This window comes from Candidatus Thiothrix phosphatis, from assembly GCF_035668035.1.
GTDB lineage: Bacteria > Pseudomonadota > Gammaproteobacteria > Thiotrichales > Thiotrichaceae > Thiothrix > Thiothrix phosphatis.
The window spans coordinates 1-56,172 of record NZ_JAYMYJ010000042.1 but is presented as its reverse complement, the minus strand read 5'-3'; the positions used below and the strand labels follow the sequence as shown (position 1 = coordinate 56,172).

Genomic DNA, 56,172 nt, shown 5'->3' with positions numbered 1-56,172 from the left:
CCAGTTTCCCGCTCACCAAGCCGCGTAGTGGGCCATCGGTCGCAATATCGTCCGTCGCAAACAGCCCGCTCGTAGCTTGCAGCAACACCACCGCCAACAACGCCAGCACCATCCATCCTCCCAGAGGATTATGCCCAGCATGGAATGCAGCGCCCTGCTGAACTTTCATTTCCCGCCAGTGCTGTAAAACTTTGCCAGGTGAGGCCACAAATTGCGAAAACCGGGAAGTGTCACTGCCCATGAAACCCCATACGAACCGAAACAGCATCAGCGCCAGCAGGAATACGCCTATCCGTTCGTGCCACTCGATCCAGTTGCCGCCCAGCTCGGCGGATAACCACGCAACGCCAATGCCTAAAACCAGCAGCCAGTGGAACAGGCGGGTTGGCAAATCCCAAATCCGGACAGGTGTCGTCTGCATCATTTCAGACCCAACACATCCTGCATATCGAACAGGCCGGATGGCTTGTCCTGCAACCAAGCCGCCGCACGTACTGCACCCTTGGCAAAGGTCATGCGGCTGGAAGCCTTATGAGTGATTTCCACCCGCTCGCCGACATCGGCAAACATCACGGTATGTTCGCCCACAATGTCACCTGCCCGGATGGTTTCAAAACCGATGGTCTTGCGGTCACGCTCGCCCGTCACACCTTCACGGCCATAAACCGCACAGTCTTTCAGGTCGCGCCCCAATGCGCTGGCAACCACTTCCCCCATGCGCAAGGCAGTGCCGGAAGGCGCATCCACTTTGTGGCGGTGGTGGGCTTCGATGATTTCGATGTCGACCGAATCACCCAACACCCGCGCTGCCATATCCAACAGCTTCAGGCATAAGTTGACGCCAATGCTCATGTTGGGGGCGAACACCACCGGAACCTGCTCCGCCGCCTTGGCGATCGCCGCCTTGCCTGCTTCGTCAAAACCCGTGGTGCCAATGACGGCTTTCTTACCGTTGGCCACGCACCATGCCAAGTGCTCCAGGCAGGGTTCCGGACGGGTGAAATCAATCAGCACGTCAAAATCATTCCCCGCCGCCTCCAGCGATGGCGCAATCAGGACGCCATTGCCGCCGACGCCCGCCACGGCACCCGCGTCCGCCCCGACCAGGGGATTGGAGGGATGTTCCGTCGCCACAGTAAGCTCCAGACCTTCAGTGTGGGCGCAGGCTTCAATCAGCGCCTTGCCCATGCGCCCACTGGCGCCGACAACAGCAATCCTGGTCATTATTTCTCCCCTTCAAACAGGTCTTTGACAAAATCCTTGGCCTTGTCCAACCAGCCATGTTCCTGTGGGCTATGCTTTTTGCCCCCGGCATGCATCGAGACGTCCAGCTCCTCCAGCAATTCACGCTGCCGTTTGGTCAGGTTGACCGGGGTCTCCACTTCCACCTTGCAAATCAGGTCGCCGACCGTTGCGCTGCGCACCGATTTCACGCCCTTGCTGCGCAGACGGAATTGCTTGCCGGTCTGGGTCTCCGCCGGAATCTTGAGGCTGATCTTGTTGCCATCCAGGGTCGGGACTTCCAGCTCCCCGCCCAGCGCGGCGGTGGTGAAACGGATCGGCACTTCGCAATACAGGTTGTCGCCGTCACGTTGGAACAATGCATGCGCCTTGACAAAAACCTGCACGTACAGGTCACCCGCTGGCCCACCATTGACGCCAGCTTCTCCCTCGCCCGCCAACCGCACACGGTCGCCGTTGTCGACGCCCGCCGGAATCCGCACAGACAAGGTTTTCTGTTTTTCCTTGCGGCCTTGCCCATGGCAATCCGGACATGGGTCTGAAATGATCTTGCCCGTGCCATGGCAATGCGGACAGGTTTGCTGGATGGCGAAAAAACCCTGCTGGATGCGCACCTGACCATTGCCATGGCAGGTCGGGCAGGTTTGCGGATGCGTGCCGGGTTTCGCCCCACTGCCGTTGCAAGTGTCGCAGGTCTGCATGGAAGGGACACGGATATCAGTCGTCGTGCCGAACACCGCCTCTTCCAGCGTCAGTTCAAGATTGTATTGCAGGTCGCTGCCGCGATAAGCGCGGTTGGCCCCACCACTGCCCCTGCCGCCACGGGCACCGCCAAAAATGTCACCGAAAATATCTTCAAAAATGTCGCCGAAACCGCCCTGCGCCCCACCGCCCCGACTGAAGCCGCCGGTGGAAGGGTCAACGCCAGCATGGCCGAACTGGTCATACGCAGCACGCTTTTGCGGGTCGTTGAGGATTTCGTAAGCTTCCTTGGCCTCCTTGAACTTGGCCTCGGCTTCCGCATTGTCGGGGTTGCGGTCAGGGTGGTATTTCATCGCCAACCGGCGGAAGGATTTTTTCAGGTCAGCTTCACTGGCGTTCTTCTGCACGCCCAGGATTTCGTAATAATCCCGCTTGGACATAGGTTCGGTTCCTGTTCAGACGAAATCAGGCACAGCAGGAAAATCCCACTGCGCCTGTACGGGTAAAAGGCTGTTAGCTTACTTCTTACCGTCGACTTCTTCAAATTCAGCGTCAACTATATCGTCATCACCGGACTTGCCGCCAGCCTGCTGCTGTGCCCCTGCACCAGCGGCCGCCCCTGCGCCGCCTTCGGCCTGGCCACCCGCCATTGCTTGCATCAGCTTGCCGGAAGCTTCCATCAGGGCTTCGGACTTGCGCTGGATGACATCCTTGTTGTCGCCTTTCACCGCGTCACGCAGTTCGCTGATCAGGGACTCCAGGTTGGCGCGGTCGGCTCCCGGTGCCTTGTCGCCGTATTCTTTCAGCGACTTTTCGGTTGCATGGATCATGGCGTCGGCCTGATTGCGGACATCAACCAGTTCACGCTGCCGTTTGTCTTCCTCGGCGTGCGCTTCCGCGTCCTTGACCATCTGCTCGACTTCCGCATCAGACAAGCCGGAAGAAGCCTTGATGACGATGTTCTGCTGCTTGCCAGTCGCCTTGTCTTTCGCAGTCACATTCAGGATACCGTTGGCATCGATGTCGAAGATGACTTCGATCTGCGGCATGCCGCGCGGCGCAGGTGGAATGTCTTGCAGGTCAAAACGGCCCAGTGACTTGTTGTCACGCGCCATTTCGCGTTCACCTTGCAGGACATGCACGGTAACCGCCGTCTGGTTGTCATCCGCCGTTGAGAACACCTGGGATGCTTTGGTGGGGATGGTGGTGTTCTTCTGGATCAGTTTGGTGGAAACACCGCCCAAGGTTTCGATCCCCAGTGACAGCGGGGTAACGTCCAGCAGCAGGATGTCTTTCACGCCACCGCTCAATACGCCGCCCTGGATGGCTGCGCCGACCGCCACCGCTTCATCAGGGTTGACGTCTTTGCGCGGCTCCTTGCCAAAGAAGTTTTTCACCGCTTCCTGAACTTTCGGCATGCGGGTCTGGCCACCAACTAAAATCACATCGTTGATCTGGGAAGCAGACAGCCCGGCGTCTTTCAGCGCAATCTTGCAAGGCTCGATGGTGCGGCTGATCAGGTCATCCACCAGCGCTTCCAGCTTGGCGCGGGTCACCTTGATGTTCAAGTGTTTCGGGCCAGTCGCGTCAGCCGTGATGTAGGGCAGGTTGACGTCCGTCTGTTGGCTGGAAGACAGCTCAATCTTGGCTTTTTCCGCCGCGTCCTTGAGGCGCTGCATCGCCAGTGGATCGCCTTTCAGGTCAATGCCGCTGGTCTTGCGGAACTCATCGGCCAGATAGTCGATCATGCGCATATCGAAGTCTTCACCACCCAGGAAGGTGTCGCCGTTGGTGGAAAGCACTTCAAACTGCATTTCACCGTCAACGTCAGCGATCTCAATGATGGAGATGTCGAAGGTGCCGCCGCCCAAGTCGTAGACCGCGATTTTGCTGTCGCCTTTGGACTTGTCCATCCCATAAGCCAGCGCCGCAGCAGTCGGCTCATTGATGATGCGTTTGACTTCCAGACCAGCGATTTTGCCTGCGTCCTTGGTTGCCTGACGTTGGGAGTCATTGAAATAGGCCGGAACGGTGATGACCGCTTCCGTGACCGTCTCGCCCAGATAATCTTCGGCGGTTTTCTTCATTTTCATCAGGACACGGGCGGAAATTTCCGGCGGGGCCATTTTCTTGCCGCGCACGTCCACCCATGCATCACCATTGTCGGCCTTGACGATTTTGTAAGGCACCAGTTTGATGTCTTTCTGTACGGCATCTTCCTGGAAGCGGCGACCAATCAGGCGCTTGATGGCGTACAGGGTATTTTCCGGGTTGGTGACGGCCTGGCGTTTGGCGGTCTGGCCAACCAGCACTTCTTCATCGGTGAAGGCAATGATGGAAGGCGTGGTGCGGTCGCCTTCAGAGTTTTCAATGACCCGTGGCTTGTCGCCGTCCATGATGGCGACGCAGGAGTTGGTGGTGCCAAGGTCAATGCCGATAATTTTTCCCATGATGTGTTTCTCCAGAATTCTTGGTGTAAGCGCAATTCAATTGGCTTGTTAATGTGGGGTTATTCGCCCGTTTTCAAGAGCCCGTGCAACAGATTCTTCATTTTTTGCTGATCATGACCATGGCCGGACGCACCACCCGGCCATTCAACAGATAGCCTTTCTGCATGACCATGGAAACGGTGTTGTTGTCAAACTCGGGATGCGGCTGCATCGACATGGCTTGATGGTGCTCAGGATTGAAGGCATCGCCCGGTTTGCCGACCACTTCGATGTTGAATTTTTCCATGACGGATTCGAATTGCTTCAGGGTCAGCTTTATCCCTTCGCGGATTTGGTCAATGTCGCCTTCCGCCTGCACGCCCATTTCAAGGCTGTCGACAACAGGGATCAGGGCTTCGACAAATTTCTGCACCGCATATTTGTGCGCATCTTCCACCTGCTTATCGGTGCGGCGACGCTGGTTGGCGATTTCCGCCTGTGTACGCAGAAACTGGTCGTAATTGTTGGCGGCTTCAGCCTTGGCCTTTTCCAGTTCAGATTGCAACTGTTCGATATTCAACGGCTCAACATCAACCACTTCCGCTGCTTCGGCAACCGCCTCTTCCGCACCGTTGGCAGCCACGTCCTGCAAGTTCATCTCTTTGGGATCATTCATTGTTCTACTCCACAGCGATAAAAGTCATTTCGCCATGGAAAGTAGGGTTGGATTGCAGGATTTCAAGAGAACAGCAGACAAATTTGTTGCATGGGTGGAAAGGAAAGCGGGTGGATATTACCCGCCTTCCCCTTAGCAAGAGAGATTATTCCAGTTCGATGACCAGATCGCCTTGCTCGACCAATTCACCTTCGTGCAGGTGAATTTTCTTGACCTTGCCAGCACCCGGCGCTGTGATGGTGGTCTCCATCTTCATCGCCTCAATCACGAACAACGGCGTATTCTGCTCAACCTCATCCCCTGCCCTGACCAGGATGGTGGAGAGCTTGCCCTGCAACGAGGTGCCAACTTCATTGGCCTCCACCGCCTTGCGGTTGGTGGCTTTGGTCGGCTTCACGGACAGGTCACGAACCTGAACGGCACGAATCTGCCCATTGAAGTTGAAGGTGACGGAGCACATGCCGTTTTCATCGGTCGGGGAACGGTAGAGCATGCGGATAATCAGCATCTTGCCTTTGCCCAATGCCACATCCACTTCCTCATTCAGCTTGACGCCGTAGAAGAACAGCGGGGTTGGCAGATGGCTGACATCGCCGTATTCCTGCTGATGCTTGTAGAACTCGCGGAACACTGCCGGGTACATCTTGAACGACAGGAAATCGAGGAAAGTCTGCTCAGGATCAAACTCCTGTTTGAAAGCTTCAAACTCGGCATCCAGGTCGACTGGCTTGAGGTGATCATTCGGGCGGCCAGTGTATGGCTTTTCACCCTTGAGGATAATGTCGCTCAATTTCTTCGGGAAACCGCCGGGCACTTGCCCCAAGCCACCCTTGAACAAGTCGATGACGGAATCCGGGAACGCCAAGGCAGCGCCACGCTCCATCACATCCTGCTCGGTCAGGCCGTTGGAGGTCATGTAAATCGCCATGTCGCCCACCACTTTGGAGGATGGGGTGACCTTGACGATGTCGCCGAACATGCGGTTGACGACAGCGTAGTTTTCCTTCACTTCCTCGAACTTATGCTCCAGGCCCAACGCAATGGCCTGCGGGCGCAGGTTGGAATACTGGCCGCCTGGAATTTCGTGGTTGTAGACTTCCGCCGTGCCCGCTTTCAAGCCGGACTCAAACGGGTAGTACATTTCGCGCACGTCTTCCCAATAGTTGGCGTAATCGTTGAGGGAGCGCAGGTTGAACGGCTGTTCACGCGGCTGGCCTTCCATGGCGGCAATCAGCGAGTTCAGGTTGACCTGTGAGGTCAGGCCGGACATGGAGCTCATACAGCCGTCGACCACATCCACACCAGATTCAATCGCTTTCAGCAAAGTGGCGGACTGGATGGAGGCGGTGTCATGGGTATGCAGATGGATCGGGATGCTGACCGCTTCCTTCAGGGCCGGAATCAATTCTGCCGCCGCATATGGCTTCAGCAGGCCAGCCATATCCTTGACCGCCAGCATGTGGGAACCGGCGTCTTCCAGTTGTTTGGCCAGATCCAGGTAGTATTGCAGGTTGAACTTGTTGGATGGGTCTTTGTTCAGCACATTGCCAGTGTAGCAAATGGTGCCCTCGGCAATCCCACCGGTACGCTCACGCACACACTGGATAGACTTGCGCATCCCTTCGATCCAGTTGAGGGAATCAAAGATGCGGAAGACATCGATGCCATTTTCCCAGGATTTTTCGATGAAGGCCTCCACCACGTTATCCGGATAGGCGGTATAGCCCACCGCGTTGGAGCCACGGAACAACATCTGGAACAGGATATTGGGGATAGCTTCACGCAGTTGCTTGAGGCGGTCCCACGGGCATTCATGCAGGAAGCGCATGGCCACGTCGAAAGTCGCGCCGCCCCACAACTCCAGCGAGAACATCTGCGAATGGTTTTTGGCGAAACCTTCCGCGACTTTCAGCATGTCCTCAGTACGCACCCGAGTGGCCAGCAGCGACTGGTGGGCGTCGCGCATGGTGGTGTCGGTGTACATGATATGCGGCTGATCCTTGACCCATTGGCAGAATTTTTCCGCACCCAATTCATCCAGCAGGTTCTTGGTGCCCTTGGGGTATGCGCCAACTTTGTTGAACTCGGGGACGATCGGCTTGCGGAAATGCTTGTGCGGATCGATATATTTCACATCCGGGTTGCCGTTGACGACCACGTTGCCGATGAACTTCAGCGTTTTGGTGCCGCGGTCGAAGCGTTGCGGTGTATGGAACAGCTCCGAGTGGTTGTCAATGAAGGTGACGGTGCACTTGCCGCCCGTGAACACTGGATGTTGCAGCACATTTTCCAGGAAGCCGATATTGGTTTTCACCCCACGGATACGGAATTCCTGCAACGCGCGCAGGTTGCGGTTGGCCGCACCTTCCAGCGAACGTCCCCAGGTGGTGACCTTGACCAGCATGGAGTCGAAAAATGGCGAAACCTTGGCGCCGGGGTAGGCCGCGCCCGCATCCAGGCGCACGCCAAAGCCACCACTGCTGCGGTAGGCGATGATGGTGCCGTAGTCAGGCTTGAAGCCGTTTTCCGGGTCTTCCGTGGTGATGCGGCACTGTACGGCGTAACCGTTGCACTCAACCGCCGCCTGTGAAGGGATGCCGATTTCCGGGTCATCCAACCTTGCCCCGCCCGCAATAAGGATCTGGCTGCGCACGATGTCGATGCCGGTCACTTCTTCGGTGATGGTGTGCTCCACCTGGACACGCGGGTTGACCTCGATGAAATAGATTTTTTCATCCTTGTCGACCAGGAACTCAACCGTGCCTGCGCAGGAATAATTGACGTGGCGGGTGATGGCCAGCGCGTATTTGTACAGGTTTTCGCGGGTTTCATCTTTCAAACCGGTGCTGGGGGCGACTTCCACCACTTTCTGGAAACGGCGTTGCACTGAACAGTCGCGCTCATACAGGTGGACGATGTTGCCATGGGTGTCGCCGAGAATCTGTACTTCGAGATGCTTGGGCGAATCGATGTATTTTTCCAGGAAAACGGTATTGTCGCCGAACGCCTTCAAGGCTTCATTGCGGGCATCGTTGTACGCCTGCTCCAGTTGCGCCGGTTCGCGCAGCACACGCATGCCGCGCCCGCCGCCGCCTGCCGCCGCTTTCAGCATCAATGGGTAACCGATGCGGTCAGCTTCCCGGCGGGCAATTTCCAGGGTGGCCAGTGGCTCCTTGCTGTCTTCAATGACGGGCAAACCGGCGGTGATGGCGTTTTCCTTGGCCGCCACCTTGTCGCCAAGCCTTTCCATCGCTTCCGGGGTCGGGCCGACGAAAATGATGCCTTCCTCACGGCAACGGCGGGCGAACGTGACGTTTTCGGACAGGAAGCCGTAGCCGGGGTGGATGGCGTCAACATGGTTGCGCTTGGCCACCTGGATAATGGCTTCGATATCGAGGTAGGGCTTGAGCGGCTCATCATCCTTACCGATCTGGTAAGCCTCATCAGCCTTGTAGCGGTGTGGCGAGAAGCGATCCTCATAGGTGTAGATGGAAACCGTACACAGCTTGAGTTCGGACGCTGCCCGCAGGATACGGACTGCAATTTCGCCACGGTTGGCGACCAGAAGTTTCTTGATTTGCCGGGTCATTGCACTACCTTCGTGATGGTTGGATCGGGTTGCTGCGACTGTGGACGGTGCACGGATGTTTACCGCGCTTTTGCTGTTTCTGATAGTTTGCGTGAGTGGCGGGCTGCTGTAAAGCTGCGCGGCGCCTTCATACCGCTACTGGCGCTTTTATGTGCGGATGATGCTGATAATCCGCAAGTTCAAAATCTTCGTAAGTAAAATCAAACAGATTGGTGATTGCTGGGTTCAACTTCATCTGTGGCAGCGGATAGGGTTCACGGCTGAGTTGCAACGCCACCTGCTCCAGATGGTTGGAATACAGGTGCGCATCCCCCAGCGTATGGATGAATTCGCCCGGCTGTAATCCAGTCACTTGCGCCATCATCAGGGTCAACAGCGCATAGGAGGCGATATTGAACGGCACACCGAGGAAAATATCAGCGCTACGCTGGTATAACTGGCAGGACAGCCTACCTTCCGCCACATAAAACTGGAACAACGCATGGCAGGGCGGCAAGGCCATGTTGTCCACATCCGCCACGTTCCAGGCGCTGACAATGATGCGGCGCGAATCCGGGTTGTGTTGCAACTGTTTGAGCACCTGGGAGATCTGGTCGATATGCCGCCCATCCGGTGTTGGCCAGTTACGCCACTGGTAACCATAAACCGGGCCAAGATCGCCATTCCCATCCGCCCACTCATCCCAAATGCTGACACCATGTTCCTTCAGGTAGCGGATATTGGTGTCGCCTTGCAGGAACCACAGCAATTCATGGATGATGGAGCGCAAGTGCAGCTTCTTGGTGGTGACGAGCGGAAAACCTTCACTCAGGTCGAAGCGCATCTGATGGCCAAAGACAGATACCGTCCCAGTGCCAGTACGGTCATTTTTTCTCACGCCATAATCGCGTACATGGCGCATCAGGTCGAGGTACTGTTTCACCGTTTGGCCGCCTTAGACTTGTATGCCCACCACATGAACAACAGGCCCAACAGCACCATCGGCAAACTTAACAATTGCCCCTGCGTAACCCAGTTCCAGGCGACGTAGCCAAGCTGCTTGTCTGGTTCGCGTACAAACTCCACCACAATGCGGGCTATCCCATACCCCACCAGAAACAGCCCGGAAATGGCACCGACAGGCGGCGAACGCTTCCGGAACCAGTTCAACACCAAAAACAACACCAAGCCTTCCAAAAATGCCTGATAGAGTTGGGAAGGGTGGCGCGGCAGGTTATCGACCGCCGGAAACACCATGCCCCATGGAACATCTGTAGGCCGCCCCCACAACTCGCCATTGATGAAATTCCCGATCCGCCCAGCACCCAAGCCAATGGGAACCAATGGCGCGACAAAATCGCTGACCTGAAAGAAACTCAGTTTCCAGCGACGCGCCAGCGGGAACATCGCCAGAATGACGCCCAACAGGCCGCCATGGAAGCTCATCCCGCCATCCCATACATAGAAAATGGAAACGGGATCAGACAGAAAACCTTTCAGGTTGTAAAACAGCATGTAGCCGACACGTCCGCCCGCCACTACGCCAATCGCGCCCCAGAACATCATGTCATCCACCCGGTCTGGGGTCATGACGCTGTTGGGTTCTTTTGAACGCATCTTGCCGATAATCAGAAAACCGAGGAAGCCGACCACATACATCAACCCATACCAGTGGATTTTCAGCGGGCCAATGGAAAGCGCAATCGGGTCAAACTGAGGATGTACCAACATGGCTTAAGTGCTCGTTTGCGGGAAAAACAGGTTTCTCAGTTCCGCGCCTGGATCCTGCGCCCGCATGAAGGCTTCCCCGACCAGAAAGGCGTGCACACCGTGGGTGCGCATCAATTGAATATCAGCTTGGGAATGGATGCCGCTTTCCGTGACCAGCAAGGCATCGGACGGAATCCGGGGCAGCAGGTCGAGAGTAGTTTGCAAACTGGTGGTGAAAGTACGAAGGTTGCGGTTGTTGACGCCGATCAATGGGGCATTGAGACGCACGGTACGTTCGAGTTCATCCTGATCATGCACCTCTATCAGAACATCCATCTCCAATTCGGCAGCAAGCTGGTACAGTTCCATCATTTGTGCGTCAGTCAATGCCGCCACGATCAGCAGGATACAGTCTGCGCCAATCGCACGCGCTTCGTAAACTTGATACGGATCAACGATGAAATCTTTACGGATAACCGGCAGGTTGCAGGCAGCCCGTGCTGCTTGCAGATAGGTTTCATGCCCCTGAAAGTATTGTGCATCAGTCAGCACCGATAGGCAGGCGGCCCCACCCTGCTCATAACTTTGCGCAATCGCCACTGGATCAAAATCCGCCCGGATTACGCCTTTGCTGGGAGAAGCTTTCTTGATTTCGGCAATGATTGCCGGATCGCCCGCCATCAGCCGTCTGCGCATGGATTGCAGGAAACCACGCACCGGCGAAGCTGCCGCCGCTTCCTCCTTCAGCTGTGACAGTGGATGGCTCATAGACCGAAAGGCGATTTCCTCCTGCTTGGTGCGCAGGATTTTTTGCAGGATGTCAGAAGTGCTCATCAGGCTTTGAAACTGTTAGTCAGGTCAATCAGTTGTTGCAGGCGTCCAGCAGCAGCGCCGGAATCAACCGCCTGCTGTGCTTTGGCGACGCCTTCCGCATGGTTAGCGGACAAACCGGCAACGTAAATGGCGGCGCCTGCGTTCAGGCACACAATGTCGCGCGCGACGCCAGCTTCACCCGCCAATACTTGCCGGATCAAGCTCAGGCTGGCGTCCGGCGCATCCACCCGGATGCTGTCGAGGCTGGCGATGCCCAAGCCAAAATCTTCTGGGCGGATGTCATATTCACTCACCACCCCATCTTTCAGTTCAGCCACATGGGTTGGGCTGGCGATGCTGATTTCATCCAAGCCGTCTTCAGCATGCACCACCATGACATGGCGGCTGCCCAACGTTTGCAGCACTTCCACCATCGGGCGCACCCATTGCTTGCCAAACACCCCCAGCACCTGGTTGGGCGCATTGGCGGGGTTGGACATGGGGCCCAGCAGGTTGAAAATGGTGCGCACCCCCAGCTCCTTACGCGGCGCGCTGGCATGACCCATAGCGGCGTGGTGACGTTGGGCGAACAGGAAACCGACACCCAATTCATCGATGCATTCGGCGACCTGTTCAGGCAGCAGGTTGAGGTTTACGCCAGCGGCTTCCAGCACATCGGCGCTGCCGGACTTGCTGGAAATGGAGCGGTTGCCATGCTTGGCGACCCGCGCCCCCGCAGCAGCCGCCACAAACGCGCTGGCAGTGGAGATATTGAAGGTGCCGGAAGCATCGCCGCCTGTCCCGCAGGTATCAACCAAATGCTCAGGGGCAACTTTTACTTTGGTGGAAAGCTCACGCATGACGCTGGCGGCGGCGCTGATTTCGGTGACGGTTTCACCCCGCATCCGCAAGCCAATCAGGAAACCGCCAATCTGGGCAGGAGTCGCCTGCCCGGTCATAATGGCGCGCATGGCATCGGTCATTTCTTCAGCAGAAAGTGAACCGTTTTCAGTAATCTTACGTATAACAGTTTGCAATTCCATGAATTCTGCTTGGGTCTTGCTAATATTTCAGGGTATGGATGCTACCATGAATTTGTGTTTTTGTGTTCACTACTAAAACGAGGTGTCTTATGGAAAAGAATGTTGGCAGTATGGACAGGAACATTCGCCTGGGCGCGGGCGCTGTTTTGCTGCTGCTGAGCCTGCTCGGCGTCATTCATCCACGTTGGCTGTTCCTGATCATCGGCGTGGTGCTGTTGGCGACGGGCTTCCTGAATTTTTGCCCAGCTTACAAACTGATTGGCACAAACACCAATAAGTGACTGTTTGATCGCTCCAGTTGGCTGCTGTCAAGAGATCAGTGGCCAACCGGGTCTCCAACACCTTCCTTCCCCGGCTTGATGCACACTCCTCACGGAAAATGGATCAGGGTTGGATGGGTTCCATACGCATCCGCCCCGCATCGCTTTCCACCGCCACAATGACGCCGCGCAACGAGTTGGGCAGCGCTTCGGTAATGCGCAAATCCACGAACTTGCCGATCAGGCGCGGATGGCCGTCGAAATTCACCACCCGGTTGTTTTCGGTGCGTCCCGCCAGTTGCGCCGGGTCTTTTTTGGAAGGGCACTCCACCAACACACGCTGCACGCTTCCCACCATCGCCTGGCTGATGGCGTTGGCCTGTTCGAGGATACGGGCTTGCAGGCGTTGCAGGCGGGCTTTCTTGGTCTCCACCGGCGTATCGTCCGGCAGGCTGGCGGCAGGCGTGCCGGGGCGGGCGCTGTAGATGAAGCTGAAACTATGGTCAAAACCGATGTCGCCAATCAGTTTCATGGTGTCAGCGAAATCCTGCTCAGTTTCACCGGGGAAGCCCACGATGAAATCAGACGACAAGCTGATATTGGGGCGAATTTTGCGCAGCTTGCGGATTTTGGCCTTGTACTCCAACGCCATGTGATTGCGTTTCATCGCTGCCAGAATCCGGTCGGAACCGCTTTGCACCGGCAGATGCAGGTGGTTGACCAGTTCCGGCACATCGGCGTAGACCTGAATCAGGCTATCGCTGAACTCATTCGGATGCGAAGTGGTGTAACGGATGCGGCCGATACCGTCCACCGCCGCCACGTAAGTGATCAGCGTGGCGAGGTCGGCGATGGAGCCGTCATGCATCCTGCCCCGGTAAGCGTTGACATTCTGCCCCAGCAGATTGACTTCACGCACGCCCTGCGCCGCCAGTTGCGCGACTTCGGCGACCACATCGTCGAACGGGCGGGAAATCTCCTCGCCACGGGTGTAGGGCACCACGCAGAACGTACAGTATTTGCTGCACCCTTCCATGACGGAAACGAAAGCGGTCGGGCCTTCGGCGCGCGGTTCCGGCAGGTTGTCAAACTTTTCAATTTCCGGGAAGGAAATATCCACCACTGGCGTATGCGCAGTCCGCACCTGGCGGATCATGTCGGGCAGGCGATGCAAGGTCTGCGGGCCGAACACCACATCCACCACCGGGGCGCGTTCACGCAAGGCCGCGCCTTCCTGGCTGGCCACGCAGCCGCCAACGCCAATGACGATATTGGGTTTGCGCTGTTTGATTTCTTTCCAGCGCCCCAGTTGGGAAAACACCTTTTCCTGTGCTTTTTCACGGATCGAGCAGGTGTTCAGCAGCAACACGTCGGCCTGTTCCGGATCATCGGTCAGCTCCAACCCTTGGGCGTGATGCAGTACATCCAGCATCTTGGCTGAGTCGTATTCGTTCATCTGGCAGCCGTGGGTTTCGATAAAAATTTTGCCTGTCATCGTATCCGTCATTCCGTCGTATGCACGTCATCAAACCGGCTATTATCCCCGCTCTCCCACGCGCAGACAACCTAGCGGATGGCGAGGAGATGGAACGGCAATTTGGCCGCCGTCAACCCGTTTACAGAAAAACGGACTAAAATCCTGTGTGTATTGTCCATTACAGGTAATAAACGCATTGGAACTAGGAGATTTGGCATGAGAAAACCTTCCTTTGTCATGGCTGCCGTCCTCACCGGCGTGCTGCTAACGTCCACGGCAGCCCTCCCCCCTTCACACGCGGCTGAACCCGAAGTGTTCGCCGTAACCGGCGTCAGGGCAGGCGATTTTCTCAATATGCGTTCCGGCCCCGGCGTCAGCAACGCGATCACCGGCAGGATTCCCGCTAATGGGCAAGGCGTGGTGGCGACCGGCGAAGAACAGAAAATCAGCGGCACGATCTGGGTGAAGGTTTACTGGGCAGGCGTAGGCGGCTGGGTGAACAAGCAGTATCTGTTGCCGGAAGCGCAGGCGAGCGCCATTCCCCCAACTTCCACGCCGCCATCCCAGGCACCGCCTGCCGCCAGTGACGCCAAACCGGAATTGGTTTTGAATTGTGCTGGCACAGAACCTTTCTGGCGCATAGACATCAGCGCCAACCAGTTGAAAGTCAATATGAATGATGGCCCGCAATACAACGTGCCGGTCACGTTCCGCCAGACATCGGCGAACAACACCAGCATCGCCGTGATTGCCGGGGAAAAAGGAACCGATGAAACCCAGGCGTTCATGCAAAAGGTTGAAAGTTGCAGCGACGGCATGTCGGATGTGAGCTACCCCTACGCAATTACAGCGGTGTTGAACAACCGGCAGGTGATTTCGGGATGTTGCAAAGTACAGTAACAATCTGAAGGGGGAAAAGTGTCCATGGAACAATGCATAGCTACGTAAAAGTGTGGCGATCCATCCCGGTAACACTGAACTCGCAAACTCGGGAGGGGGCAGGTATATTACATGAAGGCTTCCCTATCAATTGGGCAGGCGAGCGGGCGTCAATCACGAAGCCAGGGAAATCAGCGTCAATTGAGCATAATATTTTGAAATTCAATGAAAAAAGAGGTAACTCCATATGCGTGGTGTGAATAAGGTCATTCTGGTTGGCACACTGGGCCGTGATCCGGAAGTGAAATACATGCCCAGCGGCGGCGCCATCACCAACGTCAGCGTGGCCACCAGCGAGCAGTGGAAAGACAAGCAAACCGGCGAAAAGAAGGAAACCACCGAATGGCATCGGGTGGTCTTCTTTAACCGGCTAGCGGAAATTGCCGGGGAATACCTGCGCAAAGGCCAACAAGTTTATATCGAAGGCAGCCTGCGCACCCGCAAATGGCAGGGACAGGACGGGCAAGACCGTTACACCACGGAAATTGTCGCCAGTGATATGCAGATGTTGGGCGGGCGCCCAGGCGGTGGCATGGGGGCAGGCAGTTACGATGATGGCGCTCCAGCGCGTAGCGGAGGCTCAAACAATTCTTACGCTGGCAATGGCAATACAGGCGGTGGCGCTGATCGCGGCTTTGAAGATTTCGACGATGATATTCCGTTCTGAGGGAACTTAGGGAATACCCTTGCATAGACTGCCTTATTCCCGGCAGAGAAAGGGTATTCTGTTCAGCGCCAATTCCCCTATAATCCCCGCGTGCTTGTACTGGAGAACGCGCATAGACGCACAGCTAGGAGGAAATACAAGCACTTTTTCAACGTTGTGACAACGTAACCATTAAAACTTATCTTAAAATAGAGAAGTAAAAAAGCTGTTCAGGGGCTGCCATTGCGGCGGCCCTTTTTCTTTTCTGTTGCATGCCTTTAGCTATCAAAACCTTGCCCGATCCAGGCGGTCAGCGTTTCATGGAATAACAGATCCTCCAACTCTTCTCCAATGGCCGCCTCAATATCGTCCGCATCATACTCCTGCCCTTCCCCGCTTTTGGCGGCTTCCTGCATCTCGCCACGCACCTGCTTGAGATAGGCCAGAATGTCTTCAGCTTCACTGTGTTCAACCGGCAGCATGCCAAAACTGAACACATGGTTATCACCCGGCAAGGTCAGCACGCGTGAAGCAATGCAGATATTGGCTGGAATTTTGCCCGCATCCAGAGCCACCCTCACCACAACAGGTTCCTCTGCCCCCATTTGACGCACGTCCACAAATTTTCCGGCCTTGCCCACCACTTCCCACAGCCCCAGTTTTGACTGGTTAAGCGCCTCCAAATATTGGCAGGCAAAAGACTGCTCCTCCTGCTGCACCCGTGCGCGCATGAACTCCTGCAATGCACTTTCACCATCCTCATTGGTTTCGGTGGTTACGAAGTGCTCAAATACGTGGGAATGCGCCATCTGTCCTTGGGGTTCTTCTTCAAGATAGTCCAGCACTTCATCGCCTGACAGCTCCAGCATTTCGGCGGCATAGGCAATGGCGTCGGAAAAGACCTCCACCATCCATTCTTCCCAGGGTGGTTTGGCGATATAAGCGCTCAGCAGCTCCATGGTTCCGCTGACCTGTTTTTCCTGTTCCGCTGTAATCACGGCTAAGTCCTTTTGGTGGTGAGAAAAATTATTGGCGATATTCACGCATGGTAGCACGTCCGTCATTTTTGCTCATCCATTACAGCAAGCCCCTTTCAGCAAAGGACACCACATGATCCCCTACCACAAAATGATCCAGCACCCTGACATCAATCAGGCGCAGGGCATCCTGCAATTTCCGGGTAATGCGCTCATCCGCCTGGCTAGGCTCCGCCACCCCGGAAGGGTGGTTATGTGCAAAAATGACCGCCGCCGCATTGTGATGCAAAGCCCGCCGCACCACTTCGCGCGGGTGGACACTGGCTCCGTCAATGGTGCCACGGAACAGCTCCTCATACTGGATCACCCGGTGGCGGTTATCCAGAAACAGGCAGGAAAACACCTCGAAACGGTAGTCGCGCAACCGGGAGGTCAGGTAGAAACGCACGGTATCCGGATCAGACAAAGGGTCACCCCGCTGCATTTTTTCCGCCAGATAACGGCGCGACATTTCCAGCACCGCCTGAAGCTGGACGTACTTGGCTTCACCCATACCTTGCACTGCACAAAAATTTTGTGCGTCTGCATCAAACAATTGTCGTAAACTACCAAAGCCTTGCAGCAACTCGCGTGCGAGATCGACGGCGGTTTTCCCGCGCACGCCTACACGCAGGAAAATAGCCAGCAGTTCGGCGTCAGACAGGGCTTGAGCGCCGCGTGACAACAATTTTTCGCGTGGACGTTCATCAACCGGCCAGTCAGTGATTGCCATAGTTCATGCTTTTTTATTCATTGGGTCAGAGGGCAAATCTTATGTCATTCCTCCCTGGCAAAAACATTCTTTTAGGGATAAGTGGCGGCATCGCAGCCTATAAATCCGCCGAGCTGGTGCGCTTGCTCATCAAGCAAGGCGCAAACGTGCGCGTCTGTATGACAAAATCCGCGCAGCAATTCATCACACCGCTGACCATGCAAGCGCTGTCGGGGAATCCGGTGCATACCGAATTGCTTGATCCTGAAGCCGAGATGGGCATGGGGCACATTGAGCTGGCGCGCTGGGCGGATTACATCCTGATTGCGCCAGCGACGGCCAATACGTTGGCGAAACTGGCTTGGGGACTGGCGGATGAGCTGCTGACCACCATTTGCCTGGCGTCAAAAGCCCCGCTTGCCGTAGCGCCAGCGGCAAACCAACAAATGTGGAAAAATCCCGCTACCCAGCACAATATCCGCACCCTGAAGGAGCGTGGCGTGTATGTTTTCGGCCCAGCCGAAGGCGAGCAGGCATGCGGCGACACTGGCCCAGGCCGGATGCTGGAACCTGCCGAGCTGGTGCGCGCGCTGGAAGGATGCTGCGCTGTCAGCACCTTGTTTCAGGGAGTGCGTGTGCTGGTGACTGCCGGGCCTACCCGTGAAGCCATCGACCCGGTACGGTTTCTCACTAACCGCAGTTCTGGCAAAATGGGCTACGCGGTCGCGCAGGCGGCAGCAAAGATGGGCGCAAAGGTGATGCTGGTGTCGGGTCACGTGTCGTTGGACTGTCCCCCAGGCGTGCAACGTATTATCACCGAATCCGCCGCCGACATGCTCAAGGCGACCTGTGAACAGGCTCGGCAGACTGACTTGTTTATTGCGACCGCTGCCGTTGCCGACTACACCCCGGTCGCTGTCGCCAACCACAAGATCAAGAAAAACGCCGACACACTGCATCTTGAAATGAAACGCACAACGGATATTCTGGCCACCATTACGCAAGAATACCCACACCTGTTTACCGTTGGTTTTGCGGCGGAAACCCACAACCTGATGGAATACGCCCGCAGCAAATTGGAGCGCAAAGGAATCGATATGATTGCCGCCAATTCCGTTGCTGACGGCAAAGCCTTCGACCAACCCACCAATGCGTTGGAGGTCGTGTGGAAGGACGGCCACCGCTCCTTGCCGGAAATGGACAAACAGCAACTGGCGGAAGCCTTGATGGAGCTGGTGGCGGAGCAATACCACAAACGGAAAAAACACCCTGATGGCCACGATTGAATACAGGATTCTCGACCCGCGCATCGGCGACGAATTTCCCTTGCCTGCATACGCCACCAACGGCTCCGCTGGCATGGATTTGCGCGCCTGCCTGGATGAAGCCGTCACCCTGTTGCCCGGCGATACCCACTTGGTTCCCACTGGCCTCGCCATCCATATCGGCGACCCTGGCCTGGCGGCCGTTATCCTGCCCCGCTCCGGGCTTGGCCATAAACATGGTATTGTGTTAGGCAATTTGGTGGGGCTGATTGACTCCGATTACCAGGGGCAGTTGTTCATTTCCTGCTGGAACCGAGGTCAAGACCCATTCACCATCCAGCCCGGCGAGCGTATCGCCCAACTGGTGTTTGTGCCGGTGGTGCAGGTTGCGCTGCAACAGGTGGAGGATTTCGGGTCTTCCCAGCGCGGTGAGGGCGGCTTCGGCCATTCCGGACGCCATTGAGTTGCGCCATGACGATGCCTATACCTATCCTGTGACTATGGAAATGTTGCTGTTTTAACCTTGTACCCCTCACCCCAAGGATTTGCCGAATGAGTAAGAAAAAAGACGTCAGCCCGCAAGACAATGACCAAGAATTCTGGGATTTGGCTGAACAATTCATAGAACAGGCCAACAACGGGCTGGAAAACAGCGAACCCGGCAAAATCGGTGCCGCCATGCTTTACGCCGCCGCCCGCTTCAATGCTTTTGTGGTCGCTTCGTCATCCGTTGACCGCAAGGAATATATTGCTGACATGGACGAAGCCATGGAATATCTCAGCAAGCAGTTCCGCCATATGCTTGGCGACAACCTGCGCGATTTCAAGGAGAACTATAAGAACTACATCAAGCCTGATGAATCTGGCCAATAGAGTACGGGACGCAGATAACCCACCTTACCAGACAAGCTGGTAAGGTGGGTTATGGGGCAGTAAATTACAGACGTTCGAAGATGGTCGCAATGCCTTGGCCGCCGCCAATACACATGGTCACCAGCGCATAACGTCCATTGATGCGTTCCAACTCATACAATGCCTTGGTGGCGATGAATGCGCCAGAACAGCCAACCGGATGACCCAACGCAATTGCCCCACCATTCGGGTTGGTGCGGGACATATCCAGATCCAGCCCTTTGGCGACAGCCAGCGCCTGTGCCGCAAACGCTTCATTGGACTCAATGACATCCATCTGATCCAGTGTCATGCCAGCCTTTTTCAAAGCCAGTTTTGACGACGGGATAGGCCCTTCGCCCATCAGGTCATTCGGCACGCCTGCCACTGCATACGACACCAGACGCGCCATTGGTTTATAGCCTGCTTTCTCAGCAACATCCCCTGCGGCCAGCACAAAGAAAGCCGCGCCATCATTAATGCCGGAGGCATTCCCCGCAGTGACTGTCCCATCCTTCTTGAAAGCCGGACGCATTTTAGCCAAGGTTTCCATGGTTGTGTTCGCACGCGGGTGTTCATCAGTATCGAACACCACATCACCCTTGCGGGTTTTTTTCACGATTGGGACAATCTGTGACTTGAAACGGCCTTCCGCAATCGCAACCGCTGCCCGCCGCTGGGATTCCAGGGCAAAAGCATCCTGCTCTTCCCGGCTGATATTCCATTTGGTAGCCAGATTCTCAGCCGTTATGCCCATGTGCCCAGCACCAAACGGGTCAGTCAGGACAGCCACCATGCTATCAATGGCGCTGGTGTCACCCATACGGGCACCGCTACGCAGGGCAGGCATCATGTAAGTGCCTTTGGACATGACCTCCACCCCACCGCCGATGCCGTAATCAGCGTCGCCCAGCATGATGTTCTGGGCCGTGGTGACAATGGCTTGCAAACCGGATGAACACAAGCGGTTGAGCTGCATGGCTATGGATTCCATCGGCAACCCCGCCTGGATGGAGGCCACCCGTGAAACATAGGCATAGCGGGAATCTGTCGGAATGCAATTGCCGACTGTGACATAGCTGATCGCCTGCGGATCAACGCCTGAACGGCTGACAGCTTCCTTCATTACAAGACCACCCAGTTCACTGGACTCCATCTCCGCCAGCGAACCGCCAAACGCGCCAATGGCGGAACGGACAGCACTCAGGACAACAACGTCTCTACTCATTATGATTTCTCCTCCAATTCGTGGTTCCTCTACGCGCACTTCTGAGCATACAACAAAAGAAGGATATTTGGCTGTTAAACTGAAAGCAAAATGCCCACATATTTAGGCTATAATTTCTGCCCTTGCAAACCAACAAAACTTGAGCCCATGAGCAACAAACCCAGTGATACCGCCGCCATACTGATGGAGGCGCTCCCTTATATTCAGAAATACTCTGGCAAAACCCTTGTGGTCAAATACGGCGGCAACGCCATGACTGACCCTGCCCTGCAAAAAAGCTTCGCCAGTGACATCGTGTTGCTGAAACAGGTGGGCATCAATCCGGTCGTTGTCCACGGCGGCGGCCCGCAAATCGGCAATCTCCTGAAGCAGATTGGCAAGGAAAGTTATTTCATTGACGGCATGCGCGTGACCGATGCTGAAACCATGGATGTGGTGCAAATGGTGCTGGGCGGACTTGTCAACAAGCAGATTGTAAACATGATCAACCAAGCGGGTGGGCGCGCCATCGGCCTGACCGGTAAGGATGGCAATATGATCATCGCCAAGAAGATGGTGCTGGAGCGCAAGGCCACCGGAAACCAACCTTCCGAAATCATCGACCTCGGCCATGTCGGCGAAGTCACTGAAATTGATGCCAGCGTGGTGCGGATGCTGGAAGAAGACCGTTTCATTCCGGTTATTGCCCCGATCGGGGTAGGACGGGATGGCACCAGTTACAATATCAACGCCGATATCGTGGCGGGCAAGATGGCGGAAGTGCTGAACGCCGAACGCCTGCTATTACTGACCAATACGCCCGGTGTCTTGGATAAGCAGGGTTGCCTGATCGAAAAACTCAGCCAGCAAGATATTCAGAAATTAGTCGAGGATGGCACCATCCAAGGCGGTATGTTGCCCAAACTGGCTTGCGCGATGGACGCCATTGCTGGCGGAGCAAACAACGCCAGCATCATTGACGGTCGAGTGCCACACGCAGTGTTGCTGGAGCTTTTGACGGATCAGGGTGTTGGGACGATGGTGACCCGCTAAGTAAGACGCTCAAGCGGGCGCGGTCTTTTTCGTAGTGCTGGCGCAGACGATCCTGTTCGGTCTGATTTTCCTGAATGGCATAATCATAACTGGCCAGTGTTTGCTCTGCTTCGTGGACATACGCCTGTAGCGTGTCACGTTCATCCACGCTATCCAGCTTGGCCGCTTGCGCCTTGACTGCATCCACACGGCTGGCCAGCGTGTCACGGCGCTCTGTTATCGAACGGGTGTTCTTACCTAGAACATCCAGCTTACTGTTGAAAACAGCATCCAGTTCCGTCACATCAGCATAATTCGCCAGCAAGTAGTTATCCTGCTCCTGCTGTTTGTTATCCATGGCATTACGTAATTTGGCCATCGTTTCCTGACGCTCGCGCGCAGCGATTTCCTCCGCTGTCGGTGCCGCCGGAAAGGTCTTGATGGTCATTCCTTGCTCATTGAGTTCACTACGTTCCTGCTTGGTTGCGCTTTGCGGGACTACATCCGAATAGTGAACTTCACCCTGTTCATCCACCCAGCGATACAAACCGGCTTGCGCAGGAACCGCAAACAACACCCAAAACAGCAGTGGAAGATAAGGCAACACTTTGGTGACAAACATATGTAATAAATTCCATACATTTTATATATGGATATTTTTACCAGCTATTGACTGGAAAGTCCTGAAGCAAACGGAGGAACGGAAGCAAACGTTATATGAATGTTCAATGCCCCCTTTTAAAGGGGGCATTGTGGAGATGAATGGCGATTAACGGACGGTATAAAAAGCGTCTGGGATACTGGAACGGATACGTCCCAAATTGGCTTTGGCCTCACTTTCACTGCTGAACGGCACGCGCACCTTATAATAGCCGCCAACCTGATCAACCACCGCATTGAAACCCATAGACTGCATCTGGCTTGCCATGGCGTCAGCCGTGCCCCGATTAGGGCTGGCAACTACCTGCACTGCATATGACCCACCCGCCGAATTGGAAGCCGACCCGCCCGCAGACGCAGTGTAGTCATAATAAGTGGAACCAGAAGAGGTGGAACCACCCGTGCCGTAACTGCTGCTGTTCCCGGAAGAATAATCATAAGAAGGCGTCCCACCCCCCGCTGTACTGCCGCCAGAACCATAATCGTAATAAGAGGCGTTGGTATTGGTTCCCGTCGAACCGTAACCATAGTTGTTTGAGGCCGTAGTCCCATATGAATTGTAATCGCCTGTCGCCCCGGCTTGCGGAGTGGTTCCCGGAACAGGAGCACAACCAGAAACCATCGCTGCCAGAGTTAAAGCGGCAGCCCCTATTTTCATTCTGTTTTCCATATATTTAAGCCCTAATGTGATTGTTGTTTCGGTAGACAATCGTATATTTGCAAAGGTTCCCAAACAAGATGCCATGCTCAAGAAAAATGCTCATAACCGCTCCGTTTATCATGAAAAGCGTAATCTACTGAAAGCCCTGCTTGATCGGCGTCAATTTCCCCGAGAACTGTCACACGATTGCCCAGCCTCTGCGCAAAATCCTGCACCTCGCTTAAATGAAGTTCTGGCAGAGTAAATAATAGCTCGTAATCATCCCCTCCCCGCAACGCGAAGTCTAGTCTTTGCACAAGGGTCAGCTGCCCCAATGCAGGGGAAAGCGGAACCAAGGCATGATAAAGGTGTGCGCCGACGCCTGACGCTTGTAAAATATGACCAAGATCAGCCAGCAAACCATCGGAAATATCCATGCAAGCTGTCGCCCTGCCCCTTAGATATTCCGCCAATTGCAAGCGTGGCGACGGATAATTTAGCCGCCGGATGCAAAATTCCGCCGCTTCCGCCGACAATTGCAAACGTTGCTGCACAACCGCCAACCCTGCCGCAGCATCACCCAGCGTGCCGGAAACGCAAACCAGGTCGCCATCCTGCGCCCCACTGCGCAACAGCGCCCTGCCCGGCTCCGCCCAACCCATTACCTGGATGGTGATGCTTAATGGCCCCCGTGTAGTGTCACCACCGATCAGGAAAATATTGTGCTGTTCCGCCAACTCCTGCATGCCCTGGGTAAATTCGCGCACCCATTCCCGGTCAGCCGACGGCATGGAAAGTGCCAAGGTAAACCAAGCCGGTTCAGCCCCCATTGCGGCAAGATCACTCAGGTTGACCGCCAAGGCTTTATAGCCAACCGCATGCGGCGGCGTATCCAGTGGGAAATGAATTCCAGCATTAAAAGTGTCAACCGAAACAGCCAACTCCCGCCCTGGAGACATACGCAAAACCGCCGCGTCATCCCCCACGCTGATACGCACGGAATCTGGTATGTTTCGCCAAAAAAAGTGTTCGCGGATTAGATCAAATTCCGACATACTAGCGCCCGTTAATCGTCAATTTTTAAACTCTGGCAGATTTTTGCAAACCCAGCCAGATAAATTATGCTAAATGCTTACTATGCGAGGACTAAGGCCCAGGATGGTCGTATATTTTTGCTGGAGCATAAATGGACACAAACTCAGAACATAAAATAGGGTGTTTACATGTCGCGGGGCTAATTCTGCTGACTGTTTTTCTTTCTGTAAGCGTCACATTATGGGTGGCGCAGTATTTCCTTTTTCCCAAGCCCTTCACGCCGGTAAAACTCAATCAACAGGAAGAAACCACGCTGGAGCATAAACTCCAGCAAATTGGCTTGCCCGATCTCATTGGCTCAAACCCGCAACAACCCGAAGATTTAACCCCGGAACCTTATAACGAGGCAAATGCAAAACGTGAAATATCCCTCAGCGAAAAAGAATTGAACGCATTATTGGCGAAAAACACCGAGCTGGGGGAAAAGGCTGTCATCGACTTGTCGGAGAATCTCGCCAGCGCCAAAATCCTGCTCCCGCTCGACCCTGACTTCCCCTTTATTGGCGGCAAAACCCTGAAAGTCAACACGGGTTTGGAGCTTGCCTACGCCAATGGCCGTCCGGTGGTGAAACTCAAAGGTGTCAGCGTATGGGGAGTCCCACTGCCTAATGCTTGGCTCGGCAACTTGAAGAATGTTGATATGGTCAACGAATTTGGCGGCAATGAAGGCTTTTGGAAATCGTTTGCAGATGGTGTGGAAGACATCCATGTGGAAGAAGGCCATTTGCTCATCAAGCTAAAAGAATAACGCCAAGCATTACTATTGGCCGCTGTGCAACTTGGCAAGTTTTTCCCGAATTTTCAACTCCAGCCCCCGCTCCACCGGCTCGTAGTAGCGCCGTCCTTTCAGTGCTTCCGGGAAATATGTCTCCCCCGCCGCATACGCGCCCTGTTCATCATGCGCATAGCGGTAGCCCTTGCCAAAATCCAGCGCCTTCATCAATTGGGTGGGCGCATTGCGCAAATGCATCGGCACGTCCAACGAACCGGATTGGCGCGCATCCGCCAGCGCCTGCCCGTAAGCGACATAAACCGCGTTGCTTTTGGGCGCACAGGCCAGATACACCACCGCCTGCGCAATCATCAGTTCGCCTTCCGGGCTGCCCAGCCGCTCGTAGGCGTCCCATGCATTCAGGGCAAGCTGCAATCCGCGCGGATCGGCGTTGCCGATGTCCTCGCTGGCCATCCGCACCACCCGGCGGGCAATGTACAGTGGATCGCAGCCGCCATCCAACATCCGGCACAGCCAGTACAACGCCGCATCCGGATCCGTGCCGCGCACCGACTTATGCAAGGCAGAAATCTGTTCGTAAAACAGGTCGCCGCCTTTGTCAAAGCGGCGCAAGGATTCCGTTGCCACTTCCTTGACCGTAGTTTCCGTAATTTGCAGACCGCTTGGCGTTTCTTCCGCCAGATCCGCAGCGATCTCCAGCCAGTTGAGCGCCCGCCGCGCATCGCCGTCAGCCGCTGCCGCCAATGTGTCCAGCGCTGCATCACCTGCCTGTAGGCGCATTTCCCCCAAGCCCTTGTCCGCATCCTGCAAAGCGCGTTGCAATACCGCCTTGATGTCCGCCTGCGCCAATGGACGCAGCACATAAGTGCGCACCCGCGACAACAAGGCATTGTTCAGTTCAAACGAAGGGTTTTCGGTGGTCGCGCCAATGAACAGCAGCGTGCCGTCCTCGATATGCGGCAAAAACGCATCCTGCTGCGCCTTGTTGAAACGGTGGACTTCATCCACGAACAGTACGGTCTTGCGTCCAAATTGCCCACGGTTCTGACGGGCGACTTCGACAGCGGCACGGATTTCCTTCACCCCTGCCAACACCGCCGACAGCGTGATGAATTCAGCGCTCCAGTAATGGGTAATCAACCGCGCCAGCGTGGTCTTGCCGGTTCCGGGCGGCCCCCAGAACAACATTGAATGCGGGCGGGACTCTTCGATGGCGCGCCGCAGCGGTTTGCCGGGCGCCAGCAGGTGGGCTTGCCCGGCATACTCATTCAGGTTTGCCGGGCGCATCCGTTCAGCCAGCGGGGTAAAATCCTGCCCCATCCGCTCAGGAAGGTTTCCCAACCACATCCACACCCTTGGGCGGGGTGAAGCTGAAGAGCTTGCCGTCGAGATTGACGTTGGTGCGCATGCCCTGGAACTTGATATAGGTCTGCTGGCCAAATTTGTCGCCCAGGATCATTTCCTCAATCCCATTGCTGCTGACGCCCAAATCCATGGTGGTGAAATCGGAATCCTGCTTTTTGGGCGTCAGGCGGAACCATTCCAGCGTGCTGTTATCCGCTTCCATGTCCTGCACGTCGAATTGCTTTTCGACCGGCTGCTTCTGCAACAGCATGGCGACCGGGGCGGAAGACAGCGCCTTGTCCATCGGTTTGACCGTCACTTGGTCAAGCTCCACATCGTACACCCACACATTTTTGCCATCAGCGACGATTTCGTGCTTGTCGGGTGCGGCGTATTCCCAACGGAACTTGCCGGGCCGCGACAGGTACACGTTGCCGCTGGAGGACTGGCGCAACGCCCCTTTATCATCCAGCACTTGCTGGCTGAAAGCCGCTTGCATGGTGTCAACCTGGGTGAAAAAATTACTCAGGTTTTCACGCCCGCCCGCCCATGCGGAACTGGCCATCAAACCAGCCGCCAACATGACCGCCAGCGTTTTCGCAAACATTGTTTTCATCAATTATCCTCTGAATCCTGTTTCAATCGCGCGCAGGCGGGGGCGACGCCAGCACCTCACGCGTGCCATTGCTCAACACCGGGCTGACCACGCCTGCGCTTTCCATGTCTTCTATCATCCGTGCCGCCCGGTTATAGCCAACCTTGAGGCGACGTTGCAGATAAGAGATCGATGCGCGCCGGGATTCGGTGACGACTGCCACTGCTTCATCAAACAGCGGGTCTGACTCGCCTTCCCGTTCAGCCAACGGCTCCAGCCCCGGTATGGCGTCGGATGGAGACGTTGTATCCGCTAAGACCTCATCAATGTAGTCAGGTTCCCCATGTTCCCTCAGGTGGTTGGCCACATCCTCGACTTCGCGGTCTGTCACCAACGCACCATGCACCCTTAACGGCAGGGAGGTGCCGGGCGGCATGTACAACATATCGCCATAACCGAGCAACTGCTCCGCCCCGCCCTGATCAAGAATGGTGCGCGAGTCTATCTTGGTGGAAACCTGGAAAGCAATCCGGGTTGGAATATTGGCCTTGATCAGGCCAGTGATGACATCCACCGACGGACGTTGGGTCGCCAAAATCAGGTGGATGCCGGAAGCACGCGCCTTCTGCGCCAGCCGGGCAATCAATTCCTCCACCTTCTTGCCGACCACCATCATCATGTCGGCGAACTCATCCACGATCACCACAATGTAAGGCAGCGGCTTAAGCGGTTGCGGATGGCCATCCACCGCCGTCAGCGGGTCGAACAGCGGGTCCATGATCACATCGCCGCGCTCCTGCGCCTCACGGATTTTTTCATTGAAACCGGCGATATTGCGCACTTTCAGCTTGGACATCAGCAGGTAGCGCCGCTCCATTTCCGCCACGCACCAGCGCAAGGCGTTGGCGGCGTGCTTCATGTCGGTCACGACCGGCGCGAGCAGGTGCGGAATATCCTCGTAACTGCTCAATTCCAGCATTTTCGGGTCAATCATGATCATGCGCACGTCTTCCGGCGTGGCTTTGTACAGCAGGCTCATCAACACGGCGTTGACGAACACTGACTTGCCGGAGCCGGTGGTGCCCGCCACCAACAGGTGCGGCATCCGCCCGAGGTCGGCGACCACCGGGTTGCCTGCAATGTCCTTGCCCAGCACCAACGTCAGCGGGGAATGGCTTTTCTTGTAAACCGGAGCCGCCAGCATTTCGCTGATGGTCACCACATCCCTGCGGTCGTTGGGGATTTCGATGCCGATAGTAGGCCGCCCTGGAATCACCTCCACCACCCGCACGCTGGCCACGCACATGTTGCGCGCCAGATCGGAGGCAAGCCCGGAAATCTTGGAAGCCTTGGTGCCATCCGGCAGTTCCAGCTCAAACCGGGTGATGACAGGGCCTGGGTCGCGCGCGACCACCTTGACATCAGGGACGCCATAATGCCCCAGCGCCTCCACCAGCTTGTCCGCCAGTTCGTTGAGGCGCTCCTTGGACTGGGTGGCACGTTCCCGTGGCGGCGGATTCAGCATGCTCAGAGGCGGCAGCAAGCGCAAGTGACTACCTTTCTTGCCCGCTTTGGGGCGCAGCTCCTTGGCAAGGTCACGAACCCCCGTCGCCTCCGCAACATCACCCGTCCGCTCGTTGCTGTCAGCTGAAGCGCTGGTTTTTGCGGATGCTTCCTGCCTGTCCTGATGCATGGCAGAAAAATCTGGCAAATCCAATCGTGGCTCCTGGCGGTTTGGTGCATGCAAATCAGTCAGGTCGATGCCCCTGCCCAATTCTGGCTCCGGCGTCTTATCCGTCAGCCGTTCCCCGACGGTTTTGTTCACCCATTCACCCGCCTTGCCCAACGCCCCGCCACCACCTTGCAAACCCCGGTTGAGGACATCCGAAAAGCGCCCGAAAACCCCACCCGACTTCCCTTCCGCCACTGGCTCTTGACCGCTATTGCCCTGCGTGGCCTGCAACTTGTCGAACAGTTTCAGCATCCAATCGCCAACCTTCTCCGTCACTTGCGCCCAGGAAATATCCCCCACCACCGTAATGCTGCCAAGAAACAGGGAAAGCAAAAACACCACCGAGCCGAAATACCCCAGGAAGGTGCGGGTAAAGAAATTGCCGACTGTTTGCCCCAACATGCCGCCGCCAATGCCATGCGGGTATGGCTCAAACAACAGGTGCGCCAACCCTGCCCCTGACAGCAGGGTGAACAATGCCCCAACGCTGGTGATCACGTCATTGATGCCGCCCACCGGGTTATTGGGGTTTTTCATGTAAGGCCCCATCCGGAACGCCGTCAGCCCCATCACCACCAACACGATCGGCAGCAGGTACGCCAGATAGCCCAGCAGGCCGATCAGAAAATCCGCCAACCAAGCGCCTTTGCAGCCCGCCATATTTGCACAACGCCCGATAGGGTCGCTGTTGGTGTGGAACGGGCCCGGATCAAGCTCGCTGTAGGAAAGCAGCGCCAGCATGATGACCGCAGCAATGCCAAGAAAGATGATGACGCTGGCCTGTTGCAAACCCAGGCGCTTTTTCTGATTGAGAATAACCTTAGCCAAACCAATATCCCTGTCTGTTTAATCCCGATATTATAAAGACTGTTTTTCCGATTACTACTTTACCCGGCCCTGCATGTCACATAGCATTACCCGATTCGGAATGAGCGGGGCGCTACGCTTCCCCGTGACGTAAGGAGAATTATACATGAACACGACGAAACATTGCCGCTTACTCATCCTTGGCTCTGGCCCAGCAGGTTACACCGCTGCGGTCTATGCCGCCCGCGCCAACCTCAACCCGGTGCTGATCACGGGCCTGCAACAGGGCGGCCAACTGATGACCACAACCGAAGTGGACAATTGGCCGGGCGATGATGCAGGCGTGATGGGGCCGCAGCTGATGGAACGCATGCAAAAACACGCGGAACGTTTCGACACCGAAATCATTTTCGACCACATAAATAGTGTGGATCTGCAAAGCCGTCCATTTACGCTGAACGGCGACAGCGGGGTTTACACCTGCGATGCGTTGATTATTTCCACTGGCGCGTCCGCCATGTATTTGGGGTTGGAGTCCGAAGAGAAGTTCAAGGGCAAAGGCGTCTCCGCCTGCGCCACTTGCGACGGTTTTTTCTACCGCAACCAAAAAGTCGCAGTGATCGGTGGCGGCAACACTGCCGTGGAAGAAGCCTTGTATCTGGCCAATATCGCCGCCGAAGTGGTGCTGGTGCACCGTCGCGATGAATTGCGTTCGGAAAAAATCCTGCAAAAACACCTGTTCGAAAAAGCCGCAGAAGGCAAGGTCAAACTGATGTGGAACCATGTGCTGGATGAAGTGCTGGGTGACAACACCGGCGTCACCGGCATGCGTGTCAAACACGTCCAGACTGGCGAAACCCAAGATATTCCGCTGATGGGCGTGTTTGTCGCCATCGGCCATAAGCCGAACACCGACCTGTTTAGCGGCCAGCTGGAAATGGAGGGCGGTTACCTCAAGGTGCAAGGCGGCTCCAACGGCAACGCCACCCAGACCAGCGTGGAGGGCATCTTCGCCGCTGGCGATGTGATGGATCATGTTTACCGGCAGGCGATCACCTCAGCGGGAACCGGCTGCATGGCGGCGCTGGACGCTGAAAAATACCTCGACCAACTGGCCAAAGCCAAATAACGGGGCGCTGTTTGTTACCACGATCCCTCAGTTTGACGCTATTGAACGCCGACTGGCCGGATGAGCCGTTTCCGCCGGTTGAACTGGCGTGGGAGGAACCCAACGGCCTGCTGGCGGTGGGTGGGGATCTGAGCATGAAGCGCCTGCAAAATGCTTACCGGGTGGGCGTGTTCCCCTGGTTCGGCCCCCGTGAGCCGATCTACTGGTGGACTCCTGACCCGCGCACGGTGCTGTTTCCGCATAAGATCCGCATCACCCGCAGCCTGCGCAAATCACTGCGCAACAAAGGTTACCGCATCACCTTCGACACCTGCTTCGCCGAAGTGGTTGACGCCTGCGCCGCGCCGCGCGCCTACACCGCTGAGACCTGGATCACCCACGAAATGCACACCGCCTACTGCCGGTTGCATGCGGCGGACGTCGCCCATTCGGTGGAGGTGTGGAATCCGGCAGGCGAATTGGTCGGCGGCCTGTACGGCGTGGCGACCGGCGGCGTCTTCAGCGGCGAATCCATGTTCAGCCGCGAGCCGGACACGTCCAAAATCGCCATGGTGGCGCTGGCCTGGCATGTGCAGCATTGGGGTTTCAAGCTGATCGACTGCCAGATCGAAAACCCGCACCTGTTGAGCATGGGCGCGGAAAACATTTCCCGCGCCGCCTACATCCGCATTTTGCAGGCCAACCTGCACCTGCCCCCGCCGCCACGCTGGGAGACAGACCCGACCGCCAACCTTTCACACTGGAACCCCGGCCAAACGACATAAACCAAGCAACGACAAGGGCTAAACCATGTATGACGAAGACGTGCAGAAACCGCCATTCAGTGCCGAAGAAATCCGTATCCTCGGCTGCCTGCTGGAAAAACATCTCACCACGCCCAACAACTACCCGCTGACCCTCAACGCCCTGATGCAGGCCTGCAACCAGAAAAGCAGCCGCGAACCGATCATGAACCTGAACGAAGGCAAGGTCGGCCATCTCGCCAAAACCCTGGTGGAAGACGGCTGGGCCATCATCCAGAACAGCGAGCGCGCCCAGCGGGTGGAGCACAAGGTCAGCCGCCGCCTCAACCTGAACCCCAAACAGCAGGCCGTGCTTGCAGTCCTGCTGCTGCGCCGCCCGCAAACCCTCAACGAAATCAAGACCCGCACCGAACGTATGGCGGATTTCAGCAGCACGGATGAAATCCAGGGCATCCTCGACGCCTGGATCAGCGCCGAAAACCCGCTGGCCATCCGCCTGCCCGCAGGCTCAGGCCGCCGTGAAGACCGCTATTTCCACACCTTGGGCGAGGAAAAGCTGGAAGATTTGCAGGAAGAGCCGATCTCCCATCCGGCTACGCCGCCAGCCAGCACCAACCGCCAGCAGGATTGCTGCGCCCAGCTGGAAGCCCGTATTGCCGAACTGGAACAACGTCTGAGCGCCCTGGAAAACCTGTTGCGTTGAAGCGGCAAGCCGGGCAGCGGCGACACGCCCTTTAACTCATGGCCTAAAGCTTGCTACAGTAAGCAATACATTTCCCGGTGGCAACAAGGTTTCCATGACCCCAGAACAGCTGACAGGACAACTGCATATCCGCCTGCACTGGCGGCAAGGGAAAGTGACAGCGGTGAATATCCGCTCCAGCCGCTTGCGCCTCACCCCCCATTTCTTTACTGGAAAACCGGTGGCGGCTGCCCCCGAACTGGTGGGCATGTTGTTCACCCTGTGCGGAACCGCGCAGGAGGTCGCCTCCGCCCGCGCTTGCGAACAGGCGTCAGGACAAGTGCCCTCCCCTGCAACTGAGCTACAACGCGCTTTTCAGGTCAGGACTGAGACCCTGTTTGAGCACCTGTTACGCCTTTGCCAAGACTGGCCCGCCGTCCTGGGGTGTGAACCGATGGCCGCCACAGAATTGCAATCCCTGTTCAAGCTCAAGCGCGAACTGCTGCGCACGGAAACGCCTGAGGCGGTGGCCGATGAAATCCGCCAATGGTGTGAAAGCCGACTGCTGGGGTTGCCAATACAACGCTGGCTGGATTACTGCGCCCGTGGGGATGCAAAGAAACTTTCCATTCGCGGCAAAATCGGCAACCTGATGTCCAGGTTGTGCCGTTACGATTGGGAGCCGGTTGGCAAGATCGCCTTGCGTCCCCTGCCAGAATTCGCCATCCGCTGGTGGGAGGAAAAACTGACCTCAACAGGGGCGGAATGTTTCTGCGCCGAACCAGATGTTGGCGGCCTCCCCTGTGAAACCTCCAGCCTGACCCGGCAATGGGAAAACCCAGCCTTGCGCGTATGGCGTGAACGTTACGGCAGCGGCCTGATGACGCGCTTGATGGCGCGTGTCCTGGATACGCTGGCCTGTTTGGAAGATGCCGGACCGAAGGGGACGGCGGGCAAAGGAATCGCCATTTTACACACAGCCCGGGGCTTGCTGGTTCACCGGGTCACCCAGCAAAACGGCTTGATCCAGACCTACCAGATTGTGGCGCCGACCGAATGGAACTTTCACCCGCACGGTTCACTGCATCACATGTTGAACAGCCTGTTTGCGCGGACGGAAGAAGAGTTGCGCGCCCAAGCCCGCACACTGATCACCGCCCTCGACCCGTGTGTGGACTATCAACTGGAGATTATCCCCGATGCATGAAATGTCCCTGTGCGAAGGCGTGCTGCAAGTGTTGGAAGACGAATCCCGCCGCCAGCAGTTCCACAAGGTCAAAACTGTGTGGCTGGAAATCGGCGCCATGTCCGGGGTGGAAGTCGAAGCGATGCGCTTCTGTTTTGACGTAGTGGTGCGCAATACCTTGGCGGATGGCGCTACACTGGAAATTATCGAAGTCCCCGCCGAAGCGTGGTGTCTGAATTGCGCGCAAACCGTGACAGTGAAGCAGCGCTACGATGCCTGCCCCCACTGCGGCAGTTATCAGTTGCAGGTCACGCGCGGGGAAGAAATGCGGATCAAGGAACTGGAGGTAGAGTAATGTGTACGGTATGCGGCTGCGGTGAAGGTGAGCTGAAAATCGAAGGTCAGGTTCAACCCCACACCCACGCAGCGATTCAAGGGCAACATCATCACCATCATGATCATGACCTCGCACATCCACACGAACACGGCCATGATCACCACCACGATGGACATACGCATGATTACGGGCAAGGTGCCGCCCGCGCCCATGCGCCGGGCATGTCGCAAGCACGCATGGTGCAGATCGAGCAGGACATTCTCGGCAAAAACAACCAATACGCTGCGCACAACCGCCAGTATTTTGCGCAACATGCCATTCTTGCGCTCAACCTTGTTTCAAGCCCCGGCTCCGGCAAAACCACGCTGCTGACTGAAACCCTGACCCGTTTGCAGGGCAAGCTGCCGATGGCGGTGGTGGAAGGTGACCAGCAAACCAGTAATGACGCCGATCGTATCCGCGAAACCGGCGTACCTGCTTTGCAAATCAACACAGGTAAAGGCTGCCATCTGGATGCGCACATGGTCGGCCATGCACTGGAATCATTGTCCCTGGAAGATGGCGGTATCCTGTTCATCGAAAACGTGGGCAATCTGGTGTGTCCGGCAGCCTTCGATTTGGGCGAAGCACACAAGGTCGCGATCCTCTCCGTCACCGAGGGCGAAGACAAGCCGATCAAATACCCCGACATGTTCCACGCTGCTGACCTGATGATTCTCAACAAGGTTGATTTGCTGCCGTATCTGAAATTCGATGTCGTTAAGTGTGAGGAATACGCACGCCGGGTGAATCCGAACATCCAAATCCTGCACGTTTCCGCCACCAGTGGCGAAGGTATGGATGGCTGGTTGGCTTGGTTGCAACAGCAACGCAAAGGTATTGTCGAGCAGCAAATGCAGGCGCTGGAAGCCAGGATGCAGGCCTTGCGCAGTTCACTTTCCGCGTAGCAAGCGCGTATGAGCACGCCCCGGCCCGCTGTCCTGCTGGTAGATGACGAAATCCGTTCCGTCGAAAGCATGGCGCGGATACTCAGCGAAGAGTTCGACGTACACATGGCTTACAGCGCCGCTACCGCGTTGGCTTTGCTGGAACATGAGCCGGTGCAAGTGATTCTCGCCGACCAGCGTATGCCGGAAATGACCGGAGTGGAATTCCTCACCCGTGTGCGTCGTGATTACCCCGAGATCGTGCGCATGATCATCTCCGGCTATACCGACGCGGAAGACATCATTCAGGGGGTGAATGCGGCGGGTATCTACCAGTACATTTCCAAGCCCTGGCACCCGGACAATCTGCTGCTGACTGTGCGTAATGCCATCCACCTGCATCAGCTTCAGCGTGAAAACGAATTGCTGTCGCTGGAACTTCGGGCCAGCACGCATACGTTACAGGAACATACCCGCCATCAGCGTCAACGTTTGCAGCAAAGCTTCCGCACTGACAATATCATCCGCGCCCCGGATAGCCCACTCAACCACGCTCTGCAACTAGTGGAAAAGGTCGCGCCGCATGATGTGTCAGTGCTGTTAACGGGTGAATCCGGCACCGGCAAGGAGTTGTTTGCCCGCGCCTTGCACTACAACAGCCGCCGCGCCGACAAGCCTTTCATTATCGAAAACTGCGGCGCACTGCCGGATGATTTGCTGGAAAGCGAACTGTTCGGCCACAAACGCGGCGCCTTCACCGGTGCGATTGCCGATCACTCCGGCCTGTTCGAGCAAGCACATGAGGGCACCATTTTTCTGGATGAAATCGGTGAAACCAGCGCCGCTTTTCAGGTCAAATTACTGCGTGTCTTGCAGGACGGCAGTTTCCGCCCTGTTGGCAGTAGCCAGCGCCGCCACGTCAATGTGCGCGTAATCACTGCGACCAACCGTCATTTGTTTGAAGAGGTGCAGGCAGGCCGTTTTCGCGAAGATCTGTATTACCGGTTGGCAGGCATGACTATTGATCTATTGCCGCTGCGTGAACGCCGCATGGACATTCCCACGCTGGCCAATTGGTTGCTGCAACAGCACAGCCACCGCATGGGCAAGACGGTGGAAGGTTTCGGCATTGACGCCTTGCAGGCATTACAAGCTTACGATTGGCCCGGCAATGTGCGCGAGCTGCATAACGAAGTGCAGCGCATGCTGGTGATGGCGCAGGGGCGCTTGCTGGATGCCGCCACACTCAGCCCGCATATCAGCGGTGTGATGCAGCACAATGGTTTTCACCCCAAGCAGGACAGTTTCGCGCCGCCTTTGCACAATCTGGCTGGAACCCTCAAGGATCAGGTCGAACTGCTGGAAACACACATCATCCGTGCTGCGATCAGCCGTCATCACGGCAACAAGAGCCGCGCGGCGGAAGAGCTGGGTTTGTCGCGGGTGGGTCTGAGGAATAAACTGGATCGTTATGGGATTGCGGAATGAACATTGCTATGATCATTTCTGATCAGCACGATAGGAGAATCAGCCATGTATACCCTATATAAACTCAATCCGGCTGACTTGAATGAAAATTTTCTGGAATCCCTCAAACTGCTGTTTGCCGGAAAAGTGATTGAAATCTCAGTGCGGGAAGTAGAACCGGCCAATCAGGAAAATGGTATTTGGCAGGCTATCCAGCGGTTTCGTCAGCACATGAAGCCTGAGGATTTTTCTGAAGAGGAAGACCTCTTTGCCAATGTACGTGACCGTTCAACGGGGCGTGAGGTGGTATTTTGAGTCTGGTTTACCTGCTGGACACTAATGTTTTGTCAGAGCCAACCAAGTTGAAGCCTGACGAACAGGTAATGCATAAATTACAACAACACTACAAAAGTATCGCAACCGCAAGCATTGTCTGGCACGAGTTGCTGTTTGGATGCCAGCGTTTGCCTCTTTCGCACAAGCGTTCCCAACTGGAGCATTATTTTCAGGATTTACTCTACTCCGGTTTACCCGTACTGGCCTATACGCAGGCGGCGGCCATCTGGCATGCAGAGGAACGTACCCGGTTAACCAATATGGGAAAAACGCCTGCATTTGTTGATGGGATGATTGCTGCCATCGCCCATTCTCACGGACTTACCTTGGTAACGCGCAATATCTCTGATTTTGAATATTTTTCCGACCTTCGTCTTGAAAACTGGTTTTCTAGTTAAGGGAAGCCATTGCCATCGGTTATAGGATCGCTACTGTGAAATCATCTGTTTCCATTAACGATGACAGCAATCTTAGCCTCTCTGCGCCACAGGAGCAGGCATGGATCGAGGTCATCCAGAAGATGGATGAGACCTACACCGACCTGTTGCATCACCAGGTCGAACTCGAACGCAAGAACACTGAACTCGAAGAGGCCCAGCAATTCATCACCAGCATTGAAGTCGCGATGACCGATGTGCTGATCGTGTGCGATTTCCACGGACGCGTCCAACGGGTCAATGCCGCGCTGGAGCAGATTGTAGGCAAAACCTCCGCCGAGCTGCTCAACCAACCGTTCCAGACGCTGTTCACGGATGAATGCCGCCCGCTGGTGGATGGTTTCCAGCAGAAGATTCGTGAAAGCGCCATCCATGATTGCGAAATCACCCTGAAAGGCATCCACGAACCAGTCCCGTTGGCAATGAACTGCACTTCACGTATCGACATGCGCGGGCGTATCGAAGGCATGGTGTTGATAGGCCGACCGGTCGGTGAATTGCGCAAGGCATTTGATGCTTTGCATCAGGCGCATCAGGAATTGCAACGCACCCAGCAGCAACTGGTCAACTCCGAAAAAATGGCTGCACTCGGGCGGCTGGTGGCTGGGGTGGCGCACGAGCTCAATAACCCGATCAGTTTCGTCTACGCCAATATGCATGCGATGCAACGTTATAGCACGCGTATTCGTGATTATCTGGAATGCATTCACAGCGGGCAGCCGGAGGAAGAGTGTCAGGCGATGCGTGCAAAGTTGCGCATCGATCACCTGTTGCAGGATCTGGATTCCCTGGTCGGTGGCACTCTGGAAGGCGCGGAACGGGTTAGCGACATCGTGCGTGACCTGCGCAGTTTTTCCTCCGGCCAGACCGACAAGATGGTGCGTTTCGATTTGCTGCATACGCTGGAAACTTCGGTGCGCTGGGTGGTGAAAGGCAGCCGTCTGGAAGTCGATATTGTCTACGGCGATTTGCCTGAGGTTTTGCTGGTGGAAGGCATTCCGGGGCAAATCCAGCAGGTCATTATCAATCTGGTGCAAAACGCGCTGGATGCAATGCAGCAGACAACCAAGCCGCGCCTGTCGATCTCGGTAGCACAAACCGCTGACGAAGTGGAACTCAGTCTGCATGACAATGGGCCAGGGATTGCGCCGCAGAATCTGGTGCGGGTATTCGACCCGTTTTTCACCACCAAGCCCATTGGGCAGGGAACTGGGCTGGGCTTGTCGATCAGCTACGGGATTGCGGCCAATCATGGCGGCAAGTTGCTGGTGCGCAATCATGCGGACGGTGGGGCAGAGTTTACCTTGCGGCTTCCCAAGAGTCCGGGAGGTGGGGCTTGAAAATACTTTGGCTACAATCCGGCGGCTGCGGTGGTTGCACCATGTCACTGTTGTGCGCGGAAAACCCCAATGTGTTGGATACGTTGGCGACTGCCGGAATTGAATTCCTGTGGCACCCTTCCTTGAGCGAAGCCAGCGGCGCGGAAGTGATTTCCTTGTTGGAACAATTGGCGGCAGGTGAACAAGCGCTGGAGATCTTGTGCGTGGAAGGCTCGATCCTGCGCGGCCCCAATGGCACCGGTGCATTCCACAAGCTGGCGGGAACTGATACTGCCATGCTGCATTGGGTGCAACGGTTGGCAGCTCAGGCACAATACACGCTGGCGATTGGTACGTGCGCGGCTTTTGGTGGCATGACGGCGGCGGGCAATAATCCGACCGATGCTTGTGGTCTGCAATACGACGGACATCTGCCGGGTGGAGCCTTGGGGGCAGATTACCGTAGCCGTGCCGGGTTGCCGGTGATCAATGTCGCCGGTTGCCCCACGCATCCGGGTTGGGTGGCGGAAACCTTGCTGCTGTGGGCGATGCAGGGTATGCAGGTGGATGAGCTCGATCATTTTGCCCGCCCGCGTTTCTACAGCGATCATCTGGCGCATCACGGTTGTTCGCGCAATGAGTATTACGAGTACAAGGCCAGCGCGGAAAAGCCTTCCGATCTCGGCTGCATGATGGAGCATTTGGGCTGCCTCGGCACACAGGCGCATGCTGACTGCAATCTGCGCTTGTGGAACGGGCAAGGTTCCTGCACCCGTGCTGGTTACGCCTGCATCAATTGCACCGCACCGGAGTTTGAGGAGCCGGGGCATCCGTTCCTGCATACGCCGAATATTGCCGGGATTCCGATTGGCCTGCCGACCGATATGCCGAAAGCGTGGTTCGTGGCGCTGGCATCGCTGTCGAAAGCGGCGACACCCAAGCGGGTGAGGGAAAACTCACAGTCGGATCATATTGTGGTGCAACCGGGTATGAAAAAAACGTAATGGTTTCATCACCTGCCAAACATTGTTTCAACCGGCTGATTTAAGGATAATCAGACCCAACATTCCATTTCGAGGAATGTCTTTAAATTTCATTCATTTAAACAAATGCTAAAGAAGGAGTAATGCGTTATGGCGGAATGGCGTAAAGTGGCCAAGGGCTTTGTGCTGGGCGATGGGCATATCAGCATCAAGGAAGTGGACTTGCTGCGGGAGCTGGTTTTAAAAGACGGTGAAGTCAGCAAGAGTGAACTGGACTTCCTGAAAGAGATCAAGGCGGAAGCCAAAACAGCCGTCCAGGTGCTGGATGACCTGATCGCAGAATGCGAACAGATGGTCAGCAAATAAAGGGCCGAACCCTTCTCGGCCCGTTTAACCGTGTCGAAGGTGACCTTGAGGTCCAGCTCGACACAGGGGGTGGCCGTGTGCTCAAAGCCTGGGTGCGCGCGCCGCTCTATCGCGGTTTCGAACAGATCATGCAAGGCAAGGTGCCCGACGATGCCCTGGCCATCACCCCGCGCATCTGCGGCATTTGCTCTGTTTCCCAATCGGTTGCCGCTGCCTACGCCTTGGCTGATATGGCGGGCGTCACCGCCCCGCCCAACGGGCAACACTGCCTCAACCTGCTGTTGGCCTGCGAAAACCTTGCCGACCATCTGACGCATTTCTACCTGTTTTTCATGCCGGATTTTGCCCGCGAAGTCTATGCGGGGGAACGTTGGCATGCCGCTGCCGCCAACCGCTTCACCGCCATCAAAGGGACGGCGGCGCGTGAAATCCTGCCTGCCCGTGCTGCCTTCATGCACCTGATGGGTACGCTTGGCGGGCATTGGCCGCATACCCTCAACCTGCAACCCGGTGGGGTGAACAAGGGTGTTGATAGCCGTGAAAAAATCCGCCTGCTGACGGTCGTGCAGCAGTTCCGCCGTTTCCTGGAAGCCACGCTGTTTGGCGACACGCTGGAGGCTGTGGCCACGCTCGACTCCATTGCTGCGCTGGAAAATTGGCGGGAAAGCGGCAATCCGGCTGGCGGTGATTTTCGCCATTTCCTGCATCTTGCCCATGAGTTGGAACTCGACAAGCTGGGGCGGGCGACTGACCGTTTTATGAGCTACGGCGCATACCGGCAGGTAGGGAATGAGGGCGCGCACCTGTTCGCGCAAGGCGTATGGCAGCCGGACACAGGCAGTGTGCAGGCCATCCCTTTCGGGGAAATCCGCGAAGACCTGCATGCCAGTTGGATGGGTGGCGGTGCCGAACCGCTGCATCCCAGCCGTGGAATGACGCTGCCCGATTACAGCAAGGCGGAAGCCTACAGTTGGAACAAGGCACCGCGCCTAGCCGGGCAGGTTGTCGAAACCGGCGCACTGGCGCGGCAGATGGTTGACGGGCATCCGCTGATCCGCGCACTGGTTGCCCAAGCCGGTGGCAATGTGCAAAACCGGGTGGTTGCCCGCTTGCTGGAACTGGCCTTGGTTGTGCCGCAGATGGAGAACTGGATTCGGAACATCCGCCCTGGCGAACGGTTTTACCAACCCGCCAAGATACCGGCGGATGCCAGCGGTGCCGGGTTGGTGGAGGCTGCGCGCGGCAGCCTGGGACATTGGGTAACGGTGCGCAACCAATACATCCTCAACTACCAGATCATTGCGCCGACCAGCTGGAATTTTTCCCCACGCGACCGCAACGGCGCGCCCGGTGCGCTGGAGCAGGCGCTGGTGAATGCGCCTGTCCGTTCTGGTGAAAGCGAGCCAATCAGTGTGCAGCACATCGTGCGTTCGTTTGACCCTTGCATGGTTTGCACTGCGCATTGATCTGGCTACGAAGTTATTGGGCAAGAATCAGGCCGCCACTTTGACCTTGCGGTCAATATCCAACAGCAGGCTGACCAGTTGGCCAGACACCTTGTGCATTTCCGTCATGGCGCGGTAGCAGTTGACCGTATCGCCCACCTGATGTTTGGCCAACACCTCATTGCTGACCGAATGGAAGTATTCATGGCGTTCAACCAACCGTTCAAACAAGCCCTCAGCATGCGGCGCATGGGCGACAACATCCTCCCTGCCACTACTGTCTATCCATCTGCCTAGCTTGCAGGAATGGCAGTCTGTCCCATGAAAATCATCCTTGTCCGCCAATGTCCTGGTGACCCGGCCAAGGTATTGGATGTGATCATTCAAGCGCTGCATAAAAAAAGCACTGTTGTTGCCCATATATCAGAATCCCTATTTTTAAGAAAAAAATACCTACCAAAATGAAGATAATTTGAACAGTGTAAAAGTATATCCATTAACTAAAAAGCAAAGGTTTGACAATTCTCAACCAATGAAGAAAAATTATCCAGCCTTTTAATTGCTGTATTTTTTTACTGACATTTTTGCCCAGTGCACGGCCTGCACATGTAATACATATTAGACATCCGGATAAAGTGGCGGATAAGCCGTGTGTTTTTCCCGAAATACGCAGATGTATTATACTTTCGGCAATCCACCCATACTGAAAAGGCATCCCATGCAAACATCCCTGGTACTGACTGTCCTCGGCCCCGACCGCGCCGGGCTGGTCAAATCCATTTCCGAAGCGGTCAAGGCGCATCATGGCAATTGGCAGGAAAGCCGCATGGTGCGTTTGGCCGGACAGTTCGCCGGGCTGGCGCATGTCGTCATCGCCGAAGAACAGCTTGGTGCATTGCTGCAAGCGCTCGACGCGCTGCAAACCGACGGCCTGCGCATCCTGGCGCAGCAAAGCGAAGCGGAACCCCATGAATCCCGCACGCCGCTGACGCTGGAGCTGCTGGGCCACGACCGCCCCGGCATCATCCACGACATCACCCGCCAGTTGGCCGCCCTCAACATCAATATCGAGGAGCTGGAAAGCGAACAGCGCGCCGCGCCGATGTCCGGTGAACTGCTGTTTTACGCCAACCTGCGGCTGGCGCTGCCAGCGGGCGTCACGCCGGAAGACGTGCAAGGCGCGTTCGAAAACCTCCCTGACCCGCTCATGGTCGACCTGACCTTCAACGCTTCATGAACAAGGCCGTCATCCTGCTCAGTGGCGGACTGGACTCCACCACCGTCCTCGCCATCGCCAAAGCACAAGGTTTCGCCCCCTACGCGCTGTCCTTCCGCTACGGCCAGCGCCACAGCATCGAACTGGAATCCGCCCGGCAGGTCGCCCAAGCCATGCAGGTCGAGGAACACGTCATTGCCGACATCAACCTGCGCGCGTTCGGCGGCTCGGCGCTGACCGCCGACATTGAAGTGCCCAAAGGCCGGGACGCCGCCAGCATGGAACACAGCATCCCGGTGACCTATGTGCCAGCCCGCAACACCATCTTCCTTTCCTTTGCGCTCGGTTGGGCGGAAGTGCTGGAAGCGCAGCACATTTTCATCGGCGTCAACGCGCTTGATTACTCCGGCTACCCCGATTGCCGCCCGGAATTCATTGCCGCCTTCGCAAACATGGCCAACCTCGCCACCAAAACCGGCGTGGAAGGCCACACACTCAGCATCCACACGCCGCTGATCCACTTGAGCAAGGCCGACATCATCCGTCAGGGGCTGGCGCTGGGGGTGGATTACAGCCTCACCAGCAGTTGCTATGACCCGGACGCAAACGGCAAACCGTGTGGGCAATGCGACTCCTGCCTGTTGCGGGCGAAAGGCTTCCTGGAGGCAGGCGCGCCTGACCCACTGCTGGCCAAGTTTGGCGCGCAGGCATGAACGAAACCCTGTTTTACACCGCCGCCGCCCCGTTCGAGGCCGCCTGCCGGATTGAAAACCCGCAAGGTTCGCCGTTGCCGGTTGGCCATTGCGCCCGCCGCCTGCACGGGCACAGCTTCCTCGCCAAACTGCGCGTGCAAAACGCCGCATCAGTGGAAGCCCTGCGCCGCCAGTTGGGCGAATGCGTCGCGCCGCTGGATTACAACGACCTCAACCAGTTCCTGCCGATGCCGACGGATGAAAATCTGGCGCGTTGGGTGCGCGCCCGCATGGCGTTGCCCGGCGTCGCGTCCGTCGGCGTGCAAAGCACCCGCCATCAGGGCGCTGACCTGGATTTGCAGGACAACGCCCATATCTGGCGGCGTTTCCGTTTCGAGGCCGCCCACCGCCTGCCACAGGTGCCGCCGGGGCATCAGTGCGGACGCATGCATGGCCACGGCTTTGAAGTCATCCTGCACGCCAACCAAAATGTGCAGGCGCAGGACATGGGGGTGGATTTCGACCGCCTGGAAGCCGTCTGGCTCCCCCTGCATGCGCAGCTTCACCACCATTGCCTGAACGACATTCCGGGGCTGGAAAACCCCACCAGCGAAATGCTGGCCGCCTGGCTGTGGGCGCGCCTCAAGCCGGAACTGGAGGCGCTGTCCTGGGTGAGCGTGTACGAAACCGTCACCGCTGGCTGCCACTACGACGGCCAGCGTTACCGCATCTGGAAAGACCAGCGCTTTGAAAGCGCCTTGCACCTGGAACGTGCCGCCCCCGACGCAGGGGTGCGCCGCCTGCACGGGCACAGTTACCTGCTGCGCCTGCACCTGACCTCGCCGCTGGATGCAGTGATGGGCTGGACGGTCGATTATGGCGATGTGAAGCAACTGTTCACCCCGCTTTACCAGCAGTTGGACCACCACTGCCTGAACGAACTGCCGGGATTGGATGAGCCTGACCCGCCCGGCCTCGCCCGCTGGATACGCACCCAGGCCAGCCCCGGCCTGCCGCAGCTTGACCGCATCGATTTGTACGAAACGCCGGGCTGCGGCGTGGTGCTGTCGTGGGGCGAACACGAGCCGGGGCTGCCGGTGTGACCTATTCCGTCAAGGAAATGTTTTACACCCTGCAAGGCGAAGGCTTCCACACTGGCCGCCCTGCCCTGTTCTGCCGCTTTGCGGGCTGCAACCTGTGGTCAGGGCGTGAGCAAGACCGGCGCACAGCCGTGTGCGATTTCTGCGACACCGATTTCGTCGGCACCAATGGGGAAAACGGCGGCAAATTCCACAGCGCCGACGCGCTTGCACAGCAGATCGAACGCCTGTGGCTGGCTGGCGTGCAACAGGATGTCAACCGCTTCGTGGTGTTCACCGGCGGCGAACCGTTGCTGCAACTGGATGCGGCGCTGACCAGCGCCATGCACGCACGCGGCTTCGAAATCGCGGTGGAAACCAACGGCACCCAGCCTGTCCCACCGGGCGTCGACTGGCTGTGTGTCAGCCCCAAGGCCGCTGCACCGCTAGTGGCGACGCAGGGCGATGAGCTGAAACTGGTTTACCCGCAGCCATTGGCACCGCCGGAACAGTTCGCCGGGCTGGATTTCCGGCATTTCTACCTGCAAGCGCTGGATGGGCCGCAACAGGCGCAGCATCTGCAAGCGGCGGTCGCCTATTGCCTGCAACACCCGCAGTGGAAACTGGGCATACAGACACACAAGCTGCTGGGCATCCCCTAACACGGCCACGCAATTCATCTGCCTTGGTTTTTTCGGGTGGCAATGCCGTTGCCAGCACCAGGCACTGGAGTGCAAACAATCTTTCCATACACACACTAAAAATCGCTCATAAACTTTTCAAAAACAAATATATAAATAAGTGGCGCGAAATTTGCTTGGTTTGCAGGGATTACCTTGCTGGTAATAGCGAACCGTTGGTTGGAGGAGCCACATGCCAGAACTAGAAACCTTTTACGAGGTGATGCGCCGTCAGGGCATCACCCGTCGCAGCTTCCTGAAATTTTGCAGTCTGACAGCCGCCGCTCTGGGGCTGGGGCCTGCATTTGCGCCCAAAATCGCCGAAGCCATGGAAACCAAGCCGCGCACGCCCGTTTTGTGGCTGCATGGGTTGGAATGCACCTGCTGCTCGGAATCGTTTATCCGTTCCGCGCACCCCTTGGCGAAGGATGTGGTGCTGTCGATGATTTCGCTGGATTACGACGACACGCTGATGGCGTCCGCCGGGCATCAGGCGGAAGCGATCCTCGACGAGATCATTGAGAAGTACAAAGGCAATTACATCCTTGCAGTCGAGGGCAACCCGCCACTCAACGAAGACGGCATGTTCTGCATCCAGTCGGGCAAGCCATTCGTGGAAAAGCTGCGCCGCGTCGCCAAGGATTGCAAGGCGATCATTTCCTGGGGTTCCTGCGCTTCCTGGGGTTGCGTGCAAGCCGCCGCGCCGAACCCGACCCGCGCCACGCCGGTGCACAAAGTCATCACCGACAAGCCGATCATCAAGGTGCCGGGCTGCCCGCCGATTGCGGAAGTCATGACCGGGGTGGTGGCTTATATGCTCACCTTCGACCGTATTCCTGAGCTTGACCGCCAAGGCCGCCCGAAAATGTTCTACGGCCAGCGTATCCATGACAAATGCTATCGCCGCCCGCACTTCGACGCCGGGCAGTTTGTGGAAGCGTGGGATGACGAATCCGCCCGCAAAGGCTATTGCCTGTACAAAGTCGGCTGCAAAGGCCCGACCACCTACAACGCCTGCTCCACCACCCGCTGGAATGGCGGCGTTTCCTTCCCCATCCAGTCCGGCCATGGCTGTATTGGCTGTTCCGAAGACGGGTTCTGGGACAAAGGCAGCTTCTACAACCGCCTGACCAATATCAAGCAGTTCGGCATCGAAGCCAACGCCGATGAAGTCGGCATGGGTGTGGCAGGCGTGGTGGGCGCGGCGATCGCCGCACACGCCGCCATCAGCGCCGTCAAACACGCGCAACGCAAGGACAAGGGAGGTGACCAATAATGGGCGCAACCAATACACCCAACGGTTTCAGTCTGGACAATAGTGGCCGCCGCGTGGTGGTCGACCCGGTCACGCGCATCGAAGGCCACATGCGCTGCGAAGTGAACCTTGATGACAACAATATGATCCGCAATGCGGTTTCCACCGGCACCATGTGGCGCGGGCTGGAAGTGATCCTGCGTGGCCGTGACCCGCGTGACGCTTGGGCGTTTACCGAGCGGATATGCGGCGTTTGCACCGGCACGCACGCGCTGACTTCTGTGCGTGCGGTGGAAGATGCACTGGGCATCCAGATTCCGGAAAACGCCAACTCCATCCGCAATATCATGCAGTTGACCTTGCAGGCGCATGACCATCTGGTGCATTTCTACCATTTGCATGCGCTCGATTGGGTGGATGTGGTGTCGGCGCTGAAGGCTGACCCGAAAGCGACTTCCGAGCTGATGCAGAGCGTTTCCAGCTGGCCAAAGTCCTCGCCCGGCTATTTCCGTGATGTGCAGAACCGCATCAAAAAGTTCGTCGAATCCGGCCAGCTTGGCCCGTTCATGAATGGCTACTGGGGCAACCCGGCTTACAAGCTGCCGCCGGAAGCCAACCTGATGGCGGTGACCCACTACCTGGAGGCGCTGGATTTCCAGAAGGAAATCGTCAAGATCCACACCATCTACGGTGGCAAGAACCCGCATCCGAACTGGTTGGTCGGTGGCATGCCTTGCGCGATCAATGTGCACGATACCGGCGCGGTGGGCGCGGTGAATATCGAGCGCCTGAACCTGGTTTCCAGCATCATTGACCAGACGATTGAGTTCATCGACAAGGTTTACATCCCAGACCTGATTGCGATCGCCTCCTTCTACAAGGGCTGGCTGTATGGCGGCGGCTTGTCGTCCACCTCGGTCATGTCTTACGGCGACATTCCCGACAAGGCCAATGATTATTCCCCCAACAACCTGCTGTTGCCGCATGGCGCCATCATCAACGGCAAATTGCAGGAAATCCATCCGGTCGACCTGCGCAACCCGGATGAGATCCAAGAATTTGTCACCCATTCCTGGTACCAGTACCCGGATGAAAGCAAGGGCCTGCACCCGTGGGATGGCGTCACCGAGCCGAACTTCGCGCTGGGCGCCAACACCAAGGGAACCCGCACCAATATCGAATCACTCGACGAAGCCGCCAAGTATTCCTGGATCAAGGCGCCGCGCTGGAAAGGCCATGCGATGGAAGTCGGCCCGCTGGCGCGTTACATCATCGGCTATGTGCAGGGCAACCCGGAATTCAAGGAGCCAACCGAGCGGCTGCTGTCCGTCCTCAAACTGCCGCTGGAGGCGCTGTTCTCCACCCTGGGCCGCACCGCCGCGCGTGGGCTGGAAGCTTCTTGGGCGGCGCACAAGATGCGTTATTTCCAGGACAAGCTGATGGCCAACATCAAGGCGGGCGACCTCGCCACCGCCAATATCGACAAGTGGGACCCGGCAAGCTGGCCAAAATCCGCCAAAGGCGTGGGCTTCACCGAAGCACCACGCGGCGCGCTGGGGCACTGGGTTGTCATTGAGAAAGGCAAGATCAAAAACTACCAATGCGTGGTGCCGACCACCTGGAACGGTTCGCCGCGCAACCCGGCTGGCAATATCGGCGCGTTTGAAGCCTCCCTGATGAACACCAAGGTGGAAGTGGCCGACCAGCCGCTGGAAATCCTGCGCACCCTGCACAGTTTCGACCCGTGCCTGGCGTGCTCCACCCATGTGATGAGCCCGGATGGCCAGGAAATGGCCAACATCAAGATACGCTAAGGAGGAGTAACCATCATGCTGAAACTGAACAGCAACCACCTTGCCCCGCTCGCGCTCCTGCCGCTGGCGGATAAGGCGTTGGCGCACCCTGGCCCCCACACCAGCCTGGATGGCTGGGGATTGCTGGAACATTTTTTTTCCAGCCCTTTCCACTTTGGCGCCATAGCGGCAGTGGCCTTGCTGCTGGCCGTTGGTGCCGTCTGGAGCGTCAAACGCGGGAGGTGAACCATGGCAACGCAACAAGCCGTTTATGTCTATGAAGCGCCGGTGCGTTTGTGGCACTGGATCAATGCTTTCGCCATTCTCGTCCTGGCGGTGACGGGCTACTTTATCGGTAGCCCATTGCCAACCATGCCGGGCGAGGCGAGCGCCAATTTCCTGATGGGTTACATCCGTTTCGCCCATTTTGCGGCGGCATTTGTGTTCGCCATCGGTTTCCTGGGGCGTTTCTATTGGTCATTCGTGGGCAACCACCACGCCAAACAACTGTTCCGCCTACCGATTTTCAATAAGGCCTTCTGGAAAGAAGCCTGGTTTGAATTGCGCTGGTACTTGTTCCTGGAAAAAGAACCGCACAAGTACGTCGGCCACAACCCGCTGGCGCAACTGGGCATGTTCCTGATGCCAACGCTGACCAGCTTGTTCATGGTCATCACCGGCTTTGCGCTGTACAGCGAAGGGGCAGGAAAAGGCAGTTGGTTCGACTTTTTCTTCGGCTGGGTGATCCCGCTGTTCGGCCAAAGCCAGGATGTGCATACTTGGCACCACTTGGGCATGTGGTTCATCGTCGTGTTTGTCATGGTTCATGTGTATGTGGCGATCCGCGAAGACATCATGTCCCGCCAGAGCCTGGTCAGCACCATGATCAGCGGCTGGCGCATGTTCAAGGATGACCGCCCATGAGCGCACCGAGGGTCTTGATCCTGGGCATTGGCAATTTGCTGTGGGCGGATGAGGGGTTTGGCGTGCGCACGGTTGAACACCTGCACGCGCACTACCGCTTCCCTCCCAATGTGCAATTGTTGGATGGCGGCACCCAAGGCATTTACCTGGTGCAGCATGTTGAGGAGGCTGACATCCTGCTGGTGTTCGACGCCATTGATTACGGCCTGGAACCCGGCACGCTCAAGCTGGTGGAAGACAATGACGTGCCCAGTTTCATGGGGGCGAAAAAGATGAGCCTGCACCAGACCGGCTTCCAGGAAGTGCTGGCGATGGCGCAATTGCTGGGCCGTTACCCCAAACACCTGCTGTTGGTCGGTGTGCAGCCGGTGGAGCTGGACGATTTCGGCGGCAGCCTGCGCTCGGCGGTGAAAGCGCAGATCGGGCCTGCGATCCAGGCGGCGCTCGATTGGCTGGGCAAGTTGGGCGTACACGCCACGCCGCGCACTGAACCGTTGCTTACAGGCCAGTCCGGTCACAGCGCCTTGCATATCCACGATTACGAAGCCAACCGCCCCACGGAAAGCGATGCCTGCCGTATCGGGGACGAACGCTTTTTGGCAAGGTTGGCGGGCTGATGTGCATCGGTATCCCCATGCAGATAATGGCGATCGATGGCTGGATGGCTTTATGTGGTGAAAAAGAGCACCGGGAAAATGTCGATATTTCACTGCTGGGTAGTCTTCAGGAAGGCGATTGGGTGCTAGTCTATAAGGGTGCGGCGCGCGAACACCTGCCCGCCGAACGCGCAAAGCAAATCCTGCAAGCTGTGCAGGCGCTGGCAGCCATCCGCGAGGGACAGGGCTTTGAACATTTCTTTGCTGACCTGATTGAGCGTGAGCCGCAATTACCGGAACATTTGAGGACCCCCAAATGAGCAATCTGCTTGACCGTTTGACCACTGATCTTGGTTACCCCCTGCTGACTGGGCAGGATAGTCTGATGGCATTCGCCAAACCGTTGAAAAACAGCGTCGTTTTTCTCGCCGCCAATCCGCAGCATTACCCCGAAACCCTGGATGTGGCGATCGTATTGCCGGAGTTCATGAAAATTTTCCAGGGCCGTTTACGCGCATCCGTGGCGGATCTGGAATTTGCCAAAACACTGGCGGCGAAATATAGCATCAGTGAATGGCCAGTTTTGCTGTTTTTCCGCCATGGCGAATACCTCGGCCATATTGCGCGGATGCGTGATTGGGATGTCTACCTAAGCAAGATCAATTCCCTGTTGAACGCCCCCTCGCCTGCCAAAGCGCCCGGTTTCGGCATCCCCATCATCGGCGCACAAATGTCGGCGAGTTGCTATTGAGGAACGTGTGAAATGAGCACTATGCATTTGTTGGGTATTCCTGTCATCGGGGTTGGTTCCCAACCGGCTGAAAGCGAAGCGCTGGACTATCTCCCCATGCCCAAGGACATGCATGTCTACCATCAGGCCGTGCTGCCGGAAAACGAGGATTTGCAGGCCCACCCCCATGTGCTGACACTGTTGCAGCAATTGCAGGATTTGCTGGATCGGCGGGTGGCGGGCGGCGCAGGTACGGAGCGTTTCCTGCCACTGGAAGGCGTAAACGCCGCTGACAAGAAGTTGCTGGCGCAAATCCTGGCAGAAGGCGAAGTCAGCGTATTGTTTGATACCGGCGATGGCGGGCATATCGAAATCCAGGAATGCAGCCTGCCCGGCGTCTGGTGGCATCGCACGCTGGACGCGGATAAAACCTGCCACCGCGAGACACTGGAAATCGGCATGATCCCCCAGTTGGTGCGTGAAAGCACATTCGACGATGCGCTGCCGGATGTGCCGCTGGCGAAGGCCTCCAGCCTGCCGGAAACCGTCATCAATGCCCCATGGCTGCTGGCCGAATTGCAGGAACAAGTGCAAAAGCAGAATTTTGGCCATGTGATCAACCTGACGCTGCTGCCACTGACGGAAGATGACCTCAGCCTGTTGAGCCAACAACTTGGCGTGGGCAAGGTCGCAATCTTGTCGCGTGGCTATGGCAATTGCCGGGTCACCGCCAGCAATGTCGAGGATGTCTGGTGGGTGCAGTATTTCAATTCCACCGACACGCTGATCCTGAATACCTTGGAAGTGGTGGAAGTGCCGTTGGTTGCCTGTGCTTCGCCGGAAGACCTGGAAGACAGCGCCGGGCGTTTGCGTGAAATCCGCGAGGCGCTGCAATGAGCGGGTTGCTGGATACGTTTGAAGGCTCCTATCTCGGCCACGCTGACCGCATTCCGGCGGATGCGCGCATGGAATGCAAAATCTGCTGGCATGTCTACGATCCGGCGGTAGGGGATGACTACTGGCAGATCCCTGCCGGGACGCCATTCGCCGCCTTGCCGGATCATTGGCGTTGCCCCGAATGCGACGGCGACAAGCAGCAGTTCATGGTTGTGCAGGATGCAGGCTGACCCACGAATCACCGCATTGGAGGCTCATTTTCGCGAGGTACAGAGCACACGAATGCAGGATGTGCCGATCCTGAACCCGCGCTTGCAAGTTGAAGCCATTGGGTTTCAGCCGTTTGAGGATGGTTTGCTGGGCGTTTTGGTCAGCCCGTGGTTCATCAATCTGGTGTGGTTGCCCCCAACGGAACAGGACGCGGTTGCAACGGATGAGATAGTGCTTGGGCTACCTGCCGGAGACTATGAATTCTGCCGCAGCCATGTGCCTGCGGTGGGAAATTTTTATGCCTGTTCGTTGTTTTCGCCGGTGTTGCAGTTTGAAAGTCAGGCGGCGGCGGTGCTGACCGCCCAACATGTGATGCTGGCGCTCATGGATGGGCGGATGCACGCAGCCAGACCCGAAGCAATGCCGCCGAAACCTGCAAAGGGAAACACCTGCTCCCGCCGGGATTTCCTGAGGGGAAAATTTGCCTAGCCCGCATGCAGGGCTTTGGCGTGCCAAGCGATGTGTTCGCCAATAAACGTGGCGATAAAATGGTAGCTGTGGTCATAACCTTCCTGCCTATGCAGGCTGAGTGGAACCTCGGTTTGATGACAGGCTTCCACCAAACTTTCCGGCAATAACTGGCCTGCCTCCAGAAACTCGTCGGCGGTGCCCTGGTCGACAAGAATTTCCGGCATGGTGGCACCAGCCTTGATCAGGCAGGTGGCGTCATACGCTTCCCACCGGGATTTATCTTCGCCCAGATAAGCGGAAAAGCAGCCCTGCCCCCAGCCGCATTCCAGCGGATGGCAAATCGGCGCGAAAGCAGAAACCGAGCGGTACATGCCAGGGTTTTTCAGCGCACAGACCAAGGCTCCATGCCCACCCATGGAATGTCCACTGATGGAGCGCAAGCCGGGGATCAATGGCAGATGTTTTTCCACCAATGCTGGCAATTCGGCGGTCACGTAGTCATACATGTGGTAATGCGTTGACCATGGCTCCTGGGTGGCGTTGACGTAGAAACCGGCTCCCTGACCAAGGTCGTAACGTTCCGGCATATCTGGCACGTTTTCCCCGCGCGGGCTAGTGTCGGGGATGACCAAGGCAATGCCATGTTCGGCGGCGTAACGTTGCGCGCCTGCTTTGACGCGGAAATTGTCGTCGGTGCAGGTCAGGCCGGAGAGCCAATACAAAGCCGGAACCTTGCTCCCGGCAGCCTGCGGCGGCAGGTAGACGGAGAATGTCATATCGCAGTTGCAAGTGGATGACTCATGCGTGTAACGGTTCAGAAACCCACCGGATTCCTTGATGCTTTCAAGCAATTTCATGCCACAGCCCTTAGAAAATGATCACAGAGCGGATGCTTTCACCCGCATGCATCAGGTCGAAGGCGCGGTTGATGTCTTCCAGCGGCATGGTGTGGGTGACCATGCTGTCCAGTTCGATCTGCCCGTGCAGGTAGCGCTCGACGTAGCCGGGCAGTTCGGAGCGGCCTTTCACACCACCGAACGCCGTGCCTTTCCAGGTGCGGCCAGTGACCAGTTGGAAGGGGCGGGTGGAAATTTCTTGGCCTGCGCCCGCCACGCCGATAATGGTGGAGACGCCCCAGCCCATGTGGGTGCATTCCAGCGCATCCCGCATGACATGCACATTGCCGATGCATTCGAAGGAGTAGTCGACCCCGCCGTTGGTCAGATCTTTGATGTATTCGACCACCGAGCCGTCCACGTCCTTGGGGTTGACGAAATCGGTGGCGCCCAGCGCTTTGGCCATTTCCCATTTGCCGGGGTTGATGTCGACGGCAATGATGCGCCCGGCCTGCGCCATGACCGCGCCTTGGATCACCGACAGGCCGATGCCTCCAAGGCCGAACACTGCCACGGTGGAACCGGGTTCCACCTCCGCCGTATTCAGCACCGCGCCGATACCGGTAGTGACGCCGCAGCCAAGCAGGCAGACTTTATCCAGTGGTGCCGTGGGGTTGATCTTGGCCAGGGCGATTTCCGGTACTACGGTGTATTCGGAGAAAGTGGAGCAGCCCATGTAGTGGAAAATCGGTTTTCCCTTACAGGTGAAGCGGCGGGTGCGGTCAGGCATATAGCCAGTCCAGACCGTGGCGGCAATCGACTGGCACAGGTTGGTTTTGCTGGAGCGGCAATATTCGCATTCGCCGCATTCGGGGATGTACAGCGGGATCACATGGTCGCCGGGTTTCAGCCCTTTCACGCCCGGGCCGCATTCTTCAACGATGCAGCCGCCTTCGTGGCCGAGAATGCAGGGGAATGCGCCTTCCGGGTCATCGCCCGACAGGGTGAACGCGTCCGTATGGCATACGCCGGAGGCTACGACCTTGAGCAGGACTTCGCCTTCGCGTGGTTTTTCAACTTCGATCTCTTCAATTTCCAGGGGCTTTTTCGGCTCCCAGGCAACGGCTGCGCGACATTTCATGATTCCCTCCACTGCTTTTCTATGCTGTATTGCAAAACTAAAAGCAATGTTGCAGGCTGTCAATTGCCTCTGCCTACAGTATTGGATAGGTTGGAAGCAGCCATACCAGGAGAAAATTTATGTGCCTCGGCATTCCCGGCCAGATTACCGAAATCGTTGATGCTGACAACCTGATCGCCAAAGTGGATGTGGGCGGCGTGAAACGTGAGGTCAATATCGCTTGTATCGTTGATGATGAGCATCCGGCGAAAAGTTGTGTGGGTGACTGGGTATTGGTGCACGTTGGTTTCGCCATGAGCCGTCTGGATGAGGAGGAAGCCGCCCGCACTCTGGCCTTGCTGGAGGAGCTTGGTGACATGCAGGCCGAACTCGACACCATGCGGCAAATGGAGGGGCAGGCATGAAATACATCGACGAATTCCGCGACCCTGTCAAAGCGAAGAAGCTGGTGGACGAAATCCACAAACTGGCCACCTCAGCGGCGTTGGTAGAGCGTAGCCAAAGCCAACCCTTGCAAATCATGGAGTTTTGCGGCGGGCACACTCATACCTTGTTCAAATACGGCATCGAATCCATGCTGCCGGACACTATCGAAATGGTGCACGGCCCCGGCTGCCCAGTATGCGTGTTGCCGATGGCGCGGGTGGATGATTGTGTGGCGATTGCCGAACAGCCGGGGGTTATTTTCACCACTTTCGGTGACGCCATGCGGGTGCCCGGAACCCGCAAAAGCCTATTGCAGGCCAAGGCTGACGGCTGCGATGTGCGTATGGTGTATTCGCCGATGGATGCGCTGGCGCTGGCCCGCAAGCACCCTGACCGTGAGGTGGTGTTTTTTGCGCTGGGTTTCGAAACCACCATGCCCAGCACCGCCCTGACTTTATTGCAGGCGCAGCGCGAAGGGCTGAAGAATTTTTCCCTGTTCTGCAACCACATCACCACGCCTGCCACCATGCGGGCGATCCTGACTGACCCGGATTTGCGCTTGGATGGGTTCCTGGCACCCGGCCACGTCAGCATGGTGATCGGCGTGCAGCCGTATGCATTCGTGGCGCACGATTATCATAAGCCGTTGGTGATCACCGGCTTTGAGCCGCTGGATATTTTGCAGGCAATGTGGATGCTGGTGAAACAGTTGGCTGAAGGCCGTTGTGATGTGGAAAACCAGTATGCGCGCATCGTCCCAGAGGCAGGCAATACAGCGGGTTTACACGCCATCCACGCTGTCTACGAAACCCGCGAGCACAGCGAATTCCGTGGGCTGGGCAACATCGGTGATGCTGGTGTGCAAATCCGTGCGGCTTATGCAGGCTTCGATGCCGAGAAAAAATTCAACGTGCAGGCGGCCAGCAGTTCCCACGACCCCGCCCACCTCAAATGCGCCGATGTGTTGCGCGGGGTGATGAAACCGTGGGAATGCCCTGCGTTTGGCACAAGTTGCAACCCACAGACACCGCTAGGGGCGCTGATGGTGTCGCCGGAAGGTTCCTGCGCGGCGTATTACGCTTACGGCAAACTGGCGAAACGCAGCGCCTAAACCTGAAAACACCAGCGCCGCATCAGTCCCTTATACAGAAATTACAGCGGCGCGCATTCAGGCAGTTGACGGCAACCATTGCATTGCCGTCGGGGTAGATGGCTCCGGCTGCCGTACATTGTGCATTCCCAACATCAGGCCGGTATAGGTGAACATCACCGAATACACCAGCCCAAAATCCAACAGCAGGGTCGTGGAAATATCCACCAAATCCACACCAATAGGCATCACCAGATTGAACCGCTGGCGGCTGGTGAAACTCTCCGCCAACGCCAGAACCCTAAACAAAGGAACCAAATCCGCGCCCGGCAGCAGGACGCAGGGGAACCCTTCCACCCGCAACGCTCCCTTGCGCTGAATCACCGGCAGGTTCGCCGCCCGCATGGCCGCCGCATCCGTTTCACCGTCACCGATGTAACAGACCGTTTTCCCCGCCGACCGCCATTGACGAATCTGCTCCGCCCTGCCCTCCATATCAGTGTTGAACCAGCCATCCACATCCAGCGGCTGGCTGGCCGTTTCATCTTCAGTGTCAAACACATAAACGGCGCACTGCCGCTGACGCAACGCCTGCACAAGCCCACCGGCCTGCGCATCACGCAATACGCGCCCGTCAAACGCCAGCGTATCCACCCTGACCGCCTGATCCAGCAATTGCGGATGGGTCAGCACGATCCCCTCCTCCAGCGCCTGACGCATGAACTCACGGGCGGTGTAAGGCCCCAGCTTGCGTAGGTGCGCGCCGAAAAAGGTGGTCAGAAAAGCGGCTGAATGGTTGATCCCCAATACCGGCGTGCTCAATACACAGGTTGCCAGCATCAACGGTGCCGCCTGCCTGCCGAGACGCTCGCCCTGTTGCTGGATAAGGGTCGGTGATTGGGAAGCCTGTTCCAGCCAGCCCGTCAACGCTTGCCCGTCTGCCCCCAGATGACGCTGCAAACTCTGCCGCCAATCCGCTTCATTGCGGACTTGCATCCGGTGCGTCAATGCATGCAAACCGGCGTCCAGCGCCGCAATGAAGGTATACCCCATCACCGAACACACCGCCAGCCGGGTGGTGGTCAACACTTGGTCATTGATGCGGCGTTGCTTGCCCAGAACCTGCCCCGCTTCGCGGATGACCGGCACCAGCAGGAACACCGTCACAGGAAAGCTCACCCAGCCAAGCAACGGCAGTTGCAGCAATCCCCCCGCCGCCGCCACGCCCAGGGACGCCGCTGACAACGCCAGCTCACGGTCAGCCTGCTGCAATTCCGGTTGGGAATCCCCCGCCGGTTTGCGTCCAAACCACTGCGGCTTGCCGAAACGCCGCAACGCCTTGCCGCCTGCATACACAGCGCCGCCCGCCACCAGGACTGGCAACCAGATCATGTGGCCTGCCCCGCATGGCAGCGGGAATGGAAACTAAGGTTTGTCTTCATAAGATGGCTGCGATTGGATGTTAAAATGATGCCTCATTATGCCGCATCAATAGGGAACCTCTAAAAACCCACCGCCGCGCCTGATTATGAGATAATGGCCACTG

General features: G+C 56.9%; 61 protein-coding genes (1 of these 61 only partly in view). 37 read left to right on the top strand and 24 right to left on the bottom strand.

Annotation, left to right across the window (positions count from 1 at the left end; all coding sequences use genetic code 11):
- The 10 genes from VSS37_RS04940 to trpD form a co-directional block, all read right to left on the bottom strand.
- Positions 1–424, bottom strand: the 5' portion of a protein-coding gene (locus VSS37_RS04940; protein ID WP_324693600.1) for a cytochrome b/b6 domain-containing protein. It extends 260 nt beyond the left edge of the window; the window shows 424 of its 684 coding nt (coding positions 1–424); it begins with the start codon at positions 422–424; its stop codon lies beyond the left edge, outside the window.
- Positions 421–1,224: a 4-hydroxy-tetrahydrodipicolinate reductase gene (dapB, locus tag VSS37_RS04935; RefSeq protein WP_324693599.1), complete on the bottom strand. Its 804-nt coding sequence runs from the start codon at positions 1,222–1,224 to the stop codon at positions 421–423. The genes VSS37_RS04940 and dapB overlap by 4 nt, the downstream gene beginning before the upstream one ends.
- A complete protein-coding gene (dnaJ, locus tag VSS37_RS04930) occupies positions 1,224–2,384 on the bottom strand; it encodes a molecular chaperone DnaJ (RefSeq protein ID WP_324693598.1) in 1,161 nt (386 codons plus the stop codon). Before dnaJ ends, dapB begins: the two co-directional genes overlap by 1 nt.
- A 78-nt stretch (positions 2,385–2,462) precedes the next feature.
- Positions 2,463–4,394: a molecular chaperone DnaK gene (dnaK, locus tag VSS37_RS04925; protein WP_324693597.1), complete on the bottom strand. Its 1,932-nt coding sequence runs from the start codon at positions 4,392–4,394 to the stop codon at positions 2,463–2,465.
- A 97-nt stretch (positions 4,395–4,491) separates the two neighbouring features.
- Positions 4,492–5,049 carry a nucleotide exchange factor GrpE gene (gene grpE / locus VSS37_RS04920; protein WP_324693596.1) on the bottom strand — a complete coding sequence of 186 codons (558 nt, stop codon included), beginning with the start codon at positions 5,047–5,049 and terminating at the stop codon, positions 4,492–4,494.
- A gap of 145 nt (positions 5,050–5,194) precedes the next feature.
- Positions 5,195–8,638, bottom strand: a complete 3,444-nt coding sequence (locus VSS37_RS04915; RefSeq protein WP_324693595.1) for a pyruvate carboxylase — start codon at positions 8,636–8,638, stop codon at positions 5,195–5,197.
- 127 nt (positions 8,639–8,765) lie between these two features.
- Entirely contained in the window at positions 8,766–9,560 is a 795-nt protein-coding gene (locus VSS37_RS04910; protein WP_324693593.1) for a thymidylate synthase, read from the bottom strand.
- Entirely contained in the window at positions 9,557–10,348 is a 792-nt protein-coding gene (gene lgt, locus VSS37_RS04905) for a prolipoprotein diacylglyceryl transferase (protein WP_324693592.1), read from the bottom strand. The genes VSS37_RS04910 and lgt overlap by 4 nt, the downstream gene beginning before the upstream one ends.
- 3 nt (positions 10,349–10,351) lie before the next feature.
- Positions 10,352–11,161 carry an indole-3-glycerol phosphate synthase TrpC gene (gene trpC / locus VSS37_RS04900; RefSeq protein ID WP_324693591.1) on the bottom strand — a complete coding sequence of 270 codons (810 nt, stop codon included), beginning with the start codon at positions 11,159–11,161 and terminating at the stop codon, positions 10,352–10,354.
- Positions 11,161–12,183 carry an anthranilate phosphoribosyltransferase gene (trpD, locus tag VSS37_RS04895; protein ID WP_324693588.1) on the bottom strand — a complete coding sequence of 341 codons (1,023 nt, stop codon included), beginning with the start codon at positions 12,181–12,183 and terminating at the stop codon, positions 11,161–11,163. Before trpD ends, trpC begins: the two co-directional genes overlap by 1 nt.
- An 89-nt stretch (positions 12,184–12,272) precedes the next feature.
- On the opposite strand from trpD, the gene VSS37_RS04890 reads away from it, so the two are divergent.
- The gene (locus VSS37_RS04890) at positions 12,273–12,464 is read left to right on the top strand and encodes a YgaP family membrane protein (RefSeq protein ID WP_324693586.1); all 192 of its coding nucleotides are present in this window, start codon (positions 12,273–12,275) and stop codon (positions 12,462–12,464) included.
- Between the two features lie 103 nt (positions 12,465–12,567).
- On the opposite strand, the gene miaB is transcribed toward VSS37_RS04890, so the two are convergent.
- On the bottom strand, positions 12,568–13,938 hold the full coding sequence (miaB, locus tag VSS37_RS04885; RefSeq protein ID WP_324693585.1) for a tRNA (N6-isopentenyl adenosine(37)-C2)-methylthiotransferase MiaB: 1,371 nt from the start codon (positions 13,936–13,938) through the stop codon (positions 12,568–12,570).
- Between the two features lie 198 nt (positions 13,939–14,136).
- On the opposite strand from miaB, the gene VSS37_RS04880 reads away from it, so the two are divergent.
- The gene (locus tag VSS37_RS04880; protein ID WP_324693584.1) at positions 14,137–14,820 is read left to right on the top strand and encodes an SH3 domain-containing protein; all 684 of its coding nucleotides are present in this window, start codon (positions 14,137–14,139) and stop codon (positions 14,818–14,820) included.
- A gap of 226 nt (positions 14,821–15,046) precedes the next feature.
- Entirely contained in the window at positions 15,047–15,526 is a 480-nt protein-coding gene (ssb, locus tag VSS37_RS04875) for a single-stranded DNA-binding protein (RefSeq protein WP_324693583.1), read from the top strand.
- A 257-nt stretch (positions 15,527–15,783) separates the two neighbouring features.
- Here the strand turns inward: ssb and VSS37_RS04870 are convergent, their stop codons facing one another.
- Complete coding sequence (locus tag VSS37_RS04870; RefSeq protein ID WP_324693582.1) at positions 15,784–16,503, bottom strand: hypothetical protein; 720 nt, start codon at positions 16,501–16,503, stop codon at positions 15,784–15,786.
- Positions 16,504–16,582: 79 nt separating this feature from the next.
- Entirely contained in the window at positions 16,583–17,254 is a 672-nt protein-coding gene (gene radC / locus VSS37_RS04865; protein ID WP_324693580.1) for a RadC family protein, read from the bottom strand.
- Positions 17,255–17,295: 41 nt separating this feature from the next.
- On the opposite strand from radC, the gene coaBC reads away from it, so the two are divergent.
- From coaBC to VSS37_RS04850, 3 genes are all read left to right on the top strand, one after another.
- Positions 17,296–18,519, top strand: a complete 1,224-nt coding sequence (coaBC, locus tag VSS37_RS04860) for a bifunctional phosphopantothenoylcysteine decarboxylase/phosphopantothenate--cysteine ligase CoaBC (protein ID WP_324693579.1) — start codon at positions 17,296–17,298, stop codon at positions 18,517–18,519.
- Entirely contained in the window at positions 18,506–18,961 is a 456-nt protein-coding gene (gene dut, locus VSS37_RS04855; protein WP_324693578.1) for a dUTP diphosphatase, read from the top strand. The genes coaBC and dut overlap by 14 nt, the downstream gene beginning before the upstream one ends.
- Before the next feature lie 89 nt (positions 18,962–19,050).
- Positions 19,051–19,371 (top strand): DUF3144 domain-containing protein, encoded by a 321-nt coding sequence (locus VSS37_RS04850; protein WP_324693577.1) that lies wholly within the window; start codon positions 19,051–19,053, stop codon positions 19,369–19,371.
- Positions 19,372–19,435: 64 nt separating this feature from the next.
- Here the strand turns inward: VSS37_RS04850 and VSS37_RS04845 are convergent, their stop codons facing one another.
- On the bottom strand, positions 19,436–20,617 hold the full coding sequence (locus VSS37_RS04845; protein WP_324693576.1) for an acetyl-CoA C-acyltransferase family protein: 1,182 nt from the start codon (positions 20,615–20,617) through the stop codon (positions 19,436–19,438).
- A 147-nt stretch (positions 20,618–20,764) separates the two neighbouring features.
- On the opposite strand from VSS37_RS04845, the gene argB reads away from it, so the two are divergent.
- Positions 20,765–21,649, top strand: coding sequence for an acetylglutamate kinase (gene argB, locus VSS37_RS04840; protein WP_324693574.1), 885 nt, complete (start codon positions 20,765–20,767; stop codon positions 21,647–21,649).
- Here the strand turns inward: argB and VSS37_RS04835 are convergent.
- From VSS37_RS04835 to thiL, 3 genes are all read right to left on the bottom strand, one after another.
- Positions 21,570–22,250 (bottom strand): DUF4124 domain-containing protein, encoded by a 681-nt coding sequence (locus tag VSS37_RS04835; RefSeq protein WP_324693573.1) that lies wholly within the window; start codon positions 22,248–22,250, stop codon positions 21,570–21,572. The two genes, argB and VSS37_RS04835, sit on opposite strands and share 80 nt — an antisense overlap.
- 147 nt (positions 22,251–22,397) lie before the next feature.
- A complete protein-coding gene (locus VSS37_RS04830; protein ID WP_324693572.1) occupies positions 22,398–22,946 on the bottom strand; it encodes an SPOR domain-containing protein in 549 nt (182 codons plus the stop codon).
- Positions 22,947–23,035: 89 nt separating this feature from the next.
- A complete protein-coding gene (thiL, locus tag VSS37_RS04825) occupies positions 23,036–23,983 on the bottom strand; it encodes a thiamine-phosphate kinase (RefSeq protein ID WP_324693571.1) in 948 nt (315 codons plus the stop codon).
- 131 nt (positions 23,984–24,114) lie between these two features.
- Between thiL and VSS37_RS04820 the strand changes: the two genes are divergently transcribed.
- Positions 24,115–24,771 carry an arginine N-succinyltransferase gene (locus VSS37_RS04820; protein ID WP_324693570.1) on the top strand — a complete coding sequence of 219 codons (657 nt, stop codon included), beginning with the start codon at positions 24,115–24,117 and terminating at the stop codon, positions 24,769–24,771.
- Positions 24,772–24,783: 12 nt separating this feature from the next.
- On the opposite strand, the gene VSS37_RS04815 is transcribed toward VSS37_RS04820, so the two are convergent.
- The 3 genes from VSS37_RS04815 to VSS37_RS04805 are packed head-to-tail and all read right to left on the bottom strand — an operon-like array spanning position 24,784 to position 29,255.
- Positions 24,784–26,076 carry a replication-associated recombination protein A gene (locus VSS37_RS04815; RefSeq protein ID WP_324693649.1) on the bottom strand — a complete coding sequence of 431 codons (1,293 nt, stop codon included), beginning with the start codon at positions 26,074–26,076 and terminating at the stop codon, positions 24,784–24,786.
- Between the two features lie 4 nt (positions 26,077–26,080).
- Positions 26,081–26,716: an outer membrane lipoprotein periplasmic chaperone LolA gene (gene lolA / locus VSS37_RS04810; protein ID WP_324693569.1), complete on the bottom strand. Its 636-nt coding sequence runs from the start codon at positions 26,714–26,716 to the stop codon at positions 26,081–26,083.
- Positions 26,717–26,738: 22 nt separating this feature from the next.
- The gene (locus tag VSS37_RS04805) at positions 26,739–29,255 is read right to left on the bottom strand and encodes a DNA translocase FtsK (protein WP_324693568.1); all 2,517 of its coding nucleotides are present in this window, start codon (positions 29,253–29,255) and stop codon (positions 26,739–26,741) included.
- A 145-nt stretch (positions 29,256–29,400) separates the two neighbouring features.
- Here VSS37_RS04805 and trxB point away from each other — a divergent pair, with 145 nt between their 5' ends.
- The 13 genes from trxB (at position 29,401) to VSS37_RS04740 (ending at position 40,611) form a co-directional block, all read left to right on the top strand.
- Complete coding sequence (gene trxB / locus VSS37_RS04800; protein ID WP_324693567.1) at positions 29,401–30,363, top strand: thioredoxin-disulfide reductase; 963 nt, start codon at positions 29,401–29,403, stop codon at positions 30,361–30,363.
- A gap of 11 nt (positions 30,364–30,374) precedes the next feature.
- Positions 30,375–31,127: a leucyl/phenylalanyl-tRNA--protein transferase gene (gene aat, locus VSS37_RS04795; protein ID WP_324693566.1), complete on the top strand. Its 753-nt coding sequence runs from the start codon at positions 30,375–30,377 to the stop codon at positions 31,125–31,127.
- A 25-nt stretch (positions 31,128–31,152) separates the two neighbouring features.
- The gene (locus VSS37_RS04790) at positions 31,153–31,809 is read left to right on the top strand and encodes a YceH family protein (protein ID WP_324693565.1); all 657 of its coding nucleotides are present in this window, start codon (positions 31,153–31,155) and stop codon (positions 31,807–31,809) included.
- Positions 31,810–31,903: 94 nt separating this feature from the next.
- On the top strand, positions 31,904–32,995 hold the full coding sequence (locus VSS37_RS04785) for a nickel-dependent hydrogenase large subunit (protein WP_324693564.1): 1,092 nt from the start codon (positions 31,904–31,906) through the stop codon (positions 32,993–32,995).
- Positions 32,988–33,329 (top strand): hydrogenase maturation nickel metallochaperone HypA, encoded by a 342-nt coding sequence (hypA, locus tag VSS37_RS04780; RefSeq protein WP_324693563.1) that lies wholly within the window; start codon positions 32,988–32,990, stop codon positions 33,327–33,329. The genes VSS37_RS04785 and hypA overlap by 8 nt, the downstream gene beginning before the upstream one ends.
- Entirely contained in the window at positions 33,329–34,258 is a 930-nt protein-coding gene (hypB, locus tag VSS37_RS04775) for a hydrogenase nickel incorporation protein HypB (RefSeq protein WP_324693562.1), read from the top strand. Before hypA ends, hypB begins: the two co-directional genes overlap by 1 nt.
- 9 nt (positions 34,259–34,267) lie before the next feature.
- A complete protein-coding gene (locus tag VSS37_RS04770; RefSeq protein ID WP_324693561.1) occupies positions 34,268–35,725 on the top strand; it encodes a sigma-54-dependent transcriptional regulator in 1,458 nt (485 codons plus the stop codon).
- 45 nt (positions 35,726–35,770) lie between these two features.
- A complete protein-coding gene (locus tag VSS37_RS04765) occupies positions 35,771–36,019 on the top strand; it encodes a hypothetical protein (RefSeq protein ID WP_324693560.1) in 249 nt (82 codons plus the stop codon).
- A complete protein-coding gene (locus VSS37_RS04760; RefSeq protein ID WP_324693559.1) occupies positions 36,016–36,438 on the top strand; it encodes a type II toxin-antitoxin system VapC family toxin in 423 nt (140 codons plus the stop codon). The genes VSS37_RS04765 and VSS37_RS04760 overlap by 4 nt, the downstream gene beginning before the upstream one ends.
- Positions 36,439–36,473: 35 nt before the next feature.
- On the top strand, positions 36,474–37,817 hold the full coding sequence (locus VSS37_RS04755; protein ID WP_324693558.1) for a PAS domain-containing sensor histidine kinase: 1,344 nt from the start codon (positions 36,474–36,476) through the stop codon (positions 37,815–37,817).
- A complete protein-coding gene (locus VSS37_RS04750; RefSeq protein WP_324693557.1) occupies positions 37,814–38,800 on the top strand; it encodes an NADH-quinone oxidoreductase subunit B family protein in 987 nt (328 codons plus the stop codon). The genes VSS37_RS04755 and VSS37_RS04750 overlap by 4 nt, the downstream gene beginning before the upstream one ends.
- A gap of 129 nt (positions 38,801–38,929) precedes the next feature.
- Entirely contained in the window at positions 38,930–39,145 is a 216-nt protein-coding gene (locus VSS37_RS04745) for a hypothetical protein (RefSeq protein ID WP_324693555.1), read from the top strand.
- Positions 39,146–39,222: 77 nt separating this feature from the next.
- On the top strand, positions 39,223–40,611 hold the full coding sequence (locus VSS37_RS04740) for a nickel-dependent hydrogenase large subunit (protein WP_324693554.1): 1,389 nt from the start codon (positions 39,223–39,225) through the stop codon (positions 40,609–40,611).
- A gap of 27 nt (positions 40,612–40,638) precedes the next feature.
- Here VSS37_RS04740 and VSS37_RS04735 read toward each other — a convergent pair whose 3' ends face one another.
- Complete coding sequence (locus tag VSS37_RS04735; RefSeq protein WP_324693552.1) at positions 40,639–41,010, bottom strand: CZB domain-containing protein; 372 nt, start codon at positions 41,008–41,010, stop codon at positions 40,639–40,641.
- Positions 41,011–41,308: 298 nt separating this feature from the next.
- Between VSS37_RS04735 and VSS37_RS04730 the strand changes: the two genes are divergently transcribed.
- The 14 genes from VSS37_RS04730 (at position 41,309) to hybE (ending at position 51,151) form a co-directional block, all read left to right on the top strand.
- Positions 41,309–41,827, top strand: a complete 519-nt coding sequence (locus VSS37_RS04730) for a glycine cleavage system transcriptional repressor (RefSeq protein WP_324693551.1) — start codon at positions 41,309–41,311, stop codon at positions 41,825–41,827.
- Positions 41,824–42,519, top strand: coding sequence for a 7-cyano-7-deazaguanine synthase QueC (queC, locus tag VSS37_RS04725; protein WP_324693550.1), 696 nt, complete (start codon positions 41,824–41,826; stop codon positions 42,517–42,519). The genes VSS37_RS04730 and queC overlap by 4 nt, the downstream gene beginning before the upstream one ends.
- Positions 42,516–43,601 (top strand): 6-carboxytetrahydropterin synthase, encoded by a 1,086-nt coding sequence (locus VSS37_RS21920; protein ID WP_445971473.1) that lies wholly within the window; start codon positions 42,516–42,518, stop codon positions 43,599–43,601. The genes queC and VSS37_RS21920 overlap by 4 nt, the downstream gene beginning before the upstream one ends.
- A complete protein-coding gene (gene queE, locus VSS37_RS04705) occupies positions 43,568–44,239 on the top strand; it encodes a 7-carboxy-7-deazaguanine synthase (RefSeq protein WP_324693549.1) in 672 nt (223 codons plus the stop codon). The genes VSS37_RS21920 and queE overlap by 34 nt, the downstream gene beginning before the upstream one ends.
- Before the next feature lie 211 nt (positions 44,240–44,450).
- Complete coding sequence (locus VSS37_RS04700) at positions 44,451–45,533, top strand: hydrogenase small subunit (RefSeq protein WP_324693548.1); 1,083 nt, start codon at positions 44,451–44,453, stop codon at positions 45,531–45,533.
- The gene (locus tag VSS37_RS04695) at positions 45,533–47,326 is read left to right on the top strand and encodes a nickel-dependent hydrogenase large subunit (protein ID WP_324693547.1); all 1,794 of its coding nucleotides are present in this window, start codon (positions 45,533–45,535) and stop codon (positions 47,324–47,326) included. Before VSS37_RS04700 ends, VSS37_RS04695 begins: the two co-directional genes overlap by 1 nt.
- 15 nt (positions 47,327–47,341) lie before the next feature.
- On the top strand, positions 47,342–47,551 hold the full coding sequence (locus VSS37_RS04690; RefSeq protein WP_324693546.1) for a hypothetical protein: 210 nt from the start codon (positions 47,342–47,344) through the stop codon (positions 47,549–47,551).
- Between the two features lie 3 nt (positions 47,552–47,554).
- A complete protein-coding gene (gene cybH, locus VSS37_RS04685; protein ID WP_324693545.1) occupies positions 47,555–48,229 on the top strand; it encodes a Ni/Fe-hydrogenase, b-type cytochrome subunit in 675 nt (224 codons plus the stop codon).
- The gene (locus VSS37_RS04680) at positions 48,226–48,846 is read left to right on the top strand and encodes a HyaD/HybD family hydrogenase maturation endopeptidase (protein WP_324693544.1); all 621 of its coding nucleotides are present in this window, start codon (positions 48,226–48,228) and stop codon (positions 48,844–48,846) included. The genes cybH and VSS37_RS04680 overlap by 4 nt, the downstream gene beginning before the upstream one ends.
- Complete coding sequence (locus VSS37_RS04675) at positions 48,846–49,145, top strand: HypC/HybG/HupF family hydrogenase formation chaperone (protein ID WP_324693543.1); 300 nt, start codon at positions 48,846–48,848, stop codon at positions 49,143–49,145. The genes VSS37_RS04680 and VSS37_RS04675 overlap by 1 nt, the downstream gene beginning before the upstream one ends.
- Complete coding sequence (locus VSS37_RS04670; protein ID WP_324693542.1) at positions 49,142–49,576, top strand: thioredoxin domain-containing protein; 435 nt, start codon at positions 49,142–49,144, stop codon at positions 49,574–49,576. Before VSS37_RS04675 ends, VSS37_RS04670 begins: the two co-directional genes overlap by 4 nt.
- 12 nt (positions 49,577–49,588) lie before the next feature.
- On the top strand, positions 49,589–50,452 hold the full coding sequence (locus tag VSS37_RS04665; RefSeq protein WP_324693541.1) for a hydrogenase expression/formation protein: 864 nt from the start codon (positions 49,589–49,591) through the stop codon (positions 50,450–50,452).
- Entirely contained in the window at positions 50,449–50,682 is a 234-nt protein-coding gene (locus VSS37_RS04660; protein ID WP_324693540.1) for a rubredoxin, read from the top strand. Before VSS37_RS04665 ends, VSS37_RS04660 begins: the two co-directional genes overlap by 4 nt.
- The gene (hybE, locus tag VSS37_RS04655; protein ID WP_324693539.1) at positions 50,672–51,151 is read left to right on the top strand and encodes a [NiFe]-hydrogenase assembly chaperone HybE; all 480 of its coding nucleotides are present in this window, start codon (positions 50,672–50,674) and stop codon (positions 51,149–51,151) included. The genes VSS37_RS04660 and hybE overlap by 11 nt, the downstream gene beginning before the upstream one ends.
- On the opposite strand, the gene fghA is transcribed toward hybE, so the two are convergent.
- The gene (gene fghA, locus VSS37_RS04650; RefSeq protein ID WP_324693538.1) at positions 51,148–51,990 is read right to left on the bottom strand and encodes an S-formylglutathione hydrolase; all 843 of its coding nucleotides are present in this window, start codon (positions 51,988–51,990) and stop codon (positions 51,148–51,150) included. The genes hybE and fghA overlap by 4 nt on opposite strands.
- Before the next feature lie 10 nt (positions 51,991–52,000).
- Positions 52,001–53,110, bottom strand: coding sequence for an S-(hydroxymethyl)glutathione dehydrogenase/class III alcohol dehydrogenase (locus tag VSS37_RS04645; protein ID WP_324693537.1), 1,110 nt, complete (start codon positions 53,108–53,110; stop codon positions 52,001–52,003).
- 119 nt (positions 53,111–53,229) lie between these two features.
- Here VSS37_RS04645 and VSS37_RS04640 point away from each other — a divergent pair, with 119 nt between their 5' ends.
- Positions 53,230–53,514: a HypC/HybG/HupF family hydrogenase formation chaperone gene (locus tag VSS37_RS04640; protein ID WP_324693536.1), complete on the top strand. Its 285-nt coding sequence runs from the start codon at positions 53,230–53,232 to the stop codon at positions 53,512–53,514.
- The gene (hypD, locus tag VSS37_RS04635) at positions 53,511–54,647 is read left to right on the top strand and encodes a hydrogenase formation protein HypD (protein ID WP_324693535.1); all 1,137 of its coding nucleotides are present in this window, start codon (positions 53,511–53,513) and stop codon (positions 54,645–54,647) included. The genes VSS37_RS04640 and hypD overlap by 4 nt, the downstream gene beginning before the upstream one ends.
- Positions 54,648–54,704: 57 nt before the next feature.
- On the opposite strand, the gene VSS37_RS04630 is transcribed toward hypD, so the two are convergent.
- Positions 54,705–56,018 carry an HAD family hydrolase gene (locus VSS37_RS04630; RefSeq protein ID WP_324693534.1) on the bottom strand — a complete coding sequence of 438 codons (1,314 nt, stop codon included), beginning with the start codon at positions 56,016–56,018 and terminating at the stop codon, positions 54,705–54,707.
- Between the last annotated feature and the right edge of the window lie 154 nt (positions 56,019–56,172).

Excerpts from the sequence above, each read along its gene's own strand:
- dapB (WP_324693599.1), bottom strand. The coding sequence starts at position 1,224 with ATGACCAGGATTGCTGTTGTCGGCGCCAGTGGGCGCATGGGCAAGGCG.
- dnaJ (WP_324693598.1), bottom strand. The coding sequence starts at position 2,384 with ATGTCCAAGCGGGATTATTACGAAATCCTGGGCGTGCAGAAGAACGCC.
- dnaK (WP_324693597.1), bottom strand. The coding sequence starts at position 4,394 with ATGGGAAAAATTATCGGCATTGACCTTGGCACCACCAACTCCTGCGTC.
- grpE (WP_324693596.1), bottom strand. The coding sequence starts at position 5,049 with ATGAATGATCCCAAAGAGATGAACTTGCAGGACGTGGCTGCCAACGGT.
- VSS37_RS04915 (WP_324693595.1), bottom strand. The coding sequence starts at position 8,638 with ATGACCCGGCAAATCAAGAAACTTCTGGTCGCCAACCGTGGCGAAATT.
- lgt (WP_324693592.1), bottom strand. The coding sequence starts at position 10,348 with ATGTTGGTACATCCTCAGTTTGACCCGATTGCGCTTTCCATTGGCCCG.
- trpC (WP_324693591.1), bottom strand. The coding sequence starts at position 11,161 with ATGAGCACTTCTGACATCCTGCAAAAAATCCTGCGCACCAAGCAGGAG.
- trpD (WP_324693588.1), bottom strand. The coding sequence starts at position 12,183 with ATGGAATTGCAAACTGTTATACGTAAGATTACTGAAAACGGTTCACTT.
- VSS37_RS04890 (WP_324693586.1), top strand. The coding sequence starts at position 12,273 with ATGGAAAAGAATGTTGGCAGTATGGACAGGAACATTCGCCTGGGCGCG.
- miaB (WP_324693585.1), bottom strand. The coding sequence starts at position 13,938 with ATGACAGGCAAAATTTTTATCGAAACCCACGGCTGCCAGATGAACGAA.
- VSS37_RS04880 (WP_324693584.1), top strand. The coding sequence starts at position 14,137 with ATGAGAAAACCTTCCTTTGTCATGGCTGCCGTCCTCACCGGCGTGCTG.
- ssb (WP_324693583.1), top strand. The coding sequence starts at position 15,047 with ATGCGTGGTGTGAATAAGGTCATTCTGGTTGGCACACTGGGCCGTGAT.
- radC (WP_324693580.1), bottom strand. The coding sequence starts at position 17,254 with ATGGCAATCACTGACTGGCCGGTTGATGAACGTCCACGCGAAAAATTG.
- coaBC (WP_324693579.1), top strand. The coding sequence starts at position 17,296 with ATGTCATTCCTCCCTGGCAAAAACATTCTTTTAGGGATAAGTGGCGGC.
- dut (WP_324693578.1), top strand. The coding sequence starts at position 18,506 with ATGGCCACGATTGAATACAGGATTCTCGACCCGCGCATCGGCGACGAA.
- VSS37_RS04850 (WP_324693577.1), top strand. The coding sequence starts at position 19,051 with ATGAGTAAGAAAAAAGACGTCAGCCCGCAAGACAATGACCAAGAATTC.
- VSS37_RS04845 (WP_324693576.1), bottom strand. The coding sequence starts at position 20,617 with ATGAGTAGAGACGTTGTTGTCCTGAGTGCTGTCCGTTCCGCCATTGGC.
- argB (WP_324693574.1), top strand. The coding sequence starts at position 20,765 with ATGAGCAACAAACCCAGTGATACCGCCGCCATACTGATGGAGGCGCTC.
- VSS37_RS04835 (WP_324693573.1), bottom strand. The coding sequence starts at position 22,250 with ATGTTTGTCACCAAAGTGTTGCCTTATCTTCCACTGCTGTTTTGGGTG.
- VSS37_RS04830 (WP_324693572.1), bottom strand. The coding sequence starts at position 22,946 with ATGAAAATAGGGGCTGCCGCTTTAACTCTGGCAGCGATGGTTTCTGGT.
- thiL (WP_324693571.1), bottom strand. The coding sequence starts at position 23,983 with ATGTCGGAATTTGATCTAATCCGCGAACACTTTTTTTGGCGAAACATA.
- VSS37_RS04820 (WP_324693570.1), top strand. The coding sequence starts at position 24,115 with ATGGACACAAACTCAGAACATAAAATAGGGTGTTTACATGTCGCGGGG.
- VSS37_RS04815 (WP_324693649.1), bottom strand. The coding sequence starts at position 26,076 with ATGGGGCAGGATTTTACCCCGCTGGCTGAACGGATGCGCCCGGCAAAC.
- lolA (WP_324693569.1), bottom strand. The coding sequence starts at position 26,716 with ATGAAAACAATGTTTGCGAAAACGCTGGCGGTCATGTTGGCGGCTGGT.
- trxB (WP_324693567.1), top strand. The coding sequence starts at position 29,401 with ATGAACACGACGAAACATTGCCGCTTACTCATCCTTGGCTCTGGCCCA.
- VSS37_RS04790 (WP_324693565.1), top strand. The coding sequence starts at position 31,153 with ATGTATGACGAAGACGTGCAGAAACCGCCATTCAGTGCCGAAGAAATC.
- VSS37_RS04785 (WP_324693564.1), top strand. The coding sequence starts at position 31,904 with ATGACCCCAGAACAGCTGACAGGACAACTGCATATCCGCCTGCACTGG.
- hypA (WP_324693563.1), top strand. The coding sequence starts at position 32,988 with ATGCATGAAATGTCCCTGTGCGAAGGCGTGCTGCAAGTGTTGGAAGAC.
- hypB (WP_324693562.1), top strand. The coding sequence starts at position 33,329 with ATGTGTACGGTATGCGGCTGCGGTGAAGGTGAGCTGAAAATCGAAGGT.
- VSS37_RS04770 (WP_324693561.1), top strand. The coding sequence starts at position 34,268 with ATGAGCACGCCCCGGCCCGCTGTCCTGCTGGTAGATGACGAAATCCGT.
- VSS37_RS04765 (WP_324693560.1), top strand. The coding sequence starts at position 35,771 with ATGTATACCCTATATAAACTCAATCCGGCTGACTTGAATGAAAATTTT.
- VSS37_RS04745 (WP_324693555.1), top strand. The coding sequence starts at position 38,930 with ATGGCGGAATGGCGTAAAGTGGCCAAGGGCTTTGTGCTGGGCGATGGG.
- VSS37_RS04735 (WP_324693552.1), bottom strand. The coding sequence starts at position 41,010 with ATGGGCAACAACAGTGCTTTTTTTATGCAGCGCTTGAATGATCACATC.
- VSS37_RS04730 (WP_324693551.1), top strand. The coding sequence starts at position 41,309 with ATGCAAACATCCCTGGTACTGACTGTCCTCGGCCCCGACCGCGCCGGG.
- queC (WP_324693550.1), top strand. The coding sequence starts at position 41,824 with ATGAACAAGGCCGTCATCCTGCTCAGTGGCGGACTGGACTCCACCACC.
- VSS37_RS21920 (WP_445971473.1), top strand. The coding sequence starts at position 42,516 with ATGAACGAAACCCTGTTTTACACCGCCGCCGCCCCGTTCGAGGCCGCC.
- VSS37_RS04700 (WP_324693548.1), top strand. The coding sequence starts at position 44,451 with ATGCCAGAACTAGAAACCTTTTACGAGGTGATGCGCCGTCAGGGCATC.
- VSS37_RS04695 (WP_324693547.1), top strand. The coding sequence starts at position 45,533 with ATGGGCGCAACCAATACACCCAACGGTTTCAGTCTGGACAATAGTGGC.
- VSS37_RS04690 (WP_324693546.1), top strand. The coding sequence starts at position 47,342 with ATGCTGAAACTGAACAGCAACCACCTTGCCCCGCTCGCGCTCCTGCCG.
- cybH (WP_324693545.1), top strand. The coding sequence starts at position 47,555 with ATGGCAACGCAACAAGCCGTTTATGTCTATGAAGCGCCGGTGCGTTTG.
- VSS37_RS04680 (WP_324693544.1), top strand. The coding sequence starts at position 48,226 with ATGAGCGCACCGAGGGTCTTGATCCTGGGCATTGGCAATTTGCTGTGG.
- VSS37_RS04675 (WP_324693543.1), top strand. The coding sequence starts at position 48,846 with ATGTGCATCGGTATCCCCATGCAGATAATGGCGATCGATGGCTGGATG.
- VSS37_RS04670 (WP_324693542.1), top strand. The coding sequence starts at position 49,142 with ATGAGCAATCTGCTTGACCGTTTGACCACTGATCTTGGTTACCCCCTG.
- VSS37_RS04665 (WP_324693541.1), top strand. The coding sequence starts at position 49,589 with ATGAGCACTATGCATTTGTTGGGTATTCCTGTCATCGGGGTTGGTTCC.
- VSS37_RS04660 (WP_324693540.1), top strand. The coding sequence starts at position 50,449 with ATGAGCGGGTTGCTGGATACGTTTGAAGGCTCCTATCTCGGCCACGCT.
- hybE (WP_324693539.1), top strand. The coding sequence starts at position 50,672 with ATGCAGGCTGACCCACGAATCACCGCATTGGAGGCTCATTTTCGCGAG.
- fghA (WP_324693538.1), bottom strand. The coding sequence starts at position 51,990 with ATGAAATTGCTTGAAAGCATCAAGGAATCCGGTGGGTTTCTGAACCGT.
- VSS37_RS04645 (WP_324693537.1), bottom strand. The coding sequence starts at position 53,110 with ATGAAATGTCGCGCAGCCGTTGCCTGGGAGCCGAAAAAGCCCCTGGAA.
- VSS37_RS04640 (WP_324693536.1), top strand. The coding sequence starts at position 53,230 with ATGTGCCTCGGCATTCCCGGCCAGATTACCGAAATCGTTGATGCTGAC.
- hypD (WP_324693535.1), top strand. The coding sequence starts at position 53,511 with ATGAAATACATCGACGAATTCCGCGACCCTGTCAAAGCGAAGAAGCTG.
- VSS37_RS04630 (WP_324693534.1), bottom strand. The coding sequence starts at position 56,018 with ATGATCTGGTTGCCAGTCCTGGTGGCGGGCGGCGCTGTGTATGCAGGC.